Annotated in this window: 50 protein-coding genes (2 of these 50 only partly in view); 31 read left to right on the top strand and 19 right to left on the bottom strand. The window is 75.0% G+C overall.

Annotation, left to right across the window (positions count from 1 at the left end; translation table 11 throughout):
* The 4 genes in view from L3X23_RS20260 to mgtE are tightly spaced (at most 2 nt apart) and all read left to right on the top strand, a layout consistent with a single transcriptional unit that may run on beyond the window.
* A protein-coding gene (locus tag L3X23_RS20260) for a PHP domain-containing protein (RefSeq protein ID WP_237193690.1) crosses the window boundary here: on the top strand, positions 1-21 show its 3' end. The gene continues 855 nt to the left of window position 1, outside the view; only the last 21 of its 876 coding nucleotides appear in the window; its start codon lies beyond the left edge, outside the window; it ends in the stop codon at positions 19-21.
* Positions 18-848 (top strand): PD-(D/E)XK nuclease family protein, encoded by an 831-nt coding sequence (locus tag L3X23_RS20255; RefSeq protein ID WP_237193689.1) that lies wholly within the window; start codon positions 18-20, stop codon positions 846-848. Before L3X23_RS20260 ends, L3X23_RS20255 begins: the two co-directional genes overlap by 4 nt.
* Positions 845-1,129, top strand: coding sequence for a hypothetical protein (locus L3X23_RS20250; RefSeq protein WP_237193688.1), 285 nt, complete (start codon positions 845-847; stop codon positions 1,127-1,129). The genes L3X23_RS20255 and L3X23_RS20250 overlap by 4 nt, the downstream gene beginning before the upstream one ends.
* A 2-nt stretch (positions 1,130-1,131) precedes the next feature.
* Complete coding sequence (gene mgtE / locus L3X23_RS20245) at positions 1,132-2,481, top strand: magnesium transporter (RefSeq protein ID WP_308116926.1); 1,350 nt, start codon at positions 1,132-1,134, stop codon at positions 2,479-2,481.
* Here the strand turns inward: mgtE and L3X23_RS20240 are convergent.
* Together L3X23_RS20240 and L3X23_RS20235 are read right to left on the bottom strand one after the other, a co-directional pair.
* The gene (locus tag L3X23_RS20240) at positions 2,478-3,722 is read right to left on the bottom strand and encodes a hypothetical protein (RefSeq protein WP_237193687.1); all 1,245 of its coding nucleotides are present in this window, start codon (positions 3,720-3,722) and stop codon (positions 2,478-2,480) included. The genes mgtE and L3X23_RS20240 overlap by 4 nt on opposite strands.
* Before the next feature lie 23 nt (positions 3,723-3,745).
* Positions 3,746-5,455: a DEAD/DEAH box helicase gene (locus L3X23_RS20235; protein ID WP_237193685.1), complete on the bottom strand. Its 1,710-nt coding sequence runs from the start codon at positions 5,453-5,455 to the stop codon at positions 3,746-3,748.
* A 368-nt stretch (positions 5,456-5,823) separates the two neighbouring features.
* Here L3X23_RS20235 and L3X23_RS20230 point away from each other — a divergent pair, with 368 nt between their 5' ends.
* Positions 5,824-6,477: a ferritin-like fold-containing protein gene (locus L3X23_RS20230; RefSeq protein WP_093083939.1), complete on the top strand. Its 654-nt coding sequence runs from the start codon at positions 5,824-5,826 to the stop codon at positions 6,475-6,477.
* Between the two features lie 96 nt (positions 6,478-6,573).
* Entirely contained in the window at positions 6,574-6,798 is a 225-nt protein-coding gene (locus tag L3X23_RS20225) for a DUF3107 domain-containing protein (protein ID WP_093083942.1), read from the top strand.
* Positions 6,799-6,814: 16 nt separating this feature from the next.
* On the opposite strand, the gene L3X23_RS20220 is transcribed toward L3X23_RS20225, so the two are convergent.
* Positions 6,815-7,129 (bottom strand): DUF4873 domain-containing protein, encoded by a 315-nt coding sequence (locus L3X23_RS20220; protein WP_237193683.1) that lies wholly within the window; start codon positions 7,127-7,129, stop codon positions 6,815-6,817.
* Complete coding sequence (locus L3X23_RS20215) at positions 7,119-7,790, bottom strand: TetR family transcriptional regulator (RefSeq protein WP_237193682.1); 672 nt, start codon at positions 7,788-7,790, stop codon at positions 7,119-7,121. Before L3X23_RS20215 ends, L3X23_RS20220 begins: the two co-directional genes overlap by 11 nt.
* Positions 7,791-7,852: 62 nt before the next feature.
* Here L3X23_RS20215 and L3X23_RS20210 point away from each other — a divergent pair, with 62 nt between their 5' ends.
* The 3 genes from L3X23_RS20210 to L3X23_RS20200 are packed head-to-tail and all read left to right on the top strand — an operon-like array spanning position 7,853 to position 10,382.
* Positions 7,853-8,656 (top strand): SDR family oxidoreductase, encoded by an 804-nt coding sequence (locus L3X23_RS20210; RefSeq protein ID WP_237193681.1) that lies wholly within the window; start codon positions 7,853-7,855, stop codon positions 8,654-8,656.
* Positions 8,653-9,549 (top strand): diiron oxygenase, encoded by an 897-nt coding sequence (locus L3X23_RS20205; RefSeq protein ID WP_093083953.1) that lies wholly within the window; start codon positions 8,653-8,655, stop codon positions 9,547-9,549. Before L3X23_RS20210 ends, L3X23_RS20205 begins: the two co-directional genes overlap by 4 nt.
* Positions 9,546-10,382 (top strand): alpha/beta fold hydrolase, encoded by an 837-nt coding sequence (locus L3X23_RS20200; protein WP_237193680.1) that lies wholly within the window; start codon positions 9,546-9,548, stop codon positions 10,380-10,382. Before L3X23_RS20205 ends, L3X23_RS20200 begins: the two co-directional genes overlap by 4 nt.
* An 87-nt stretch (positions 10,383-10,469) precedes the next feature.
* Here L3X23_RS20200 and L3X23_RS20195 read toward each other — a convergent pair whose 3' ends face one another.
* The gene (locus L3X23_RS20195) at positions 10,470-11,219 is read right to left on the bottom strand and encodes a hypothetical protein (RefSeq protein ID WP_237193679.1); all 750 of its coding nucleotides are present in this window, start codon (positions 11,217-11,219) and stop codon (positions 10,470-10,472) included.
* Between the two features lie 109 nt (positions 11,220-11,328).
* Between L3X23_RS20195 and L3X23_RS20190 the strand changes: the two genes are divergently transcribed.
* Together L3X23_RS20190 and L3X23_RS20185 are read left to right on the top strand one after the other, a co-directional pair.
* Complete coding sequence (locus L3X23_RS20190) at positions 11,329-13,296, top strand: histidine kinase (protein ID WP_237193678.1); 1,968 nt, start codon at positions 11,329-11,331, stop codon at positions 13,294-13,296.
* A 16-nt stretch (positions 13,297-13,312) separates the two neighbouring features.
* The gene (locus L3X23_RS20185; protein WP_237193677.1) at positions 13,313-13,957 is read left to right on the top strand and encodes a response regulator transcription factor; all 645 of its coding nucleotides are present in this window, start codon (positions 13,313-13,315) and stop codon (positions 13,955-13,957) included.
* On the opposite strand, the gene L3X23_RS20180 is transcribed toward L3X23_RS20185, so the two are convergent.
* The 3 genes from L3X23_RS20180 to L3X23_RS20170 all read right to left on the bottom strand — a co-directional run bounded on the left by L3X23_RS20180 (position 13,944) and on the right by L3X23_RS20170 (position 17,978).
* Positions 13,944-14,588: a TetR/AcrR family transcriptional regulator gene (locus tag L3X23_RS20180; RefSeq protein ID WP_237193676.1), complete on the bottom strand. Its 645-nt coding sequence runs from the start codon at positions 14,586-14,588 to the stop codon at positions 13,944-13,946. The two genes, L3X23_RS20185 and L3X23_RS20180, sit on opposite strands and share 14 nt — an antisense overlap.
* Before the next feature lie 34 nt (positions 14,589-14,622).
* Entirely contained in the window at positions 14,623-17,001 is a 2,379-nt protein-coding gene (locus L3X23_RS20175; RefSeq protein ID WP_237198072.1) for a cation-translocating P-type ATPase, read from the bottom strand.
* 62 nt (positions 17,002-17,063) lie between these two features.
* Positions 17,064-17,978, bottom strand: coding sequence for a hypothetical protein (locus L3X23_RS20170; RefSeq protein ID WP_237193674.1), 915 nt, complete (start codon positions 17,976-17,978; stop codon positions 17,064-17,066).
* A 190-nt stretch (positions 17,979-18,168) separates the two neighbouring features.
* Between L3X23_RS20170 and L3X23_RS20165 the strand changes: the two genes are divergently transcribed.
* The 5 genes from L3X23_RS20165 (at position 18,169) to L3X23_RS20145 (ending at position 25,779) form a co-directional block, all read left to right on the top strand.
* Positions 18,169-19,137 (top strand): alpha/beta fold hydrolase, encoded by a 969-nt coding sequence (locus L3X23_RS20165; protein ID WP_237193673.1) that lies wholly within the window; start codon positions 18,169-18,171, stop codon positions 19,135-19,137.
* Between the two features lie 48 nt (positions 19,138-19,185).
* Positions 19,186-20,358: an adenylyltransferase/sulfurtransferase MoeZ gene (gene moeZ, locus L3X23_RS20160; RefSeq protein ID WP_237193672.1), complete on the top strand. Its 1,173-nt coding sequence runs from the start codon at positions 19,186-19,188 to the stop codon at positions 20,356-20,358.
* Positions 20,359-20,740: 382 nt separating this feature from the next.
* Positions 20,741-23,641, top strand: a complete 2,901-nt coding sequence (locus L3X23_RS20155) for a hypothetical protein (RefSeq protein WP_237193671.1) — start codon at positions 20,741-20,743, stop codon at positions 23,639-23,641.
* 56 nt (positions 23,642-23,697) lie between these two features.
* The gene (locus L3X23_RS20150) at positions 23,698-24,516 is read left to right on the top strand and encodes a TIGR02569 family protein (protein ID WP_237193670.1); all 819 of its coding nucleotides are present in this window, start codon (positions 23,698-23,700) and stop codon (positions 24,514-24,516) included.
* A gap of 96 nt (positions 24,517-24,612) precedes the next feature.
* Positions 24,613-25,779 carry a uroporphyrinogen-III synthase gene (locus L3X23_RS20145; protein ID WP_237193669.1) on the top strand — a complete coding sequence of 389 codons (1,167 nt, stop codon included), beginning with the start codon at positions 24,613-24,615 and terminating at the stop codon, positions 25,777-25,779.
* Positions 25,780-25,918: 139 nt separating this feature from the next.
* Here L3X23_RS20145 and L3X23_RS20140 read toward each other — a convergent pair whose 3' ends face one another.
* Both L3X23_RS20140 and L3X23_RS20135 read right to left on the bottom strand, forming a co-directional pair.
* Positions 25,919-26,212, bottom strand: coding sequence for an MGMT family protein (locus L3X23_RS20140; protein ID WP_237193667.1), 294 nt, complete (start codon positions 26,210-26,212; stop codon positions 25,919-25,921).
* Positions 26,213-26,225: 13 nt separating this feature from the next.
* Positions 26,226-26,996 carry an alpha/beta fold hydrolase gene (locus L3X23_RS20135; protein WP_237193666.1) on the bottom strand — a complete coding sequence of 257 codons (771 nt, stop codon included), beginning with the start codon at positions 26,994-26,996 and terminating at the stop codon, positions 26,226-26,228.
* Positions 26,997-27,126: 130 nt separating this feature from the next.
* On the opposite strand from L3X23_RS20135, the gene L3X23_RS20130 reads away from it, so the two are divergent.
* From L3X23_RS20130 to L3X23_RS20120, 3 genes are all read left to right on the top strand, one after another.
* Positions 27,127-30,615, top strand: coding sequence for an ATP-dependent DNA helicase (locus L3X23_RS20130; RefSeq protein WP_237193665.1), 3,489 nt, complete (start codon positions 27,127-27,129; stop codon positions 30,613-30,615).
* Between the two features lie 192 nt (positions 30,616-30,807).
* The gene (locus L3X23_RS20125; RefSeq protein ID WP_143030046.1) at positions 30,808-31,737 is read left to right on the top strand and encodes a family 16 glycosylhydrolase; all 930 of its coding nucleotides are present in this window, start codon (positions 30,808-30,810) and stop codon (positions 31,735-31,737) included.
* A gap of 31 nt (positions 31,738-31,768) precedes the next feature.
* On the top strand, positions 31,769-35,056 hold the full coding sequence (locus tag L3X23_RS20120; protein ID WP_237193664.1) for an ATP-dependent DNA helicase: 3,288 nt from the start codon (positions 31,769-31,771) through the stop codon (positions 35,054-35,056).
* A gap of 31 nt (positions 35,057-35,087) precedes the next feature.
* Here the strand turns inward: L3X23_RS20120 and L3X23_RS20115 are convergent, their stop codons facing one another.
* The 6 genes from L3X23_RS20115 to L3X23_RS20090 form a co-directional block, all read right to left on the bottom strand.
* Positions 35,088-36,737 carry a cation acetate symporter gene (locus L3X23_RS20115; protein ID WP_237193663.1) on the bottom strand — a complete coding sequence of 550 codons (1,650 nt, stop codon included), beginning with the start codon at positions 36,735-36,737 and terminating at the stop codon, positions 35,088-35,090.
* Complete coding sequence (locus L3X23_RS20110; protein WP_237193662.1) at positions 36,734-37,087, bottom strand: DUF485 domain-containing protein; 354 nt, start codon at positions 37,085-37,087, stop codon at positions 36,734-36,736. Before L3X23_RS20110 ends, L3X23_RS20115 begins: the two co-directional genes overlap by 4 nt.
* Before the next feature lie 82 nt (positions 37,088-37,169).
* Entirely contained in the window at positions 37,170-38,870 is a 1,701-nt protein-coding gene (locus L3X23_RS20105; protein WP_237193661.1) for a cation acetate symporter, read from the bottom strand.
* On the bottom strand, positions 38,867-39,175 hold the full coding sequence (locus tag L3X23_RS20100) for a hypothetical protein (RefSeq protein ID WP_237193660.1): 309 nt from the start codon (positions 39,173-39,175) through the stop codon (positions 38,867-38,869). The genes L3X23_RS20105 and L3X23_RS20100 overlap by 4 nt, the downstream gene beginning before the upstream one ends.
* 238 nt (positions 39,176-39,413) lie before the next feature.
* Positions 39,414-40,178: a LytTR family DNA-binding domain-containing protein gene (locus tag L3X23_RS20095; RefSeq protein WP_237193658.1), complete on the bottom strand. Its 765-nt coding sequence runs from the start codon at positions 40,176-40,178 to the stop codon at positions 39,414-39,416.
* A complete protein-coding gene (locus tag L3X23_RS20090; RefSeq protein WP_374204875.1) occupies positions 40,175-41,254 on the bottom strand; it encodes a sensor histidine kinase in 1,080 nt (359 codons plus the stop codon). Before L3X23_RS20090 ends, L3X23_RS20095 begins: the two co-directional genes overlap by 4 nt.
* A gap of 68 nt (positions 41,255-41,322) precedes the next feature.
* Between L3X23_RS20090 and L3X23_RS20085 the strand changes: the two genes are divergently transcribed.
* The 10 genes from L3X23_RS20085 to nudC all read left to right on the top strand — a co-directional run bounded on the left by L3X23_RS20085 (position 41,323) and on the right by nudC (position 52,075).
* Positions 41,323-42,375 (top strand): saccharopine dehydrogenase NADP-binding domain-containing protein, encoded by a 1,053-nt coding sequence (locus tag L3X23_RS20085; protein WP_237193656.1) that lies wholly within the window; start codon positions 41,323-41,325, stop codon positions 42,373-42,375.
* Between the two features lie 75 nt (positions 42,376-42,450).
* Positions 42,451-43,506, top strand: coding sequence for a TrkA family potassium uptake protein (locus L3X23_RS20080; RefSeq protein WP_093083995.1), 1,056 nt, complete (start codon positions 42,451-42,453; stop codon positions 43,504-43,506).
* Between the two features lie 11 nt (positions 43,507-43,517).
* Positions 43,518-44,366, top strand: a complete 849-nt coding sequence (locus tag L3X23_RS20075; protein ID WP_093083998.1) for an exodeoxyribonuclease III — start codon at positions 43,518-43,520, stop codon at positions 44,364-44,366.
* Between the two features lie 117 nt (positions 44,367-44,483).
* Positions 44,484-45,224, top strand: a complete 741-nt coding sequence (locus L3X23_RS20070; protein ID WP_237193654.1) for a DUF4142 domain-containing protein — start codon at positions 44,484-44,486, stop codon at positions 45,222-45,224.
* A 380-nt stretch (positions 45,225-45,604) separates the two neighbouring features.
* Positions 45,605-46,222 carry a class F sortase gene (locus tag L3X23_RS20065; protein WP_237193652.1) on the top strand — a complete coding sequence of 206 codons (618 nt, stop codon included), beginning with the start codon at positions 45,605-45,607 and terminating at the stop codon, positions 46,220-46,222.
* A gap of 246 nt (positions 46,223-46,468) precedes the next feature.
* On the top strand, positions 46,469-47,722 hold the full coding sequence (locus L3X23_RS20060; protein WP_237193650.1) for an aldehyde dehydrogenase family protein: 1,254 nt from the start codon (positions 46,469-46,471) through the stop codon (positions 47,720-47,722).
* Positions 47,723-47,821: 99 nt separating this feature from the next.
* On the top strand, positions 47,822-48,343 hold the full coding sequence (locus L3X23_RS20055) for a hypothetical protein (RefSeq protein ID WP_237193648.1): 522 nt from the start codon (positions 47,822-47,824) through the stop codon (positions 48,341-48,343).
* A 56-nt stretch (positions 48,344-48,399) separates the two neighbouring features.
* The gene (locus L3X23_RS20050) at positions 48,400-49,713 is read left to right on the top strand and encodes a pitrilysin family protein (RefSeq protein WP_237193646.1); all 1,314 of its coding nucleotides are present in this window, start codon (positions 48,400-48,402) and stop codon (positions 49,711-49,713) included.
* Entirely contained in the window at positions 49,710-51,089 is a 1,380-nt protein-coding gene (locus L3X23_RS20045; RefSeq protein WP_237193645.1) for a pitrilysin family protein, read from the top strand. Before L3X23_RS20050 ends, L3X23_RS20045 begins: the two co-directional genes overlap by 4 nt.
* Complete coding sequence (gene nudC, locus L3X23_RS20040; RefSeq protein ID WP_093084017.1) at positions 51,086-52,075, top strand: NAD(+) diphosphatase; 990 nt, start codon at positions 51,086-51,088, stop codon at positions 52,073-52,075. The genes L3X23_RS20045 and nudC overlap by 4 nt, the downstream gene beginning before the upstream one ends.
* 170 nt (positions 52,076-52,245) lie before the next feature.
* Here the strand turns inward: nudC and L3X23_RS20035 are convergent, their stop codons facing one another.
* Positions 52,246-52,485: a mycoredoxin gene (locus L3X23_RS20035; protein WP_093084023.1), complete on the bottom strand. Its 240-nt coding sequence runs from the start codon at positions 52,483-52,485 to the stop codon at positions 52,246-52,248.
* 94 nt (positions 52,486-52,579) lie between these two features.
* Here L3X23_RS20035 and L3X23_RS20030 point away from each other — a divergent pair, with 94 nt between their 5' ends.
* On the top strand, positions 52,580-54,694 hold the full coding sequence (locus tag L3X23_RS20030) for an ATP-dependent DNA helicase UvrD2 (protein WP_374204874.1): 2,115 nt from the start codon (positions 52,580-52,582) through the stop codon (positions 54,692-54,694).
* Positions 54,695-55,236: 542 nt separating this feature from the next.
* A complete protein-coding gene (locus L3X23_RS20025) occupies positions 55,237-55,599 on the top strand; it encodes a WhiB family transcriptional regulator (RefSeq protein WP_093084313.1) in 363 nt (120 codons plus the stop codon).
* A gap of 436 nt (positions 55,600-56,035) precedes the next feature.
* Here the strand turns inward: L3X23_RS20025 and L3X23_RS20020 are convergent, their stop codons facing one another.
* Together L3X23_RS20020 and L3X23_RS20015 are read right to left on the bottom strand one after the other, a co-directional pair.
* Positions 56,036-57,355, bottom strand: coding sequence for an AarF/ABC1/UbiB kinase family protein (locus L3X23_RS20020; RefSeq protein WP_093084031.1), 1,320 nt, complete (start codon positions 57,353-57,355; stop codon positions 56,036-56,038).
* A protein-coding gene (locus L3X23_RS20015; RefSeq protein ID WP_237193643.1) for a hypothetical protein crosses the window boundary here: on the bottom strand, positions 57,352-57,671 show its final stretch. The gene runs 784 nt beyond the window's last position; the window shows 320 of its 1,104 coding nt (coding positions 785-1,104); its start codon lies beyond the right edge, outside the window — the gene reads right to left on this strand; the stop codon is at positions 57,352-57,354. Before L3X23_RS20015 ends, L3X23_RS20020 begins: the two co-directional genes overlap by 4 nt.

The following is a 57,671-nucleotide window of genomic DNA, read 5'->3' as shown; positions in this document are numbered from 1 at the left end:
TCCGGAGTGCCCGTCCTGTGACGCAGCTGGGTTTCGACGCGCTCGCGGGCGAGGAGGCCTGGGCCCGTCCGCTGGTGCGCGTCACCCCCGCGCGGCTCGGGACCTGGGAGGACTGCCCGCGCCGCTACCGGCTGACCTACCTGGACAAGGCGCCGGGTCGCGGCGCGCGGGCGGCGAGCACCCTCGGCTCGGTGGTGCACCTGGCCCTGCGGGCGCTGTTCGCCCGGCCGCGGGCCGAACGGACCCCGGCCGAGGCCGCCGCACTCGTCGACCGGAACTGGATCGGCGAGGGGTTCCGGGACACCGCGCAGCAGCAGGAGTACCGGCTCAAGGCGCGGACCTGGGTCGAGGACTACGTCGCCGAGCACGGCGCGCCGGACCCGCTCGCCGTCGAGCGGTGGGTGTCGGTGTCGACCGGCGGCATCGTCGCCGAGGGCCGGGTCGACCGGATCGACCCCGGACCCGTGATCGTCGACTACAAGACCGGCAGGCACGTGCCCACCGCGGCGGACGCCGGTGCCTCACCGGCGCTGGCGCTGTACGCGCTGGCCACCACCGCGACCCTGCGCCAGGAGACCCGCCGGGTCGAGCTGCACCACCTGCCCAGCGGCACCGTCGCCGCCTACGACCACTCCGCGGAGTCCCTGGCCGAGCACCGGGACCGGGCCGAGGCGGGCGCGTTCGCGGCGGCGGACGCGGCCGCCGAGCTGGCGGCGGGCGGCTCGGCGGACGCGTTGTTCCCGGCCCGTCCGGCCCCGCGCTGCGCCGTGTGCGACATGCGCCGGAACTGCGCCGAGGGCCAGGCCGTGGGTCCGGCCGCGCAGCCGTGGGAGCAGCTGGTCACGTGACCGAACGCCTGCCCGGACGACTGCTGCGCGGCTTCTCCGGCGTGCTCTGCGCCGGGCTCGTCGCGCTGTTCGCGGTGCTGGTCGGCGGCTGGGTGTTCACCACCCGCACCGGTGCGCCCGGCCCCGGCCCCGGCATGCTGCTGGGCCACGGCCTGGCCGCCGCCGCGGCCGTCGCCGCCCAGCTCGTCGCGGACCGCCGCGCGGGCCGGGTCGGCGCGCTCGCCGCGTGGGTGGTCGTGGCCCTCGCGGTGCTGGTCCTCGGCGGGTACTGGCTGTTCTGAGCGTGGTCGCCCGAGACGAGGACCTCGCCCGGTCCCTGACCGCCGCCCTCCACCGCGGCGATCTGACCGCGGCGGCCGAGGAGGCGGGCGAGACCACGGCCCGGGAGCTCGCCGAGGTGCTCGCGCGGTGCGGGCGGGCCGACGCGGCCGTGCTGTTCCGGCTGCTCGACAAGGACCGCGCCGCCGAGGTGTTCGAGCACCTCGACGCCGGCACGGTGCGCCACGTCGTCGAGGGCATGCGGGCGGAGCACGTCACGGAGCTGGTCGACGGCCTCGACCCGGACGACCGGGCCCGCCTGCTCGACGAGATGCCCGCCTCGATGGCGCACCGGGTGCTCGCCGGCCTGCCGCCCGAGCGGCGCCGCGCCACCGCGGCCCTGCTCGGCTACCGGGCGGGCTCCGTGGGCAGGTTGATGACGCCCGAGGTGGCCAGCCTGCACGCGGGCGGCACGGTCGGCCACGCCCTCGCCCGCGTCCGGCGGATCGGGCGCACCGCCGAGACCGTGCAGGTCCTGCCGGTGGTCGGGCCGGGCAGGCTGCTCGTGGGCACCGTCGAGCTGGGTGAGCTGGTGCTCAGCGCCCCCGAGACGCCGCTGGCCGACATCGTGGAGACCGACGTCGAGCGGGTCCGGGCGACCGAGTCCGCCGAGGCGGCGGCCCGGCTGCTGGGGGAGTCCGACCGGGTGGCGCTCCCGGTGGTCGACGAGGAGGAGCGGCTGCTCGGGCTGCTCACGATCGACGACGCCGTCGAGGAGCTGGAACGGGCGGACTCCGAGGACGTCGCCCGCCAGTCCGGGGCCGCGCCGTGGCGGGGGCACTACCTGACGGTGGGTGTGGTGGCGCTCGCGCGGAGCCGGGTCGTCTGGCTGCTCCTGCTGCTCGTCGCGGCGACCCTGACGGTGAACGTCCTGCAGTACTTCGAGGACACGCTCGCCGAGGTCACCGCGCTCGCCCTGTTCGTGCCCCTGCTGATCGGCACGGGCGGGAACGCGGGTGCCCAGGCGGCCACGGCGACCGTCCGGGCGCTCGCGGTCGGCGAGGTGCGACCGTCGGACGTCCTGCGGGTGATGTGGCGGGAGGCGCGGGTGGGTGCCGTGCTCGGGGCGATGCTCGCCGTCGTCGGGACGACGATCGGGAGCCTGCTGGTGGGCGGGCAGGTCGCCCTGGTCCTGGGTGTCTCCCTGGTCGCGGTGTGTGCCTGGGCGGCGACCATCGGCGCCACGATGCCGCTGCTCGCGACCCGGCTGGGTATCGACCCCGCGGTCGTGTCCGCACCGGCGGTGACGACCCTCGTCGACGCCACCGGACTGCTCATCTACTTCACGGTGGCCCGGCTGGTCCTCGGCATCTAGTTCCTCGAGTCCGGCCGCAGCGCCACCATCTCGGACCCGCGTTGCTCGAGGAGGACCTCGCCCTGGGCGGCGAGCATCACCGGGCCCGAGTAGCCGCCGCGGTCCACCGGGATCGTGCGCTGCACGACGCCGCGGACCGGGTCGACCACCGCGATCCCCGCCGCGACCGGGACGAGCAGGCTGCCCGCGTACGCGGTGCCGGGGCCGAGGGTGTCCCGCAGCGTCCAGAGCGGGGCGAGCGCGGTGCGGTCCAGGGCGACCGTGCGCGAGCCGCTCCACCAGTACACGCGGGCGCCGTCGGTGGCGGTCGCCGAGATCCCCCCGGCGGGCGGCGCGACCTCGCCCTCGGGGACGTCCAGCCCGATGAGGCCCACCTGCGTGCCGCTGCGGTCGAAGATCTGCAGCTCGGGCGGCCCGGGCAGGACGACCGCGGCCCGGTCCACGGACACCGCGACGAGCTGCGCGCCGCGCGTGGACAGCGGGACCGAGAACTCGACGGTCGGGGTGTCGGCGTCCCCCGTCCCGTCCGGGCGGAGCAGGGTCAGCCGGTCCGCGGCCTCCGCCGGGCACGACTCGACCACGCCCAGCCTGCCCGCGCCGAGGGCCACGGAGGTGTGCGTGCAGTCCGGGCGGGGCTGGCGGTCCGGCTGGGCGGGCGCGGTCACCGCGCCGTACTGCAGCGTGGTGACCAGGTCGGACCGCAGTGTCTCCAGGTAGGTGGGGGAGCTCGCCACCACGACGCTGCCCGACGCCGCGAGCCGGGCCCCCGCACCGACGTCCGGGTTCGCGGCGGGGCCCCGGGTCCCGAGGTCGGGGTTCAGTGCGGACAGCTCGCTGCACCACGTGCCGTCCGCGGTGGCGTACAGCGCCAGGACCTGTCCGAACCCCGCGCCGACCGTGCAGAGCGGCCGGTCGCGGGTGTAGCTCCACCGCGGGGCGCCGGTCGTCGCGTCCCGCCCGACGACCGCGTCCCCGTCCGCGGTCACCACGCCCGGCCCGCTCACGACAGGCTGTGGGGTCGCTCCGCTGGGCGCCCGCCACGCCTCCACGAACCCCGCCGGGACGACCTCCGCCACCGGCGGCTCGACGCCCGGTGCGTCCGCGGGCACCGACTCGGTGCGGGCCGCGGGGCTGGTCAGCCCGTACCCCACGGCGACCGCGACGACCAGCAGAACGACGAACGCCGCCACCGCGAGATCTCTGCGGCGACGGCGTTCGGGGAGTTCGCGGGCGCGGAGCACGCCCCGAAGCTACTAGGTCGGTCTCAGCTGGCGGCGGCGTCCTGCTCGGCGCCGGCCTCGGTGGGGGTGGCGTCCCCGGAGCGCGAGCGGCCACGGCCCCCGCGCCGGCGACGGCGGCGCGGCTTGGTGCCGTCCCCCTCGCCGGTCGCGTCGGTGACGGGCCCGCCCGCCGGAGCCTCGGCGGACACGGCGGGCTCGGCCGCAGGCGCGTCGGCCGGTGCGGACTCGGCGGCGGGCTTGGCCCCCGCCGGACCGGCGACCGGGACCCCGGCGCGGCTGCGGGTGCGGGTCCGCTCCCGGCGCTTGCGCGCGGGCCGCTCGGCCGGGTCCTTGCGCTTGCTGCGGCCCTGGTGGTCGCCCTCGGTGTCCACGTACTCGGCCGACAGGCCGGCGCGGGTCCGCTTCGACAGCGGCAGGCGCCCGGTGGCGTCCGTGGGGACGTCCAGGTCCGTGTAGAGGTGCTCGCTGGTCGAGTAGGTCTCGACGGGCTCGGTGACGGCCAGACCGAGGTCCTCGGCCACCATCTTCCAGCGCGGCATCTCGTCCCAGTCGACGAGCGTGACCGCGACCCCGGTCTTCCCGGCGCGGCCGGTGCGGCCGATCCGGTGGACGTAGGTCTTGGAGTCCTCGGGGCACTGGTAGTTGATGACGTGCGTGACGTCGGTGACGTCGATGCCGCGGGCCGCGACGTCCGTGGCCACCAGCACGTCCACCTTGCCGGAGCGGAAGGCGCGCAGGGCCTGCTCGCGGGCGCCCTGGCCCAGGTCGCCGTGCACGGCGGCGGCGGCGAACCCGCGCTCGGCCAGGTCGTCTGCCACCCGCTGCACGGTGCGCTTGGTGCGGGCGAAGATCATGGTGAGGCCGCGCTCGCGGGCCTGCAGCACGCGCGTGACCAGCTCGACCTTGTCCATCGCGTGGGCGCGGTAGACGAACTGCTCGGTGCGCTCGTGGATCGAGCTCTGGTCCGGCTCCTCGGCCCTGATGTGCGTGGGCCGGTTCAGGAAGGCGCGGGACAGCGCGATGATCGGGCCCGGCATGGTGGCCGAGAACAGCATCGTGTGGCGCTCCTCGGGGAGCATCCGCATGATGCGCTCGACGTCCGGCAGGAAGCCGAGGTCGAGCATCTCGTCCGCCTCGTCGAGGACCAGGGCCTTGACCCGGCCCAGCACGAGGTGGCGCTGCTCGGCGAGGTCGAGGAGCCGGCCCGGGGTGCCGACGACCACGTCGACGCCCTTGCGCAGGGCCTCCAGCTGGGGCTCGTACGCCCGGCCGCCGTAGATGGCGGTGACCCGGACGCCGAGGTGCTTGCCCGCGTCCGCGAGGTCCTGGGCGACCTGCACGCAGAGCTCGCGGGTCGGGACCACGACGAGCGCCTGCGGGACGTCCTTCGTGCGGTCCGCGGTCTCGCCCTCGGCGGTCGCGGCGGCGCGCTCGGACGGCGGGGTGACCCGCTGCAGCAGCGGGACGCCGAAGCCCAGGGTCTTGCCGGTGCCGGTGCGCGCCTGGCCGATCACGTCCTCGCCCGCGAGGGCGAGCGGGAGGGTCAGCTCCTGGATGGCGAAGGTGCGCTCGATGCCGGCCTCGGCCAGCGCCCGCACGATCTCGGGGCGGACTCCGAGCTCGGCGAACGTGGGGGACTCGGACTTGACGGGGGCGCCCGCCGTGAGCGGGTGCGCGTCTGCGGTCGCTTCGGGGTCGACCGTGTCGGCGGGTTCGGTGTAGGTCTCGGACAAGGTGGGTGTCGCCTCTCTCCGCGTACAGGAGCCAGGCGCCCGGCTCGTCGACCACCGGCTGGGGAAGCCCGGGTGGGAGAGCCGTCCGAGGCGCTGTACGCACCAGTTCGTGTGCACACCGGTGAGTCGGGCGCCCGGTGGCGCCGACCCGTTACCCGGCGGTGTCGCAGTCGATCTGCGCGGCGCACCGGATGCCCGGGCGCTACGCGCAGGGCCATGATACCCCCGGGCCGGATCGCGGGGCACGGTGACGTGCGCCGCCCGCCCCGACCACCAGTGCCCCGTCCGAGAAGCTCGGCACCGGACTCGGCGGCCGGACCACCGATTCCGGCACCGGGCTCCTCGGACGGGGCACTAAGGTTTCGACCATGGCGGAAGTGGACGCGACCCGGCGCGCGGTCGTCGATCTCCTGGGCGCGCTGGCCTACGGCGAGCTCTCGGCGTTCGACCGGCTGGCCGAGGACGCGCGCACCGCGCCGACCCTCGCGGGCCGCTCCGCCCTGAGCGTCATGGCGGGCGCCGAGATGGGGCACTTCCGCATGCTGGAGGAGCACCTCGCGGGCCTCGGGGTGCGCGTGGACGAGGCGATGGCGCCGTTCGTCGCGGGGGTGGACGCCTACCACGCCACCACCCGCCCGCGGACCTGGCTGGAGTCGCTGGTCAAGGCGTACGTGGGCGACGGGCTGGCGGCGGACTTCTACCGCGAGGTCGCGGGCTGGGTGGACGGTTCGACCGCCGAGCTCGTCCGCACGGTCCTCGCCGACACCGGGCACTCGGCCTTCGCCGAGCGCGAGGTGCACGCGGCGTGCGCGACGAACCGACAGGTCCGGGACCGGCTCGCGCTGTGGGGCAGGCGGCTGCTGGGCGAGGCCGTCACCCAGGCCCAGCACATCGTCGCCGAGCGGGACGAGCTGGCGGACTTCATCGTGCGCGGGTCGGGGGACATCGCGGGCATCGCGGCGCTGATCAAGCGGCTGCAGAGCAACCACGGCAAGCGCATGGCCGCCCTCGGACTCAACTGAGTTTCGCCCCTGGCGGACGGGCCGCGGTCGCGGTGTCCGACTCGACTAGCCTGGGTCGCGTAGTCCACCCGTACGTACTCACCAGGAGGTTCCCCGGTGGAGGTCAAGATCGGCATCGCGGAGAGCCCGCGGGAGCTCGTGGTGTCCAGCGACCAGACCGCTGACGAGGTCGAGAAGCTCGTCGCCGAGGCGCTGAAGTCCGGCGACGGCACGCTGTCGCTCGTGGACGAGAAGGGCCGCAAGTACCTGATCCCGGCCGTCCGGATCTCCTACGTCGAGATCGCGCCGTCGTCCGCGGCGAAGGTCGGCTTCGGCAGCTGAGGCTCCGGGAGCGGAGTCACTCCGTCGGGGGCTCGTCGAGCGGATAGGGCGGGCTCCCGACGCCGGACAGGCGGTACCGGCCCCACAGGTCGACGTCGCCGATCCGGCCGCGGGCGCTGCCGGTCGCCGTGGACACGACGACGTCGGCGTTGCGCCCGCCGAGCACCCCGGCCAGCGCGGCGCCGGTCCCGGGGTCCCGGGTCACCCGTCCGTACCAGTGGACCTTCCCGTCCTGGGGCTGGGTGTGGGCCTCCAGGCGCACGTGCACGTCGAGGGCGGTGCCGTCGATCGTCAGCGTGGCGGGGCCTGCGTAGTCGACCTCATCCGACACCGGGGTTCTCCTTCGGGACCATCCTGAGCACGGGGGATTCCACGTCCGGCGTGCCGAGCACACCGTGCGCGCCGTTCCAGATCAGCGTGGTGAGGTAGCCGGTCAGGTCCGCGCGGCTCATCGTGCGGCGCTCCAGCCACCAGTCGCCCGCGCTCTCCACCATCCCGACCAGCCCGTACGCGTAGGCCTCGGCGCCGCCGGAGTCCTGCCCGGCCGCGCGCAGCCGCCCGCCGATGAGCTGGGCGAGCAGGGTCGCGATCTGGCCGCGGACGTCGTCGGCGACGTCGGTGGTCTCGGGCGCCGGGTTGTGCACCACGAACCGCCACAGCTCGGGCTCCTCCTCGACGCCCTGCAGGAACGCGTCGACCACCGCGGCGATCTGCGCGCGCGGTGCGAGGTCCTCCATGAGCGCGGGCGCCATCTTCTCCATGAGGTTCTCGGCGGCCCGCTTGCCGACGGCCCGCTGCAGGTCCGCGCGGTCGTCGAAGTGGCGGTACAGCACGGGTTTCGTGATCCCGGCGCTCGCGGCCATGTCCGCCACCGACACCCCCGCGCCGTGCGCGCGCACCGCGGCCATCGCGGCCTCGACCATCTCCGCGCGGCGTTGGGCGCGGCGGGCGGCGCGTGGGTTCCCCTTGACAGTTCCGTCGTCGTCCGGCACGTTACCAGTGGTAACAGTTACCGCGGGTAACAGCAAGCGTTCGTCGACGGGGAGGAACGGCCATGCGAGTACTGGTCACCGGGGCGGCCGGGGGCTTCGGCGCTCCGACGGTCGCGCGGCTGCGGGAGCAGGGGGCCCGGGTCGTCGGGCTCGACCGGCACGGATCGGACGCCGAGTCGGTCCTCGCCTGCGACATCACCGATCCCGAGGCGGTGGAGCGTGCCGTGGCGGAGGCGGTGCGCACCCTCGGCGGGCTCGACGCGGTGGTCCACTACGCGGGCATCGGCATCCCGAACGACGCGGGCGGCCCCCTCGAACCGGACGCGCTGAAGGTCATCGACACCAACCTGCTCGGGGCCTGGCGGGTCACCGCGGCGGCGCTGCCCGCCCTGACCGAGGGCCCGGAGAAGGGCCGCGTGGTCTTCGTCTCCAGCGAGCTCGCCTACCTCACGCTCCCGTTCGTCTCCGCCTACAGCGTGGCCAAGCGCGGCATGACCGCCTACGCGGACGCGCTGCGGCTCGAGTACGGCACCCGGCTGCACGTCACGACCGTGTACCCCGGCTACGTCCGGACCCCGATCCACGAGGCGGGCAAGGAGGTCGGGCTGAGCCTGGAGGGGCAGGTCCGCGCCGAGGAGGTCGACGACATCGTCGGCACCGTGTGCCGTCAGCTCGCCGCCCGACGTCCGCGCCGGGACACCGCGGGCACCCGCGCCGGGCAGGTCGAGCTGTGGGCCGGACGCCACGTGCCGGGCCTGGTCCAGCGCGGGGTCGTCGCCCGGGTGCGCAGACAGGTCGCCCAGGGCGTGTTCGACGGATCGGAGCTGGCCAAGGGGCTCGTGCTCCGGCTGGGAGGGAAGCGATGAGCGTCATCGACACGGTGAACGACCGCGAGGCCACGGCCACCCGGCTGCTGAAGTCCTCGGTGGAGAAGTCCTACGAGCCGCACCTGGACATCGACTGGGACGCCCCGCTCGTCGACGGGCTGTGGGGGCTCCCGGAGCACCGGGCGTCGCTCTACGGCACGCCGCTGTGGGAGGGCCTCACCGACGAGCAGCGGCGCACGCTGACGATCCACGAGGTCTGCAGCGTCGCGCGGATCGGGCTCTGGTTCGAGATCATCCTGATGCAGATGCTGCTGCGCTACGCCTACGACCGCGACCCGCGCCGCGCGCACATCCAGTACGCGCTCACCGAGATCGCCGACGAGTGCCGGCACTCGATCATGTTCGCGAAGATGACCGAGCGGTACGGCGTGCCCGACTACGCCCCGACCGGCCTCACCCACCAGCTGGGCAGGCTGTTCAAGACCGTCGGGTACGGCCCGGCGATGTTCGGCGGCACGCTGTTCGTCGAGGAGATCCTGGACCGCTTCCAGCGCGAGTCGATGCGGGACGAGACGGTGCAGCCGCTCACCCGCATGGTCAACAAGATCCACGTGACGGAGGAGGCCCGGCACGTCCGCTACGCCCGCGAGGAGCTCCAGCGGATCATGCCGAAGGTGACCCGGTCGCAGCGCGAGCTGGGGCGCTACCTGCTGGCCCGCATCGCGTTCGTCGTCGCCCGCAACCTCGTGCACCCGGCGGTCTACACGTCCGTGGGAATCGCGCCCGAGGAGGGTCGCCGGGCGGCGCTGGCCAATCCACACTGGCAGGAGTCACTGCGCTGGTCGGCGGAGAAGTGCGTGGCGTTCCTGCGCGACCAGGGGCTCGTCGGCGGGCCCACCGAGCTGCTGTGGAGGAAGGCGTACCTCGTATGAAGTCGGCGGACGGACTCGACCTGCACGGCGTCGTGTCGGGCACCGGGCCGGTCACGGTCGTGCTGCTGCACGGGTGGACGCTGGACTCCACGTGCTGGGAACCCGTCGCCCGTGCGCTGACCGGGGTCCGGGTCCTGCGCTACGACCACCGCGGCCACGGCCGGTCGGCCGAGGTGGACGCATCGACCATGACCATCGAGCAGCTCGCGGACGACCTGGCCGCCGTGCTGGCGGCCGAGGTCCCGGAGGGGCCGATCGTGCTGGTCGGGCACTCCATGGGCGGCATGACGGCGATGGCGCTGGCCGAGCGGCATCCCGGGCTCGTGGCCCGGGTCGTCGGGCTGGGGCTGGTCGCGACCGCGGCGGGCGAGCTGGGCGCCACCTTCCCCGGCTGGCTGCGGACGGTGAACGAGCGCCGCGTCTTCGCCTCGGCGGCGTGGACGGGCAGGCGGGCCCTCGCCCGCCACCCCGTGCTGCTGGAGCCCGCCATGCGGGCGATGCTGGTGGGGCGCCACCCGTCGCGGGCCGCGCTGCGCAAGACGAGCGAGACGATCGCCGCCTGCCGCCCGAGCACGCTCTCCGGGTTCTGGACGACCCTCGGCGCCCACCAGCGCCAGGCGGCCCTGGCGGCCTACGCCGAGATCCCGGTGCACATCATGGTCGGCACGCGCGACCGGCTCACCCCGCCGCGCTACTCGCGGCGGATCCGCGAGGCGCTGCCGCACGCCGAGCTGACGCTGTTCCCCGACGCCGGTCACATGCTGCCGCTGGAGCGCACCGACGGCGTCACCGCCCGGATCCAGGCCCTGGTCGGCGCCGCGGTCCCGGTGTGAGAGCTCCCGGCCGCCCCAGGGCTCTCGGGGCGGCCGGGTAACGGTCGGGGCGGCGGTCCCGAGTCCCGGCCGGGAGGCGGGATGCGCTCAGGCGACGGTGAACGCGGCGCTCGCCGTGCCCGCGAAGTCGGGCGGGGTACCGAGCACGCCCACCACCAGGTAGTTCCCGGGCCGGAGCAGCGCCACCCCGTACGCGGGGTCCGGGCCCGTGGCCTGCGTGCCCGACACGACGTCCGCGACCTGGTCGAGGTCCGTCGCGCCCGAGTCGACCGCCGCCGGCGTGACGGTCTGCCCGTCCTCGACCCGGGCGACGAGCAGCACCGCGGCGGGGGGTTCGCCCGCGTGGGTCATCGTGATCGCGAGCGGTCCGGGCTTCAGCGTCGCGGGGACGCCGGAGAGCGCGCCACCGGAGACGGTGGCGTCGAGGGTCTGGTAGCCGCAGCTGTCGTGGACCCAGCGGGACAGGGCCGCCGTGGCCTCGACGTTGGCGGGCGCCTGCAGGTCCATCGGCTGCCCCGCCTGGGCCTGTGCCAGCTGTGCACCGTAGGCGGAGATCGGGCCCGCGAGCTCGTCGGGGGCGTTGGCCTGCACGATCGCGAGCTGCGGGGCGACGGTCGCGGCCCAGGCCTGCAGGTCGGCCGCGGCGGGCGGTGGACCGTCGGGATCGATGCCCGGCGGGATGGTGGTGTCCATCGTGACCTGGGCGAGGCAGGCGGCGGCCTGGTCCTTGGCGGGCGCGGCGGGCGCGGGGGCCGCGGCGGGGGTGGAGCACGCGGCGAGCGCCGCGGCGGTGAACAGGGTCAGCAGGGCACCGGTCGCGGTGCGGCGGGAGGTCATGGCGCCAGCCTCACCTGCCCGCCTGGCCTGCGGATCCGTGCCGGCACCGCACTCGGTCTCCGTGCCCGCACGGATCCGCGTCCGCCGGTGGGTTCCTAGCGTGAGCACCATGCCCCGGACCCTGACCCTGTGCGTCACCGGCGCCGCCGCGGTGGTGCTCGGGCTCCTCACCCTGCTGGTCGGCAGGTTCCCCGACGTCGGGATCCTGGAGCCTGCGGTCGTCGTGGTGCTGTCGCTGCCCGCGATCGTCCTCGGCACGGTCCTCGCGCTGCGCCGCCCGCGCGCCGTCGTCGCGCCGCTGCTCGCCCTGCTCGGCACCGTGTTGCTGCTGGTCGTGGGCCTGGGTGACGAGGTCGTCGCGGTGTGGGCGGCGCACCCCGAGGCCCGGCCCGGGCCCGCGGTCAGGTCCTGGTTCGCGGCGGCGGCCGCGGGCTCCTGGGTGCTGCTGTACCTGCCCACCGCGTTCCTGCTGCTGGTCTTCCCCGACGGCAGGCTGCCCGGTCGGTGGCGGCGCGGCGTGGCCCGGGCGGTCGGCGTGCTGGCCGCGGTGTTCCTCGTCGCCGCCGGGGGCCCGGCCGAGGGCTACGACCCGCCGCTCGCAGCCCTGGCCACGCCGCCGTACCGGGTGCCCGAGGTCGTGACCGCTCTCGGTCCGGCGGTGCTCCTGGGGCTGCTCGTCCTCCTCGTGGCCTGCGCGGTCGCGATGATCCAGCGCCACCGGCACGCGGTCGACGCGACCGTGCGGGCCCAGGTGCGCTGGTTCGCCCTCGGCGCCCTGCTGCTGCCCGCCACCCTGCTGCTGTGTTGGCTGTCCTACCTGCTCTTCGACACCCCGGACCTGGTGATGATCGGGATCGGGCTGACGGCGGTCGGCATCCCCGTGGTCACCACGATCGCCCTGCTCCGCCACGATCTCTACGACGTCGACCGGGCGTTCTCCGCGACCGTCACCTACACCGCGGTCACCACCGCGCTGCTCGCGGTGTTCGCCGTGGCCGAGACCGCGGCGGGTGCCCTGCTCGGCAGCCGCTCACCGGTGGCGGCGGCCGTCGCGACCGCGGCCTGCGCGCTCGCGCTGTCCCCGTTGCGGTCGCGGCTGCGCGGCGGCGTCGACCGCAGGCTCTACCCCCTGCGGCAGGGCGTACGGGTCGCCCTCACCGCGCTCCGCCGGCGCATCGACGCCGGTCAGTCCCGCCCCGAGGACCTCCCGGAGGTCCTGCGGACCGCGTTGCGCGACCCCGCGCTGCGGGTGGGCTACGTGCTGCCCGGGCGGACCGCGCTGGTCGACGAGCACGGAGCGCTGTTGCCCGAGGGGGTCCCGGTGACCCTGTCCGGCACCCAGGTCGGCGCGCTGCTGCCCGGAGGCGGCCCCGCGACCCGCGAGCTGCTGCGCGAAACGGCGGCGGAGTCGGCGCTGCTCGTCGAGCTGATCCGGTCCCGGCTGGAGCTGACCGAGGCCCTGCGCGAGGTCGCGGAGAGCCGGGCCCGGCTGCTGCAGGCCGGGTACCGCGAGCGGCGCCGGCTCGAACGGGACCTGCACGACGGTGCCCAACAGCGGCTCGTGTCGCTGGGTATGGCGATCCGGCTGGCCCAGCGCAGGCTGGACTCCGGCGCCGACGAGGACGTGCAGGGACTGCTGGACCAGGCCGTCGCCGAACTGTCGACGGCGGTGGCGGAGCTGCGCGCTATCGCCCAGGGTCTGCGGCCCCTGGACCTCGACGCCGGACTGGGCCCGGCGATCCGCTCGCTCACCACCGGCCTGCCCATCCCGGTGCGGCTCGAGGTCGCCGAGGACGCGGTGCCCGACGAGGTCGCCACCACCGCGTACTACGTGGCGAGCGAGGCCCTGGCCAACGTCGTGAAGCACGCGGACGCCGAGGCCGTCGACATCCGGGTCGAGCGCCATCCCGAGCACGTCCTGGTCCGGGTGTCCGACGACGGGCGCGGCGGTGCCGTCGCCCGCCCCGGATCCGGGCTCGCGGGTCTGGTGGACCGCGTCGCGGCCGCGGGTGGGCGGCTCTCGGTCGGCGGGTCGGCGGGCACGACCGTCGAGGCGATCCTGCCGTGCGCGCCGTGACGAGGGGGCCGCGCCGGTGAGGACCGTGATCGCCGAGGACAGCGTCCTGTTCCGCGAGGGCCTGGCCCGCCTGCTGGAGGACGCCGGGCACGAGATCGTGGCCCGGGTCGGCGACGCGGACGGCCTGGTCGCCGCCGTCGCCAAGCGGCGGCCGGACCTCGCCGTCGTCGACATCCACATGCCGCCGCACCGCGGGGCGGACGGCGCGCACGCGGCCCGCCACCTCCGCCAGGACCATCCCGACCTGGGGATCGTGCTGCTGTCGCAGCACGTGGAGCCGTACCCGACCGTGGAGCTGGTCGGCGGGGGCGGTTTCGGCTACCTGCTCAAGGACCGGGTGTTCGACGTCGACGAGTTCCTGGAGGCGCTGCGCCGCGTCGCGGGCGGGGGCTCGGCGCTGGACCCCGAGGTGGTCACCCGGCTGATCGGCCATCGTCGCCGCGAGGACCCCCTCGAACGGCTGACCGCGCGCGAGCGGGAGGTGCTCGCCCTGATGGCCGAGGGCCGGACGAACCGGGGGATCGCCGCCCGGTTGGTGCTCACCGACCGGACGGTCGAGACCCACGTCGCCAACATCATGGCCAAGCTCGGCCTGGTCGACAGCGTCGAGGACCACCGCCGCGTGCTGGCGGTGGTGACCTACCTGGCTAGTCGTGGATGAGCGGGAAGCCCGCCAGGCCCTTCCAGGCCAGCGCGGACATCAGGCCCACGGCCTCGTCCCGCGGGATGCCCTGGTCGGAGTCCAGCCAGTACTGGGCGGTGACCTGCGACAACCCCACCAGCCCGACGGCCAGCAGCCGGGCCCGGGCCGCGTCCAGCCCCGCGTCCTGGGTGACGACCTCGGCCACGGCGTCGATGCACTTGGTGAGCGCCCCGTCGACGAGGGCGGCCGCCTCGGGCTCGCTGCGCAGGTCGGACTCGAACACCAGGCGGTAGGCGTGCCCCTCGCCCGCGACGAAGTCGAAGTAGGCCGCGACCGCCGCGTGCACGCGCTGGCGGTTGTCCGAGGTGTTGCCGATCGCGTCCCGCACCCGCGCCACCAGCTCGTCCGCGTAGGTGGTCAACAGCGCGCGGTAGAGCTCGAGCTTGCCGGGGAAGTGCTGGTAGAGCACGGGCTTGCTGACGCCGGCCTTCTCGGCGATGTCGTCCATCGCGGCGGCGTGGTAGCCCTGCGCGGCGAACACGTCCCGGGCCGCCAGCAGCAGCTGTGCGCGTCGCGCGCTCCGGGACAACCGGGCGCCCCGGGCGGGGGCCTGTACCGATCCGGACGCCTTCGCTGCCGTCTCGCTCATCGGGCTCCCCTCGCCGTTCACGTGCCGAGTCACCTTACCCGTCGGTAGCCCCGAATGTGTGACGGCGCGAGCGAGTTCGGTGAGCGTCGTCGGTCGGCGGGGCGCTCGACCGGGGGACGGCGCTGCGGAAGCGGCGCAGGCGGAGGCTGTTCGCGACCACGAACACGGAGCTGAACGCCATCGCCGCACCGGCGATCATCGGGTTGAGCAGACCGAGCGCGGCGAGCGGCAGCGCGGCCACGTTGTAGGCGAAGGCCCAGAACAGGTTGCCGCGGATGGTGCCGAGCGTGCGGCGGGCCAGCCGGATCGCGTCCACCGCGGCCAGCAGATCGCCGCGGACGAGCGTGAGGTCGGAGGCCTCGATCGCCGCGTCCGTGCCGGTGCCCATGGCGAGCCCGAGGTCCGCGGTGGCCAGGGCGGCGGCGTCGTTCACCCCGTCGCCCACCATGGCGACGGTGCGACCCTCGGCCTGCAGCCGCGCCACGACGGCGACCTTCTCCTCCGGCAGGACCTCGGCCACCACCTCGTCGATCCCGATCTCGGCGGCCACGGCGCGGGCCGCGGCGGTGTTGTCACCGGTCAGGAGTACCGGCGTCAGGCCCAGGTCGCGCAGCGCGGCGACCGCCGCGGCACTCGTCGGCTTGACGGTGTCCGCGACGACGAGGACGCCCCGCGCCCGGCCGTCCCAGCTGACGCTGACCGCGGTGCGACCCGCGGCCTCGGCCCGCTCCGCGGCCTCGGCGAGCTCGCGGGGCAGCGTGATCCCGTACTCGGCGAGCAGCGACGGCCGCCCGACGAGCACGGCGTGGGCGATCACCCGGCCGGCCCCGCTCGCCGGGGTGAGCGGCGCGGCCCCGGTCGCGGCCCGCACGGGGTCCGGCAGGCCGGGGAGCTGGGCGAGCTCGGCGACCACGCCCTGCACACCGAGCCCGGGCCGGTTCTCGAAGTCCGACACCGCGGGCAGGCTGCCGAAGCGCTCGCGGCCCGCCGCGACGACGGCCCGCCCCACCGGGTGCTCGGAGCCGTCCTCGACGGCCGCGGCGAGCCGCAGGACCTTCTCCGCGGACTCCCGCGCGGCGGGCACGACCTCGACCAGCTTCATCCGGCCCGCGGTGACGGTGCCCGTCTTGTCCAGCACGATCGTGTCGACCCGCCGGGTGGACTCCAGCACCTCCGGGCCCTTGATCAGCACGCCGAGCTGCGCGCCGCGGCCGGTGCCGACCAGCAGCGCCGTGGGTGTGGCCAGCCCGAGCGCGCAGGGGCAGGCGATGATCAGCACCGCGACCGCCGCGGTGACGGCCGCCGCGACGCCCGCGCCGCTGCCGAGCCAGAACCCGAGCGTGCCCACCGCCAGGGCGATGACGATCGGGACGAACACGCCGGAGACCCGGTCCGCGAGCCGTTGGACGGCCGCCTTGCCGCTCTGCGCCTGCTCGACCAGCTGCGCCATCCGCGCGAGCTGGGTGTCCGCACCCACCCGCGTGGCGCGCACGACGAGCCGCCCGCCCTCGTTCACACAGCCGCCGACGACCGCGGAGCCGGGGGAGACCTCGGCGGGCACCGACTCGCCGGTGATCATCGAGACGTCCACGGCGGAGGTGCCCTCGACGACGTCTCCGTCCGTCGCGACCTTCTCGCCCGGCCGCACGACGAAGCGGTCCCCGACCCGCAGGTCCTCGACGGGGATGCGGCGCTCGGTCGGGTGGGCGGGATCGCCACCGAGCACCGCGACCTCCTTGGCGCCCAGCTCCAGCAGCGCGCGCAGGGCGGCGCCCGCGGTGCGCTTGGAGCGCGCCTCGAAGTACCGGCCCGCGAGCAGGAACGTGGTGACGCCCGCCGCCACCTCGAGGTAGATCGCGTCCGTGCCGCCGCCGCGGTCGATCGAGAGCTCGAACGGGTGCGTCATCCCGGGCACGCCCGCCCCGCCCCAGAGCAGCGCGTAGAGCGACCAGGCCAGCGCGGCCAGGGTGCCCATCGAGATGAGGGTGTCCATGGTGGCGGCGCCGTGGCGCAGGTTGACGAACGCCGCGCGGTGGAAGGGGAGCGCCCCCCACACCACGACGGGCGCGGCGAGGGTCAGCGAGATCCACTGCCAGTAGGTGAACTGCCAGGCGGGCACCATCGCGAGCAGGACGACCGGCACGGCGAGCACCGCGCTGACGACCAGCCGCTCCCGCAGGGCGCGGGCGTGCTCGGCCGCCGGATCGGCCTGCTCCTGCGCCGGGGCGGACGGCGGCTTCGGCAGCTGCGCGGTGTACCCGGCGGACTCGACCGTGGCGACCAGGTCCTCGGGCGCGACGCCCTCGGGGTAGCTGACGGTGGCCTTCTCGGTCGCGTAGTTGACCGACGCCGTGACGCCGTCCATCTTGTTGAGCTTGCGCTCGACCCGGTTGGCGCAGGAGGCGCACGTCATCCCGCCGATCGCGAGCTCGATGCGCAGCGCGGACGGGTCGGTCTGGGCGTCGGTGGGGGCGCTCACGAGTGTCCTCCCGGGTGTCCCGTGCCGGGCACGGCTCCGGCGGGCGTGCCGAACGTGGGCACGGTGAAGTCCACGAGGTGTTCCGCGCCGCCGTGGTGGAACCGCAGGTAGAGGCGGTAGACACCGTCCGTCGGCACGGTGGTGGTGAAGGCGATGCCGGGCCCGGAGCGATCACCCGGGGCGGCCTTCGTCTGGGCCTCGACGGGCACGACGGCGAGGTCCCCCGCCCGCAGCGCCACCACGTCGCCGAACGCCCCGCGGTCGGCCTCCAGGTCGGTGACCCCGCGGCCGTCCTTGCTGATCGTGGCGAACACCGCCGACGGCGCGCCCGGGCGCAGGTCGCCGTCGAGGCGCACGACGTAGTCGTCCACCTGGGCGGAGCGCGCGGCCGGGAAGTCCAGCGGCGCGAACTGTCCGGGCACCGACACGTCCGTGCCGAGCGTGGTCGGGACGCCGCCGACCGGCGTGAACTCGGTGATCACCCGCCAGGTGCCCGCGGTGGGCAGGGTCAGCGGCGCCGTCCAGGTCCCGTCCGGGGTGCGCTGCGGGTAGAGCGCCTGGAAGCCCGCCCCGTCCCGCCGGACCACGAGCGCACGCAGCTCCGCGCCGTCCGGGCGGGGTTGGAGGGCTGTGGCGGGCCGCCCGTCCGGCCCGGTGACCGCCAGGACCAGGTCGGTGACGCGGTCCGCGGCGAACGCGGGCGTGCTCACGCTGAGGGAGTACCCGGCGTCCGTGGCGGACAGTCCGGCGGCGGGCACCGGCGGCGCCGCCGCGGCCGCGGGCTCCCCGTGCTGCTCGACGGCGACGGGTGCGGTGAACTCCGGGCGCAGCACCGCGCCACCCGCCCAGGCCACCCCGAACACCACCCCGAGGATGCCGACGTAGCCGCCCAGTCGAACCGCCGTGAGCATGCGCGCCTCCCTCTGCGAGTGTCCCCGTCCGATGTCGCCAACATACCATCGGGGGGTATCCGTGCCGCGCCGCGCGGGGGTGGTCGGGTGATCGCTCCGGGAGCGGTCCCGGGTGTCGTCCCGGGTGTCGTGGAGTGGCGGAGGCGACGCGAGGTGGCCGGCGGGCGCCGGTTCTTGTCATGCTCGGGACATGGCCGCGCTCCCCCTCGTTCAGGCGAGGTCCACCTCCGGGACCCGCTGGGGCGAGCCCGGGGACCTCGCCGTCCTGCCCGCCCTGCCGGAGCACCAGCCGCCGTGGCCCGGTCGGCAGGTGACCTCGGGCGGGGTCACCCTGCACGTGCGCGAGACCCCGGGCGACGGTCCGGACGCCGTGTACGTCCACGGCCTCTCCGGTTCCGGCACGAACTGGACCGACCTCGCCGCCCTGCTGTCCACCCGGGTCACCGGCCACGCCGTCGACCTGCCCGGGTTCGGCTACACCGAGCCCGTGCCCTCCTGCGACTACACGCCCGCCGGGCACGCGGACGCCCTGCTGTGCTGGCTGGCCGGGCGCGGCAGGCCGGTCCACCTGCTCGGCAACTCACTCGGCGGGATCGTCGCCATGCTGGTGGCGGCCCGGCGGCCGGAGCTGGTGCGCACGCTCACCCTCGTCTCGCCCGCGATGCCCGACCGGCGCCCCGACCCGCGCCGCATGTCGGACCCCCGGATGGCGCTGGCCTGGATCCCGGGCCTCGGCAACAAGGCCCGCGCGCAGCTCGCCGCGATGACCCCGCGCGCCCGGGCCGAGGCCACGATGACGCTGTGCTTCGGCGACCCGACGCGCGCGACCGACGTCCGGCTCGACGAGACGGCCGAGGAGATCCGCGCCCGCGGACGGCAGCCCTGGGCCGGTCAGGCCATCGACCGGTCCGCGCTCGGCATGTTCCGCAGCTGGGTGGGCCCCGGGCTCTGGCGCGCGGCCGCGCGGGTGCCGGTCCCCACCCTCGTGCTGTGGGGCGACCGCGACCGGCTGGTCAGTCCGCGGTTGGCCGCCCGCACCGCCCGGACCTTCCCGGACGGGCGGTTGGTGCTGCTCGACGGGGTGGGGCACATCGCCCAGATCGAGACGCCGGATCGGGTCGCCGCGGCCGTCGCCGCCTTCTGGGAACATGTCGCGTGAGTAACGGGTTGCGCTAGAGCGACCGTCGATCAGCTTGGAGTGGGAAACATGGCGCTACCGCCGCTCGTGGAGCCGGCCGCCGAACTGACCAAGGACGAGGTGGAGCGCTACAGCCGCCACCTCATCATCCCGGACGTGGGGATGGCCGGTCAGAAGCGGCTGAAGAACGCGAAGGTGCTGGTCGTCGGCGCCGGCGGGCTGGGCTCGCCCGCGCTGCTGTACCTGGCGGCCGCGGGTGTGGGCACGCTCGGCATCGTCGAGTTCGACGAGGTCGACGCCTCGAACCTGCAGCGCCAGATCATCCACGGGCAGTCGGACGTGGGGCGGCCCAAGGCCGAGTCGGCGCGGGACTCCATCAAGGAGGTCAACCCGTACGTCGAGGTGCGCCTGCACCAGCTGCGGCTCGACTCGTCCAACGTGATGGACGTCTTCGCCGACTACGACCTGATCCTGGACGGCACGGACAACTTCGCCACCCGGTACCTGGTGAACGACGCCGCGGTGCTGTCCGGCAAGCCGTACGTCTGGGGTTCGATCTTCCGGTTCGAGGGTCAGGCCTCGGTGTTCTGGGAGGACGCTCCCAACGGGCTGGGCCTGAACTACCGGGACCTCTACCCGGAGCCGCCGCCCCCCGGCATGGTCCCGTCCTGCGCCGAGGGCGGCGTGCTGGGCGTGCTGTGCGCGTCGATCGGCTCGATCATGGTGAACGAGGCCATCAAGCTGATCACCGGCATCGGCGAGCCCCTGCTGGGCCGGCTGATGATCTACGACGCGCTGGAGATGACCTACCGCCAGGTCAAGATCCGCAAGGACCCGGACACCCCGAAGATCACCGAGCTGATCGACTACGAGGCGTTCTGCGGCACCGTGTCCGACGACGCGCAGCAGGCCGCGATCGGGAACACGATCACCGCCCTGGAGCTCAAGGAGATGATCGACGCGGGCAAGGACTTCGCCCTCATCGACGTCCGCGAGCAGAACGAGTGGGACATCGTCAACATCCCCGGCGCGCAGCTGATCCCGAAGGACCGCATCCTCTCCGGTGAGGTGCTCTCGGAGCTGCCGCAGGACAAGCCGATCGTGCTGCACTGCAAGTCCGGTGCCCGCTCGGCGGAGGCCCTGGCCGTGCTGCACAAGGCGGGCTTCTCCGACGCCGTGCACGTCGGCGGCGGGGTCCTGGCCTGGATCAAGCAGGTCGAGCCGGACAAGCCCACGTACTAGGCACGTCCGCCGAACCGCCCGTGTCCCGAGAGGGAGACGGGCGGTTCGTCGTTTCCGTGAGTCCCGCACTCCGGACCCGCGAGTCGTCCGCGGTGATGACACGTGACACCTTCTCGGCATGGGATGTGCTTTACCTCACATTGCTGCAACCTTTTCCGTTGCTGTTGGTGAGCAAGGCAAGTGATAGGCCAACAGTGCGTAGTCAATTGCGCCGTTTGCGTTATCGATCTACTCCATGTCTCCCTGTCGGCGCCTCGTCGCCCCTGATTCGGCTGGGTAGCGTCCCGCTCCCGCGCGGCGATTGATCGTCCGAGCACGAGGGGAGTGGGCTGTGGCGGAGTGGTCGACGGACGGTGCGGGTCGGAACCGAGCGGTGTGCGCGTTGCCAGGGTGCGACCTGGAGGTCGAGTCGGCGCCCGGCCGCCCCGAGCGGCTCTACTGCAGCGCCTCGCACCGCCTCGCCATGCGCAGGCTCCGCCGGGCCGCGGCGCACGCGGCGGAAGACCCCACTGTCGTCGACACCCTTCCCTGGCTGCGGGAACCGATCCGGTCGAGCCCGCCGAGGCCGGACCCGACGGGTGGTCGCGAGACCGGGCCCGCACCGGTCGCCGCCGAATCGGAGGGGCGGGCGTCGGCGGACGTCGCACCGCCGGTCGACAGGCCCGCCCGCTCGGCGTGGCGGAACGCGATCGCGCGGAACCGTCGCGCGGTCGCGGTGCTGGGGGCGACCGCGGTCGTCCTGGGCGGGTACGCCGCGACGCTCGGCCCGCCGGACGCGACGCCGCCGCCCGCGGTGTCCGCCCCGACGTCCGAGGAGACGTGGGCCGGGCAGGCGGAGCTGGCGCTGGCCTCGGTCACCGGGCAGCTGGAGAGTCTCGCCGCGGCGCAGCAGGAGTGGGCGGCCTCGCCCGCGGCGCGGGAGAACGGGCCCCGGCCGCCCGCGGTGCGCCGCATGGAGCAGCGCCGACAGGTCCTCGAACAGCAGAAGGCCACGCTGCAGTCGCAGCTCGAGGGCTACCGCGAGCTCGAACGCAGCGCGGACGAGCTGCGGCGGGCCGACGAACAGCTCGCCGCCATCGACGGGTTGCTCGCCGCCGACACCGGTCGCGACCAGGCGTGGTCCACGGCCCTGGCCGAACAACGCGAGCTGCGCGGCCGACACCGCGACGGCGTGCGGCAGCAGGTCGCGACCCTCCGGGAGGGCGTCGACGTCGCGGTCCGCACCCCGCTCCCCGACGAGCGGTCGGAGACCGGGCGGACCGCGCAGGTCGCCGAGGAGGTGCGGGCACTCGGTGAGGGGCGCCCCACCCCGGCGCCGTCCCCGACGACGGCCTCCCGTCCGCCGCTGGCGCAGGGCCGCGAAGAGGAGCAGAACCCGGGCGTCCCGGTCGGGACCAGCGGCCCGCCCGACCCCCGCGGCCCCCAGGACGAGTCCACCGAACGCGATCGCCCCGCCCCCGCGCGCGGCCCCGCCGCCGAGGGCGCGGGCCGCGGCGGGGCTGTGGGCGGTGCCGGGCGGGGTGCCGGTGAGGTGGTCTCGGGTGCCGGGCGCGGCGCGGGTGAGGCCGCGGAGGGTGTGGGTCGCGGGGCGGGAGAGGCGGTGTCCGGTGCCGGGCGTGGTGCCGGAGAGGCGGTGTCGGGTGCCGGGCGTGGTGTGGGTTCGGCGGCCGAGGGTGTGGGTCGCGGTGCCGGTGAGGCGGTCGGCGGTGCCGGGCGTGGTGCCGGTGAGGCCGCGGAGGGTGTGGGTCGTGGTGCCCGTGAGGTGGTCGGCGGTGCCGGGCGCGGTGTCGGCGGCGCGGTGTCCGGAGCCGGGCGTGGCGCGGGTGAGGCCGCGGAGGGTGTGGGGCGTGGTGCCGGTGAGGTGGTCGGCGGTGCCGGGCGTGGTGCTGGTGAGGTGGTGTCTGGTGCCGGGCGTGGTGCTGGTGAGGCGGTGTCCGGTGCCGGGCGTGGTGTGGATGAGGCCGCGGAGAGTGTGGGTCGCGGTGCCGGCGAGGCGGTCGGCGGAGCCGGGCGCGGTGTCGGGCAGACCGTCGACGGGGCCGGTCGCGGGTTGGGCGACGCCGTCGAGGGCGTGGGTCGCGGCCTCGGCGACGCCGTGAGCGGCGGGCGTGATCGCGCCGATTCCGGGCGGGCGGCCGGCGGCGCGGACGGTCGCCCGGCAGGCGCTGCCGGCTCCGACGCGGCGCCCTCCGCGGCGCCCCGAACCGATGATGGTGCCCGGTCCGACCGGCCCGCGGCCACAGCCGCGCAGGCGGGCGGGGGCACGGCGCAGGGACAGCGAGGCGTCGCTGGACCCGCCGCGGCTGCGGCCGAGGATCGTCCTGCTGCTCCGGACGTGAGCTCGGGGCGGACGCAGCCGTCCGCCCCGGATCGCGCGGACCCGCCGCGGTCCGGGGCGGCGGCGTCGGTCCCGGTCGCGCCGGCCGGGACGGCGGCGCCGGGCGTGGCGTCAGCCGTCGCCGGTCCCATGGTCCGGTCGATGACCCCCTCGTTCGCGGCGCCGATGGTCGAGGCCGCCCTGCGTGACGCCGACCGGCGGATCGCCGAGGAGGCGGGGGCGGCCCGCAGCGTCGACCAGCGCTCGACATCCGGTTCCGCCAGCGCGAACGGCCCCACCGGGAGCCGGAACGGGCAGTCGGGCGACGGCTCGACCGCAACCACCTCGCGGAGCGGGTCGGGCACGAACCAGGAGGAGCGCACCCGCGCCACGACGACACGGGCCACGGGCGCGCACGACGGCGCGAGCACCACCTCCGAGCGCAGCAGCTCGGACGGCGGCGGCAACTCGAACCGCAGCGGCTCCGAGGGCAGCGAGTCTCACGGAAGCCGCTCCGGCAGTAGCGGCTCCGGCAGTAGCGGCTCCGACGGCAGTCGCTCCGGCAACAGCCGCTCGGACCGCAACAGCTCGGACCGCAACAGCTCGGACCGCAACAGCTCGGACCGCAACAGCTCGGACCGCAACAGCTCGGAGGGCGGCGACTCTCACACCAGCACCTCGGGCGGTAGCCACTCCGGCAGCACTGGCTCGGACCGCAGCGGCTCCAACGGCGGTGGCTCCAACGGCGGCGACTCCGGCAGCGGCGGCTCGGACCGCAGCGACTCGGAGGGCGGTCACTCTCGCAGCAGCGGCTCCGAGGGCAGCCGATCCAGCAGCAGCGGTTCGGACAGCAGCGACTCCCATGGCGGCGGCTCCGACGGCAGCGGCTCCGGCGGCAGCACCACCGGGGACGGCGGCGCCTCGGACTGGAGCCGGATCGTCGCCGACAGCACCGCCGGCGGCTGAAGTCACTCCCGCGTGGCACCTCGGATCCGCAGGACGGCGCAGGTAGCGTGGCCGCCGTGACCGCAGCACCCACGGCCCCGCAGGCGGCAGCCCTCCCCGAGCACGTCCGCGTCGCGTTCGGGGTCAAGGATGCCATCCCGCGCCCGGTCGTCTGGGCGGGTCAGCGCGCCTGGCACTGCGACGAGGTGCTGCTGCGTCCGGTCGCCGACAACGCCATGGCCGCGTGGTCGGCGGGCGTCCTGGAGAACCTCGACGTGGAGGCCGTGCGGCTCGCCCGTCCGGTCCGCTCGTCGGACGGCCGGTGGGTCGTGGCGGGCTGGGCCGCATCCCGCTTCCTGGCCGGTGCCTCCGAGCCCCGCCACGACGACGTCGTGTCCGCCAGCCTCCGCCTGCACGCCGCGACCGCCACGGTCCAGCGGCCCCGGCTGCTCGACAGTCGAGACGACCTGCTGGCCCGCAGCGCGGCGGCCGCGTTCGGGGAGCGCCGCTTCGCCCTCGACGACGCGGCGGGCGGCCGCCTGTTCGGCGAGCTCGCGGCGCACCGCCGCCCCATGAAGTCCCCACCGCAGGTCGTGCACGGTGAGCTGTTCGGCGCCGTGCTCTTCGACGGCGACGGCGTGCCCGTGGTCCTCGACCTGGTCCCGTTCTGGCGCCCGGCCGAGTGGGCCGCCGCGGTGGTCGTGGTCGACGCGATCGCCTGGGGCGGCGCCGACGAGGGGCTGATCGACCGCTGGGCCCACCTCGACGAGTGGCCGCAGGCGCTGCTCCGCGCGGCCCTCTACCGGCTGGCCCTGCACGCCCAGCACCCCGACGCGTCGGCGCGCAGCGTGGCCGGCCTCGAACGCGTGGCAGGGCTGGTGTCCGCCCGTCTGTAGGCCCCGGGCCCGCCGCCGACGGGGCGGGATGTTGAGTTCTGGTTACCGTGATCGCGCTCACGAGCTGCGGCCTCGATGATGTCGCAGGATGTGCCGATGAGCGCCCCCACCACCCATGATGAGGCACCCGTGCCCGCGCTCGCCGGGTTCACGGTCGGCGTGACCGCCGCCCGCCGCGCCGAGGAGCTGGGCACGATGCTGGAGCGCCGTGGCGCCACGGTGCGCCACGGCCCGTGCATCCGGATCGTGCCGCTGGCGGACGACACGGACCTCCAGGAGCGGACCCGCGACCTCATCGGCAGGCCGCCGGACGTCACCGTCGCGACGACCGGGGTCGGTTTCCGCGGGTGGGTCGAGGCCGCGGCGGGGTGGGGCGTGGGAGAGCAGCTGCTCACGGCCCTCGGCACCAGCCGCATCCTCGCCCGCGGCCCCAAGGCGCGGGGGCAGATCCGCGCGGCGGGGCTGAGCGAGGTGTGGTCGCCTGCGTCCGAGTCCTCCGCCGAGATGCTGGACCACCTGTTGGCGGAGGGGGTCGCCGGGCAGCGCATCGCGGTCCAGCTGCACGGGGAGCCGCTCCGACACGTCGTCGAGGCCCTCGAGCGCGCGGGCGCCGAGGTCGTCACGGTCCCGGTGTACCGGTGGATGCTGCCGGTCGACCCGGTACCGATGGACCGGCTCACCGACGCCGTCCTCGCCGGCGCGATCGACGTCCTGACCTTCACCAGCGCGCCCGCCGCGAGCGCGCTGCTCGCCCGGGCGGGGGAGCGCGGCCTGCGGGGCGACCTGCTCGCCGCTCTGCGGACGACGGTCCGCGTGCTGTGCGTGGGGCCGGTCACCGCGGCCCCGCTGGAGGCTCTCGACGTGCCGACCTGGCAACCGGAGCGGTCGCGGCTCGGGGCGATGGTCCGCACGCTCGAGTCCGCTGCGCCCGCGCTGGTCCGGCGACTGCCGGTGGCGGGGCACGTCCTGGAGCTGCGCGGTCACGCCGTGCTGGTCGACGGCGAGCTGAAGACCGTCCCTCCGGCCGGGATGGCGGTGCTGCGGGCGCTGGCCTGCAGGCCCGGGCGGGTGGTCCCCCGGGAGGAACTGGTGCGGGCCCTGCCCGGGGACGATCACGACGTCGAGTCGGCCGTGGCCCGGCTGGGCGCCTCGCTCGGCCCTGCGACGCTGATCCAGACGGCGGACGAGCGCGGGTACCGCCTCGCCGTGGACCCCGCCGCGGGCCCCTCCCGATACGACGACCAGCACGGCGAGCAGCGGTGAAGCGGGTGGTGCGCCGCCGCCCGGCCGACCTCCGCCCGCTCCCGGAACCCCAGGCCCGCGACCGGGTAGCCGCCCCGGGTCCGCCGTGGGAGTCCACCGTCCTGCCGACGAGCGGGGGACCGCGCTGAGGGTGCGCGCCTCACGGTTCTCGGCGGGCGCGGGATGCCCTCGGCAGCCGCCCGTCCTCCACCAGGATCCCCTCGGCCCGGAGCCGCGCGGCCTGCTCCTGTGCGACGTGCGGCGCGCAGGTCCCGTCTGCCCGCAGCACACGGTGCCAGGGCAGATCGTGCCCGTCCTCGCGGAGCACCCGCCCGACCAGCCGCGCCCGGCCCGGCAGGCCCGCCTCGGCGGCCACGGCGCCGTACGTGCTCGTGGTGCCCGCGGGGATGGCCGCCACCGCCGCCCGGATCCGCTCGTGCGCAGCCTCGTCCATCACGCCTCCCCGCTCACTCCCCGACCAAGTCGCCGATCAGGGCCGCCGACTCCGCGGGCCGCTCCAGGTAGACCATGTGTCCGGTGTCGACCGGTTGCACGGTGAGCGAGTCGCCGAGCTCGGCGGCGCAGGCCGCGAGCCACTCGTCGGACACGAAGTCCGCCTTGGTGGCGGGCAGGACCAGCGTGCGGGTGCCCGCGGGCGGGATCGCGGCGGGCCGCGCCATCTCGCTCCAGGCACCGATCACCGAGGCGCGCGAGTAGCGCCAGCGCCAGACGCCGCCCTGCTCCTCCAGGTGGGCCTCGACCTCCGCGTCCACCCAGTGGTCCGCCACGCCCTCCCAGCTCTCGGCCTTGGCCGCCCGCGCGATGGCGCGATCGGGATACGACTCGTCCGGACGCGTCTCCTCCGCCGTCTCCAACATGTCCTGGGGGTCCAGCCCCAGCGCGGGATCGACCAGCACGAGGCACTTCACCCGCGCGGGCGCGGCCCGGGCCAGGTGCACGGCGATCGCCCCGCCGAAGGAGTGCCCCACGACCGCGGCCCGCTCGATCCCCTGCGCGTCCAGCACCGCGAGCACGTCGGCCACGTGCTGCTCGAGCCGCCACGGCGGCGCCCACGGCGACCGGCCGTGTCCGCGCAGGTCCGGGGCGACCCAGCGCAGGTGCGGGAGCTGCTCGGTGAGCGGGCGGAAGCGCAGCCCGTGCCCGGTGACGCCGTGCAGGGCGAGCACCGGCGGCCCGGCGGGATCACCGGACAGGTGGACGTGCAGGGGTTCGACCATGCGGTGATCGTGCCATCCGGCTCGACCGTGAACCTCCGTGTGCGGCGGGCCGGACCCGAGTTGTCCACAGAAACCGGCACCTGTGGACACCGCCGCCACGATGTCGGTGGCACGTGGTTGCATCGACGCCGTGACGACACCCGACTCCCGTCCGCCCGTCGGCGGCGGCCGCGCCCCCGCGGCGGAGGGCCCACTGCTCGTGCGGCCCGCGCGGTCGCCGCGGCGTGCGCCCGAGTGGAGCGGGGCCGCGCGGCGGGTGGTCGATCACCACACCGGGCCGCTGCGGGTGCTGGGCGGACCCGGCACCGGGAAGACCACGCTGCTCGCCGCGAACGTCGGCGGGCGGATCCGCGCCGGGGTCGACCCGGGGCGGATCCTGGTCCTGGTCGGCAGTAGGCGCGCCGCCGCCGACCTGCGCGAACAGCTGGTCCGGGCCGTGGTGCCGGCGGAGGGGGGCCTGCACGGCACCACCCGCGAGATGCTGGTGCGCACGGTGCACTCCTACGCGTTCGGGATCATGCGCCTGCACGCCGCGCGGGCGGGCGATCCACCGCCGCGCCTGCTGGCGGGCGCGGAACAGGATGCGGTGGTCCGTGACCTCCTGGCCGGTGAGCTCGCGAACTGGAACGGGTCGGTGCCCGGCTCCGACTGGCCGGACCGGGTGCGGGCCGCACTCGCGGTACCCGCCTTCGCCGGAGAGCTGCGGGAGCTGCTGCTGCGGGCCGAGGAACGGGGGCTGGGCCCCGAGGAGCTGCTGGCGCTCGGGACCCGCCACGGCGTGCCGGAGTGGGAGGCCGCGGGGCGGTTCTTCCGCACCTACGAACAGGTGATCCTGTTGCGCGGCGCCGCGGGGCGGGCCGCCCCGCAGGCCACCGCCCCCGCCCTCGACTCGGCGGAGCTGGTCGCCGCGGCGCTCGACGCGCTGGCCTTCGACCCCGACCTGCTCGCCGCCGAGCGGGAGCGGGTCCGCCACCTCTACGTCGACGACGCTCAGGACCTCGATCCGCAGCAGCTCGAGCTGGTGCGGGTGCTGGCGCGCACGGCCACGAGTGCGTGGATCGCGGGCGACCCGGACCAGGCGGTCCTCGGGTTCCGCGGTGCCGAGCCGGAGGGTCTGCGGGCGCTCGAGGCGCCCACGGAGATCCTCACGGTCGACCATCGCCAGCGAGACGCGGTGCGTGCCGCCGGGTCCCGGCTGGCCTCCCGGCTGTCCGGGTCCGGGGAGGCGCGGCTGCGGATCGCGCCACCGGACACCGAGCTCGCCGACCCGGGCGCGGTCCTGGTCCGCACGTTCACCTCCGCGGCCACGGAGGCGGCCTGGATCGCCGACCGGCTCCGCCGCGCCCACCTGCTCGAGGGGGTGGCGTGGTCGGACATGGCGGTGCTGTCGCGCTCCGCGCGGCGCACCCTGCCCGCGCTGCGTCGGGCCCTGGTCGCGGCGGGCGTGCCGATCGCGGCACCGCCCGAGGAGCTGCCGTTGGCCCGCCAACCCGCGGTGGTGCCGTTCCTGCTGATCCTGCGCGCCGCCACCCGCCCCGACACCCTCGACGCGGACGCCGCCACGGCCCTGCTCGCCTCCGCGGTCGGCTCGGGCGATCCCATGCGCATGCGCCGGCTCCGCCGCGGGCTGCTGCGTCTCCACGCCGCCGCCCGCCGCCGCGGCGCGGACGATCCCTGGAGCCCCTCCGCCCCGCCTCCGGGCGATGCCCAAGCCACGACGGACAGCGCGGACAGCATGGACGGCACGGACAGCACGCCAGGCGATCTCGACGAACCCGACTCGGCGCGCACCCGAGCGGCGGCGGAGTGGGCCCCGACCGCGGAGGACGCGGAGCGGGCCGGGTCGGACCCGCTGCTGGTGGCGGCGCTGCGAGCGGCGGCGCGGGGGAGACCGGACCCGCTCACCGCCCTCCCGCCCGGCGACTCCGCGCCCCTGCGCGCCGTGTCCGCCCTCCTCGCCACCGCGGCGGCGGCGGCCAAGGAGGGCGGGAGTGTGGAGGAGGTGCTCTGGCAGGTCTGGCAGCGGTCGGGCCTGGCTCGGCGCTGGGCGGGCGCCAGCGCGCGCGGCGGCCCGGTCGGTGCCGCGGCGGACCGTGACCTCGACGCGGTCCTCGCCCTGTTCGACGCGGCGGCCCGCTACACCGACCGGCTCCCGGGTGCGGACGTCGCCGGCTTCGCGGAGTACCTCGGTGACCAGCACCTCCCCGGGGACACCGGAGCCGTCGCGGCGCCGCGCGAGGAGGCGGTCGCCCTGCTGACCGCGCACGCCGCGCGCGGGCGGGAGTGGGAGGTCGTCGCGGTGCCCAGCGTGCAGGAGGGTGCCTGGCCGGACCTGCGCCTGCGCGGCAGCCTGCTGGGCAACGAACGGCTGGTGGACGTCGTGGCGGGCGTGGCCGAGCCCGGCGAGGGCGTGTCCCGCACCGCGCCCCTGCTGGCCGAGGAGCGCAGGCTGTTCTACGTCGCCTGCACCCGGGCCAGGCGGACCCTGCTGGTCAGCGCGGTGCACGCGGAGGACGAACAGCCCTCCCGCTTCCTCGACGAGCTCGACCCGCTCCCGGCGGACGCGACGGAGGGGCGCCTGCCCACCCGGCCCGGGCGCGCCCTCGTGCTCGCCGAGCTGGTCGGGGAGCTGCGCCGGGCGGTCGCCGAACCGGACCACGGGGACCCGGAGCGGGTGGCCCGGCGCAGGCGGGCCGCGCTGCAGCTCGCCCGGCTCGCCGCCGACAAGGTCCCCGGTGCGCACCCGGAGGACTGGTACGGCGTGGCCGAGCCGTCCAGCGGGGACCCGCTGCGCCCGCCCGGTGAGGTCGTGCCGGTCTCGCCGTCGGACGTCGAGCGGATCCTCGCGTGCCCGCTGCGGTGGGTCCTCGAACGGCACGGTGGGGCGGAGGTCGGGGCACTGTCCGCGGTGACCGGCTCGCTGGTCCACGCGCTGGTCCAGGCGGGCGCCGCGGGGGCGCCACCGGAGGAGATCGACGCCGCGCTGCGCACCGCCTGGGCCCGGCTCGACGCGGGCGCGCCCTGGTACGGCAGGCGCGAGCTGGAGCGGGTGCGCGGCATGCTGGCCGGGTTCGACCAGTGGCTTCGCGAGAGCCGCGAGGCGGGGCTGCGGCTGCTCGCCGTCGAGCATCCCGTGCAGCTCGACATCGAAGGGGACGCCCCCGGCACGGTCGAGGTGGGCGAGCCCCGGCCCACCATCCGGCTGCGCGGGCGGGTCGACCGCCTGGAGGTGGACGACCGGGGCAGGCCCGTCGTGGTGGACGTCAAGACGGGCAAGACCGCGGTCAGCGCGGCGTCGGCGGCCGAGCACCCGCAGCTGGCGGTCTACCAGCTGGCGGCCACGCTCGGTGCGTTCTCCGAGCTCGTCGGGGAGGGGGCGGAGCCGGGCGGGGCGCGCCTGGTCTTCGTGGCCGACCGCAGGTCGGGATCGCCGAAGGAACGCGACCAGGAGCCGCTCGAGGGGGAGGCGGTCGGGCACTGGCTCGGGGAGGTCCGCCAGGCGGCGGGCCGCACGGCCGGCCCGTCCTATGTGGCGCGGGTCGGGCCGGACTGCGACCGTTGCCCCGTTCGGACTAGTTGCCCGGCAGTCGAGTCCGGTCGGCCGGTGGTCGACCCGTGAGCCGACCGGCGGCAGGCTTCGACCGTGGTGGGCGGCCCCGCACACCGAGCGCACCGGGCACGCCGTTCGAGGGCCGATGCGGGTCGGAGCCCTGCGGACCCGGTACCGTTCGGCCCGCATCCCCCGCGTTCCCCCTGTCCTGTCGCGTACCGGCGCTCCCCGCCTCCGGTGCGCCCCGAGGAGGCTCCCCCGGTGTCCCGCCCGCGTTCCCGAGTTCTCGCCGTCGCCGCTGCCGGTGTCCTCACCGTGCTGCTGGCCGCCTGCGGGTCCGCCGCGGAGCCGGAGCTGACTCCGTCCCCGGACTCCCAGGGGGCCGCGCTGGCGGCGCCCACGACCACGGTCCCGCCGCCGCCCACCACTACGGTCGCGCCCACGACCACACCGAAGCCGACGACCACGCCCCCGCGCACCACCACCCCGAAGCCCAAGCCCGCCGCGGCCGTGCACCAGGCGGATCCCGTGCCGGGCGTCGCCTGGGCGCCCGCGGGTGGCGACGAGTTCTCCGGGGGCGCGATCAGCGGGCAGTGGAACGTCTACGACTCGGTCGGCGCCTTCAACAACGGCCGCCGCACCCCGGACGCGGTGACCGTCGGCGATGGGCTGTTGACCATCACCGGCCGGTCTGCGGACGGTGGGACGTCGGGTGGCATCGGGATGAAGTCGGGCCAGCTCTACGGCCGGTGGGAGTTCCGGGCGCGCACGGACAAGGGCGTCGGGTTCGGGTCGGCGATCCTGCTCTGGCCGGACTCGGAGAAGTGGCCGGACGACGGCGAGCTGGACATGATGGAGGTCCCGAGCCCCGAGCGGAACCTCGCCCACACGATCATCCACTGGGGTGCGGACAACCAGACCTTCGGCGGCTCCACGCCGGGGGACTTCTCGCAGTGGCACACGTTCGCGTTCGAGTGGCTGCCCGACCGGCTCACGATGTACGTCGACGGGGTCAAGACCTGGGAGTCGCTGGACAAGGCGATGATCCCGACCAAGCCGATGCACGCCACGATCCAGCTGGACCAGGGCCCGGCCCCGGGCTGGCTCGGCGCCCCGGTCGAGGGCGCCCCGGACATCCGGCTCCAGGTCGACTACCTGCGCATCTCGAGCCTGCCCGGGCAGCCCGTCTGAACCGTCGGGCCCCTGCGGTAGACAGGTCACCGTGACAGTCGCCGCCGGTCCGCTCCCGCCCGCGGTCCTCGCGCGGGCGCTGGGCCTGCACCCGCCGACGGAGGAACAGGCCGCGGTGATCGCGGCACCCGCCGAGTCGGCGCTGGTCGTGGCCGGTGCGGGTGCGGGCAAGACGGAGACGATGGCGGCCCGCGTCGTCTGGCTCGTCGCGACCGGCCAGGTCCTGCCGGAGCAGGTGCTCGGTCTGACCTTCACCCGCAAGGCGGCGCAGCAGCTCGGCACGCGCGTCCGGTCCCGGCTGCGCCGCCTGGCGGGGTCCCCGCTGCTCGACGAGCTGGATCCCAGCGGGGCCCGCCGCGCGGCCCTGCTCGCGGGCGAGCCGACCGTCGCGACCTACCACGCCTACGCCGGGCGGCTGGTGTCCGAGCACGCCCTGCGGCTGCCTGCGGAACCGGCATCCCGGCTGCTGGGGCAGACGGCCTCCTGGCAGCTGGCGCACCGGGTGGTCAGCTCGTGGGCGGCGGACCTGGAGGTCGACCGCGTCCCGGCGACGGTGACCGGTTACCTGTTGGCGCTGGCGGGGGAGCTGGGGGAGCACCTCGTCGAGCCGGAGCGGCTGCGGCGCTTCACCCTGGAGCTGCTCGAGCTGATGGAGACGGCGCCGCCCGCGAAGCGCCAGCGCGCCGAGCCCGCGCAGAAGTACAAGGACAAGATGTTCGCCCAGCGGCTGCGCATCGAGCTCTTGCCGCTGGTCGAGGAGTACGCGCGGCGCAAGGCGGCCGAGCGGGCGATGGACTTCTCCGACCAGCTCGCGATCGCCGCGCGGGTCGCCGAGGCCCGGCCCGAGGTCGGGGAGATCGAGCGCGGCCAGTACCGCGCCGTCCTGCTCGACGAGTACCAGGACACCGGGCACGCCCAGCGGGTGCTGCTGCGGGCGCTGTTCGGTCGCATCCCCGGCGAGCCGGTGCGCGCGGACGCCCTCGCCGTCACCGCCGTCGGCGACCCCTGCCAATCGATCTACGGCTGGCGTGGGGCCAGCGCGGGCAACCTCGCCCGCTTCCGCACCGACTTCCCGGCCCCGGGCGGCGAGCCCGCGGCCCAGTACGGCCTGCTCACCAGCTTCCGCAACCCCGCCGAGGTGCTCGACCTGGCGAACGTGGTGTCCGAGCCCCTGCGGGAGGACGTGGGGGCGCTGGTCCCGGGCCCGACGGCGGCGCGGGGAGATGTGCGCGTCGCCCTGCACCCGACCGTCCTGGAGGAGGTCGCGTGGGTCGCGGACGGGATCGCCGAGCAGTGGCGGGCCCGGGCGGAGGCCGGCGCATCGCCCCCGACCAGCGCGGTGCTGGTCCGCCGCCGCGGGGACATGGACGCGCTCGCCGCCGCGCTGCGCGACCGCGGGCTCCCGGTCGAGGTCGTCGGGCTCGGCGGGCTCCTCGACACACCCGAGGTGCGCGACCTGGTCAGTGCGTTGAAGATCGTCGCGGACCCGCTGTCCGGCCCCTCCGCCGTCCGGCTGCTGACGGGTGCGCGCTGGCGGCTCGGCGTCGCCGACCTGGCCGCCCTGTGGGAGCGGGCCCGCGAGCTGGTCCCCCCGCTGCCCGCCCGGCACGGTCCGCTGCCGCCCGCCGAGCTGGCCCTCGGCGCGCTGCCGGGTGAACAGGCGGAGCAGGCGGGCCTGGTCGACGCGCTGGACGATCCGGGCCCGCCCGAGCAGTACTCCGCGGCCGGGTTCGCCCGGATCCAGCGGCTCGCGCGCGAGCTGTCGTGGCTGCGGTCGCGGGCGTCGGCGCCCTTGCCGGACCTGGTGGCGGACGTCGAGCGGGTGCTGCTGCTGGACGTCGAGACCGCCGCCCGGCCCGGCCCGGCGGGCCGCGCGCACCTGGACGCGTTCGCGGACGTCGTGACGGACTTCGCGGCGGGTGCGGAGGTGTCGAGCCTGCCGGCGCTGCTGGACTACCTGGACACCGCCGAGCAGGCCGAGGACGGGCTCTCACCCGGCGAGGTCGAGGTCGCCGAGGACCGGGTGCAGATCCTGACGGTGCACGCGGCGAAGGGTCTCGAGTGGGAGGTCGTGGCGGTCCCGCACCTGGTCACCCAGGTGTTCCCGGGTCGGAAGATGTCCGGCAGCTGGATCACGAACGTCGCCGAGCTGCCCGTCCCGCTGCGAGGGGACGCGGACGACCTCCCCGGCCTGTACGTGCCGCCCGCGCCGGACCGCAAGCAGGTCGAGCTCGCCCTGGACGAGCACGAGTCCGGGCTGGAGGCGCGCCGCAAGACCGAGGAGCGCAGGCTCTTCTACGTCGCGCTCACCCGGTCCGAGCGCGTGCTGCTGTGTTCCGGGCACCAGTGGGGCGCTACCGGGTCCACACCGCGCGGGCCCTCGGAGTTCCTCGCCGCGATCGCCGCCGTCACCGCCCCGGAGATCTGGGCGGACCCGCCGGAGGAGGGCGCGGAGAACCCCGTGCTCGCCCGCGAGGTCACCGCCGAGTGGCCCGCGGACCCGCTCGGGGCCCGGTCGGCGGCGGTGCACGAGGGCGCGGACCTCGTCCGGGAGGCGATCAGGGCCCGCGAACGGGCCCGGCGCAAGGCCAGGCGGCAGGACGAGAACCAGCTGAGCCTGGAGATCGAGGAACCCGAGGACCCGGACCCCGAGGGTTGGGCCGCGGACGTGGACGTCCTGCTGGCCGAGCGTGCGGCCGGGGTCGCCCGCCCCACCGTCGCGCTGCCCGGGCAGGTCAGCGTCAGCCAGCTCGTCGAGCTGGCGGCGGACGAGGCGGCGTTCGCGGCGGGGCTGCGCCGCCCGTTGCCGCTGCAGCCGAACCCGCACGCGCGGCGGGGCACGGCGTTCCACGCCTGGCTGGAACAGCGCTTCGGCGCGGAGAAGCTGCTCGACGTCGACGAGCTCCCCGGCGCCGCGGACGACGAGGCGGCGGGCGATGCGGCACTGGAGGAGCTGCAGGAGGCGTTCCTCGGCAGCGCCTGGGCGGACCGGGTGCCGGTCGAGGTGGAGGTCTCGTTCGAGACGGTGCTCGCCGGCGTCGCGGTGCGGGGCCGGATGGACGCGGTGTTCGCGGACCCCGACGGCGGCTTCACGGTCGTCGACTGGAAGACCGGCGCGGTGCCGGAGGCGGACCGCTGGCACGCCGTCGGCGTCCAGCTGGCGATGTACCGCCTGGCCTGGGCCGATCTGGCCGGGGTGGAGCCCGCCCGCGTCCGAGCGGCGTTCCACTACGTGAAGGAGAACGCCACCCTCAACCCGGCCGACCTGATGACGGAGCGCGAACTCGAGTCCCTGCTCAGACCCCGTGAGTGGCGATAGTCGCTCTGGCGACTATCGCCACTCACGGGTCTCAGTGGGCGACCGCCTTCTCCGCGCCTGCGCCGGTGAGCGAGCGGACCTCCATCTCGGCGGCGCGCTTCGTGTCGGACTTCTCCTTCGACAGCACCGTGCCCAGGTAGCCGAGCAGGAAGGACAGGGGGATCGAGACGAGGCCCGGGTTGTCCAGCGGGAACCAGTGGAAGTCCACGCCCTGCAGCATCGACGCGCTCCGGCCCGTGGTCGGGTTGACCGGCTTCCCGGACACGACCGGCGAGAAGATGATCAGGACCAGGGTGATCGCCAGACCGCCGTAGATGCTCCACAGCGCGCCCTGGGTGTTGAACCGCTTCCAGAACAGCGAGTAGAGGATCGTCGGCAGGTTGGCGCTGGCGGCGACGGCGAAGGCCAGCGCCACGAGGAACGCGATGTTCTGCCCGTTGGCCAGGATCCCGCCGAGGATGGCGACGATGCCGATCACCACGGCCGTCCGGCGGGCGACCTTGACCTCGGTGGTCGACTCGTCCTGCACCTGGCCGTGCTTGATCACGTTCACGTAGATGTCGTGGGCGAACGAGGCCGACGCCGTGATCGTCAGCCCGGCGACGACGGCGAGGATCGTCGCGAACGCCACCGCCGCGATGATGCCGAGCAGGACCGTGCCACCGAGCTCGTAGGCCAGCAGCGGAGCGGCGGAGTTGGCCGCACCCGGCGCGGCGCGGATCGCCTCCGGCCCGACGAGTGCGCCCGCGCCGAAGCCCAGGACCAGGGTGAACAAGTAGAACAGCCCGATCAGCCAGATCGCCCAGACCACCGAGCGGCGGGCCTCCTTGGCGGTCGGCACGGTGTAGAAGCGCATCAGGATGTGCGGCAGACCGGCGGTGCCGAGCACGAGCGCGAGGCCGAGGGACACGAAGTCCAGGCGGGTCGTGCCGCTGGCGCCGTACTGGGCGCCCGGGGCGAGCAGCTTGGTGCCTGCCTGACCGGCGCGGGCCACGGCGTCGTTCATCAGCGACGACAGGTTGAACCCGTACAGCGAGAGCACCCAGAGGGTCATGATCCCGGCGCCCGCGATGAGCAGGACGGCCTTGATGATCTGCACCCACGTCGTGCCGCGCATGCCGCCGATCAGCACGTACGCGATCATGACCGCCCCGACGACGGCGATGACGATGCTCTGTCCGGTCGTGCTGCGGATGTCCAGCAGCAGGGCCACGAGCCCGCCCGCACCGGCCATCTGGGCGAGCAGGTAGAAGAAGGACACGGCGAGCGTCGAGGTGGCGGCGGCGGCCCGGACCGGGCGCTGCTTCATCCGGAAGGCGAGGACGTCGCCCATCGTGAACTTGCCGGTGTTGCGCATCAGCTCCGCGACCAGCAGCAACGCCACCAGCCAGGCGACGAGGAAGCCGATCGAGTAGAGGAAGCCGTCGTAGCCGTAGAGCGCGATGGCGCCCGCGATGCCGAGGAACGACGCCGCCGACAGGTAGTCGCCGGAGATCGCGATGCCGTTCTGGGCACCGGAGAAGCCGCCGCCCGCGGTGTAGAAGTCCGAGGCGCTGGCCGCGGCCTTGCGCCTGCTCACGTAGATCACCACGCCGAGCGTGATGACCACGAAGACGCTGAAGATCGCGATGTTCAGGATGGGGTTCGAGCCCTCGATCGAGGACCCCTGCGCCAGAGTCACAGCGTGCCTCCCTCGATCTCCTCACGGATGGCCTTGGCGTGCGGGTCGAACCGCTTGTCGGCCCACCGCACGTACCAGGTGGTGATCGCGAAGGTGGACACGAACTGCAGCAGGCCGAGGATCAGGCCGATGTTGATGGCGCCGACCACGGGGATCGCCATGAACGCGGGCGCGTAGCTGGCCAGTAGGACGTAGGCCAGGTACCAGGTCAGGAACGCCGCGGCGACCGGGAACACGAAGCGCCGCAGCCGACTGCGCAGCGCCTGGAACTCCGGGCTCGCCTGGACCGTTTCCCAATCAGGCTGAGCGCTGTCGGGTTCCGTCTTGCCGGACGGAGTCTCTGTGCTCACGGTGCCTCCTCGCACGGTGGGATGCGCCCAGGAAAGGGGCTTCCCGCGCGGCGCGGAAGTAACCCACGACACACCGCAACCCTCACCGACGAACGGCCGACGAACGGTCGGGATCCGAGACGAACGGTGACGTCTCGTCGAGGTGCAGGCGGAGCATCGCGGCATCGGAACCGGGTGCCGGACGGCCGCGCAGCGAGACCGCGATCATGGTCAGGAAGGCCAGCGGGACGGAGAACAACGCGGGCTGGCCGAGCAGCAGCGCGGCGAGGCCGGGCTCGGGCCGCAACACCAACCCGAGCGCCATCACCCCCGCGCTCGAGAGCAGCCCGACCGCCATCCCCGCGAACGCGCCGCGCGCGGTGAGCCGCCGCCACCAGATCCCGAGCACCAGCATCGGGCAGAAGGTCGACGCCGCCACCGCGAACGCCGAGGTCACCACCGCCCCGACGTCGATCCGCACGGCGGGCAGCGCACACAGCACGATGACGCCCGCGGCGAGCAGCGCGGTCAGCCGCAGCCTGCGCAGCGAACCGGGCAGCAGGTCGTGGGCCACGGCGCCCGCCAGCGCGAGCAGCAGCCCGAGCGAGGTGGCGAGGAACGCGGCGAAGGCGCCCGCGGTGAGCAGTGCCGTGAACAGGTCACCCGCCACCCCGCCGTCCACCCGGGACGGCAGCGCGACGACCGCGGTGTCCGTCGCCCCCGACAGGTACAGCTCCGGCAGCAGCACGGACCCCAGCAGCCCGTACACCACCGTGAACACGTAGAAGGAACCCAACAGCCCCACCGTGATCGCGGCGGTGCGGCGCGCGGCGCGCCCGTCCGGGCTGGTGTGGAACCGGACGATCACGTGCGGCAGCCCCATCGTGCCCAGGGCCGTGGCGACCAGGATCGACCAGGTGGCCAGCAGGGGGTGGCCGTTGCCGCCGTCGAGCAGGGGGCGCTGCCAGGTGTCGCTGCCGGGCAGGGCCACCCCCGCGATCTCCGGCACCGCCGCCCCTGCAGGGAACACCCAGGTGGCCTCCCCGGGCGCGACGTGCTCGCCGGGCGGCAACGTCGTCGGGACCCCCTGGGCGACGACGGTCACGGGCGCGGTGACCTGCAGCCGGGTGTCGAGCCGGAACGTCACCGACGTGGGCTCGGGGAAGATCGAGTACTCCGCCGGGCGCAGGGCCTCGGCACGGGTCTCCGCGCCGACCGCGACCAGCAGCCACACCGCCGGGACGATGAACAGCACCAGCTTGAGGACGAACTGGAACGCCTGCACGTAGGTCGCCGCGCGCATCCCGCCGAGGGCGAGCGTGATGCTCACCGCGGCGCCCGCGACCACGATGCCGACCCAGTACGGGGCGCCGCTGACCAGTGTCAGGACCTGGCCCGCCGCGGTGAACTGGGGGACCAGGTAGAGGCCTGCGATCACCAGCACGACGACCGCCGAGAACCGCCGCAACCGCACCGACCCCAGCCGGGCCTCGGCGAAGTCCGGCACGGTCAGCGCGCCCGTGCGGCGCATGGGTGCGGCGACCAGCACGAGCATCAACAGGTAGCCCGCGGTGAAGCCGACCGGGTACCAGAGCGCCCCGACGCCGTTCTTCACCACGAGCCCCGCGATGCCCAGGAAGGATGCGGCGGACAGGTACTCGCCGCTCACCGCCGCCGCGTTCAGGGTGGGCGACACCCGGCGGGAGGCGACCAGGAAGTCCGATGTCGAGCGCATCGCGGCCACCCCGCGCGCGCCGATCAGCAGGGTGGCCAGGACGACGGGGACGACGGCGAGCGCGATCACTCGACCCGCTCCGCGCGACGCAGCTGCACCCAGGCCAGCGTCGCGAGCACGGGATAGGGCAGGACGGCGACGGCCAGCCACACCACGGGCATGTCCCCGACCCGCCAGTCCCGGGGCAGTAGGTCGAGCAGGGCGGGCAGCCCGACCAGCAGCAAGGCGGCCCCGACCAGCGTGCCTGCCGCGACCCGCAGCTGCGCCCGGCGCACCCGGCGGGCGCGGGCGAGCGCCTCGGCGTCGAGCGAGGTCACGGGCCCGGCCCGCCGCGTGGCCAACGCCATCCGGGTCTGGGGTGAGGTGACGGCCACGCGTTTTCCGCGACTCACGCCCGCCCCCGGCCCCACTGACGCTTGGGACGCCCAAGCGCCATGGAGCGACGCTTGGGACGCCCAAGCACCGGGCGCCTGTGACGCTTGGGACGCCCAAGCACCGCGGAGCGACGCTTGGGACGCCCAAGCACCGGGGGCCTGTGACGCTTGGGACGCCCAAGCACCACAGAGCGACGCTTGGGCGTCCCAAGCGTCAGCCCCAGCGACCGAAGGCCCCTCACCGCGCACCACCCGCGAAATCCCCGCGTTGCGCGGCTTCCAGGAGACGGTCGCGCAGGTCGCGGGCGTGCCGGCGGCTCACCGGGACGTCGCCCGCGTCGGTGTGCGCCAGCAGCCCGCCGCTCGCGTCGCTGCGCAGCTCCTGCACCGCGGGCACGGCGAGCAGGAAGCTGCGGTGCACGCGCACGTACCCGAACGCCGCCCAGTGCTCCTCGAGCCGCGAGATCGGCATCCTGACCAGGTGCGATCCGCCCCGGGTGTGCAGCCGCACGTAGTCGCCCTGTGCCTCGGCGAACCGCACGTCCGCGCGCCGCACGTACCGGGTGCGCCCGCCCAGCTCCACCGACACGGCCGCCAGCTCGTCGACGGCGGGCGGCGGGGGCTGGGCCGCCGCGGGCCGCGCGACGCGCACGATCCGGGCCAAGGCGGCGTCGAGGCGTTCGCGCGCAACGGGTTTGAGGAGATAGTCCAGCGCTCCGACGCCGTAGGCGGACACCGCGTGCTCCTCGAACGCGGTGACGAACACCAGCTCCGGGGGATCGGTCATGCGGGCGAGCACGCCGGCCAGCTCCAGCCCGTCCATGCCGGGCATGGAGATGTCGAGGAACACGGCGTCGAACCGCGCATCCTTGATCAGCTTCAGGGCGGACAACGCATCCCCCGCGGGCACGACCTCCCTCACGTGCGACGAGGCGGCCAGCAGGCGGGACAGCTCCGCGAGCGCGGGGGCGACGTCGTCCACGGCGAGCACCCGGAGCGTCACGAGGCCACCACCCCGGCCTGGAAGCGCGGCACCCGCACCACCACGCGGGTCCCCTCGCCGAGGGCGGTCTCGATCACCAGGCCGTACTGCGGCCCGTAGACCGCGCGCAGCCGACGGTCGACGTTGGTCAGCGCCAGCCCGTCACCGGCGGTGGCGCCCGCGAGCACGGCGCGCGCGTGGTCGGGGTCCATGCCCGGGCCGTCGTCCTCGATCGCGATGACGCACTCCGAGCCCTGCGCCTCACCGCTGACCTGCACCGACCCGCCCTCCTCGCGCCGCTCGACGCCGTGTTGCACCGCGTTCTCCACCAACGGTTGCAGGGCGAGGAAGGGCAGCGCCACCGGGAGCACCTCGGGCGCGATGCGGACCTGGACGCGCAGCCGGTCGCCCAGCACCGCCCTGGCCAGCGTCAGGTAGGCCTCGATGGCCCGGAACTCGCCCGCGAGGGTCGTGTAGTCGCCGCGGCGGGCGACCGAGTGCCGGATGTACTCGGCGAAGTCCAGGATGAGGTCGCGCGCCCGCTCGGGGTCGGAGTCCACGAAGGACCCGATGGTGGTGAGGGCGTTGTAGACGAAGTGCGGGGAGATCTCCGCACGCAGGGCCCGCAGCTCGGCCCGTGCGGCCGCCTCCGCGGAGGCCTCCAGCCGCCCGCGTTCGAGGGCCTCGGCGACCCAGTCCGCGGTGCGCCGCACCGCCCCGCGCGCGACGTCCCCCGCCACGACCAACACCCCCGCGACCTCGCCCCGGACCAGCAGCGGGACGGCGGTCACGCCGCCTGCCGAGGCCCGGTGCCCGTCCCGGCGCACCTGTTCGACGAGGTCCTCGGCCGCCGCCGGGGCCCGCCCGGCCCACGCGGGAGTGCCGTGCAGGTCCGCCAGCCCGACGGCGTCCGCCCCGAGCAGCGACCGCAGCCGCCGGCCTGCCCGGGCCACGGGATCGGCGCCGAGGTCGGGCGCGCGGGGGCTGAGGCCGCCGCGCAGGTCCTCGGCGATGGCCGAGCCGACGGCGAGCACGGCGGTGGCGTCCGGCGCGGCGCGGCGGAAGAACCGTCGCCGGGGCGCGTCCTCGGTCACCACCGCAGCAGCGTAGCCACCCACGGACGGCAGCGGTGTTCTGAGCGGCCGGGCCCAGTACGGTCGGGCCCGTGACGGGACGGATCGTGCTGTTCGGCGCCACGGGGTTCACCGGCGGACGCACCGCCGAGGCGATGCTCGCGCGGGGCCTGCGACCGGTGCTCGCCGGGCGCAACCCCGAGGCACTGGGCGCGCGGCTGGGCTGCGAGACCGCCAGGGCGGACGTCACGGACATGGCGTCCGTCGCCGCCCTGGTCGAGCCGGGCGACGTCCTGGTCAGCACCGTCGGTCCGTTCGCCGAGCTCGGCGGCGCCGCCTTGGCCGCCGTGGTCGCGGCGGGTGCGACCTATCTGGACTCGACCGGGGAGGGCCCGTTCCTGCGCGAGGTCTTCGAGCTGCAGGGGCCCGCAGCGCAGCGCTCCGGGGCCCGTCTGGTCCCGGCCTTCGGCTACGACTTCGTACCCGGCGTGCTCGCCGGTGCCCTGGCCCTGCGCGAGGCGGGGGAGCAGGCGGCGCGGGTCGATGTCGGCTACTTCCTGACCGGCGGCGGACGGTGGTTCTCCCGCGGCACGGCCGAGTCGGCGGTCAGCATCGCGAGCAGCCCCGCCTTCGCGGTGGCCGACGGCGCACTGGTCACTGAGCCGGGTGGACGCAGACTGCGCACCTACCTCGTCGACGGCGTACCGCGCCCGGCCTTCTCGATCGGTGCCCTGGAGCACTTCGCGCTGCCCCGCCTGGCGCCGGGGCTGCGCACCGTCGACGTCCACCTGGGCTGGTTCGGGCGGGCGAGCACGGCGATCCACCGGCTCCCGCCGCCGCCCGGGATCGCCCTGCGCGGCCTGCGCCGCCTCACGACCCGGATCCCGCGCGAGCCCGATCCGGCCGCCGCGGCGGCCGCCCGGTCCGAGACGGTCGCCGAGGTGTTCGACGCGGGCGGCACCCTGCTCGCCCGGACCCGGCTGCGGTTCGGCGACCCCTACTCGCTGACGGCCGCGCTGCTGGCCTGGGGCGCCGCGCACGCGTCGGAGATCGAGGGCGTGGGCGCGCTGGACCCGGTGTCCGCCTTCGGTCTCGACGCCCTGGTCGACTCGGCCTGCGCGGCCGCGGGCATCACGATCGAGTGACCCGGAGCGCCCGCGGTCCGGCGTCGGCGACCGCGCGCTCCCGGGCGGGGACGATCACCGCTATTCTGCGCCGCGATGCGTGATCGGACCCGCCGCCCGCCCGTCGATCCGCAGGTGATCGGCGCCCTCCGCATGCCCGACAACCCGGAGCGCCCGCTGGTCGCGCTCCTCAAGCGGGTGGCCGTCGCGTTCGGCGCGCTGCTCGCCGCGGCGCTGATCGTCTGGATCGGGCGGGACGGCTACGTCGACAACAACGGCGAGGGCCCGATCTCGTTCAACGACGCCCTCTACTACGCCACGGTGTCGCTCTCCACGACCGGCTACGGCGACATCGTCCCCTACACCCCGCTCGCGCGGCTGCTCACCACCGTGGTGATCACGCCGCTGCGGCTGCTGTTCCTGATCGTCCTCGTCGGCACGACCGTCGAGCTGCTCACCGAACGTTCCCGGCAGTCGTTCCGCATCCAGCGCTGGAGGTCACGCGTGCGCGACCACACGGTCGTCATCGGCTACGGCACGAAGGGTCGTGCCGCCGTCGAGACCCTGCTCGGGGACGGGACCGAGCCCGAGCGGATCGTGGTGGTGGACACCGACCGCGCCCAGCTCGACGCGGCCTCCGCCCTCGGCCTCGTGACCGTGACCGGCAACGCCACCCGGTCCTCGGTGCTGCGGATCGCCGGGGTGCACCAGGCCTCGGCGGTCATCGTGGCCACGAACCGGGACGACACCGCCGTTCTCGTCACCCTGACGGCGAAGGAGCTGTCGCCCAAGACGCGCATCGTGGTGGCGGTGCGGGAGTCGGAGAACGTCCACCTCCTCCGCCAGTCCGGCGCCGACTCCGTGATCGTCTCCGCGGAGACGGCGGGGCGGTTGCTCGGCGTCGCGACCCGCACCCCGAGCGTCGTCGAGGTGGTCGAGGACCTGCTCACCCCGGACGCGGGCTTCGCGATCAGCGAGCGCGAGGTGGAGGCGAGCGAGGTGGGCGGGTCGCCCCGGCACCTCGCGGACATCGTGCTGGGCGTGGTGCGGGGCGAGCAGCTGTACCGGGTGGACGCCTCGAAGGTCGACGCCCTCGAGCGCGGCGACCGGCTCCTCTACGTCCGCAAGGCCACGCCCCCGGACGAGGATTAGTCTTCGCGGTCGTGCGTGTCGCGACCTGGAACGTCAACTCCGCGAAGTCCCGCCTCCCCCGGCTCCTGCCGTGGCTGGACGAGCGGGCGCCGGACGTCGTGTGCCTGCAGGAGACCAAGCTGTCCGACGACGACTGGGCGAAGGAGCTCGACGGCCCGATCCGCGAGCGCGGCTACGAGGTCGCCCACCACGGGCAGGGTCGCTGGAACGGGGTCGCGCTGCTGTCGCGCGTCGGCCTGGTGGACGTCGTGCGCGGGCTGCCCGAGGAGCCCGAGTTCGACGGCTCCCTCGACGCCCGCGCGATCACCGCGACCTGCGGCGGGCTGCGCGTCACCTCGGTCTACGTGCCGAACGGCCGCACCCCCGACGACCCGCACTACGGCTATAAGCTCCGCTGGCTGGAGTCGCTGCGGCACCTGGTGTCCGCGGGCGACCCGGCCACCACGGTCGTGGCGGGCGACATGAACATCGCGCCGACCGACGCGGACGTCTGGGACCCGGCGGTGTTCGTCGGTTCCACGCACGTCACGCCGCCGGAGCGGGAGGCCCTGGCGGCGCTGGAGGCGACCGGGCTCGCGGACGTCGTGCGGGACCGGTGGCCGACCGAGCGGGTCTTCTCCTACTGGGACTACCGCGCCGGCCGCTTCCACAAGGACCTCGGGATGCGGATCGACCTGGTGCTCTGCGGCAGCGACCCCGCCGGGCGGGTGCAGGCGGCGTGGATCGACCGCAAGGCGCGCAAGGGATCCGGGCCGAGCGACCACGCCCCGGTCGTGGTCGACCTCGACGCGGCGCCGGACGGCGACATCGGCCCGGTCGTCCCGCCGCCCTCGACGCCCGCGCGGATCCCCGGGCGATGACGGGCGGACGCTCGGTGTTCCCCCGCCGAACGGGTGTCAATCACCTCGGCTGAACGGAGTACACGATAGGACTCCGTCCGGTTGCGGGGATTCGTTGCGCCGCGATACTCGGACGCTGTGACGTTCCGTGCTCGCCTGACTACAGGCACTCTGCTGTCCGCACTGGCCCTGACCGGCGCCGTCGCCTGCTCGTCGCCGAGCGACCAGGCTCCCGCCATCCCCACCGACACCGCCGCCCCCGCGCCCGACGCGGGTGGCCAGGCCACCGACGCCACCCGCGAGGCCTTCGGGCAGGCGAACCAGGGTGCTCTCGCCCTGGTCGCGCTGGGCGGGCTCGGGACCGAGAAGGGCGTCGGCGAGCAGGTGACCGGCCTCGCGCCGGAGCTGACCACCCAGGGGCAGGCGCTGCTCGACCAGGTCAAGCAGGCTGCGACGGCGGCCGGGGTGACCCTCGGCGACCAGCTCGACGCCCAGCAGCAGGCCCTCGTCGCCGATCTGCGGGCCCGCTCCGGGCAGCCGTTCGACACCGCCTGGCTGCAGGCCGCGCAGTCGCTGATGCAGCAGGCACGCGACGCCGCCCAGGCCGTCCTCGCCGACCCGAACGCCACCCCGGAGGCCAAGGCCGCCGCCCAGGAGGCCCTGCGCAAGCTCGACGCCCTCGCGGGCCGGGTGAACGCAGCGACCTCCGCGGCAGGTGCCACCACGCCCGGTGCGGTCGACGCAGGCACCGGCGGCCAGGCCGCCGGGTCCGACGACGTCCTCCCGGTGATCCTCGCCGGCTCCGGTCTGGTCCTGCTCGGCGCCGGTGGTGTCGCCGCCGCCCGCACCCGGACCCGCACCCGCGCCGACCGCTCCTGACCGTGCCCGACCTGCCCGCGGCGGCGCGGCCGGAGTCTGGAGCGCCCTCGGGTGACGCGCTGCCGGGTGCTGCGTTGCCGGCGTGTGCGCTGCCGGGTGCTGCGCTGCCTGATGCTGCGCTGTCAGCGTGTGCGCTACCTCGTGCTGCGCTGCCGGGTACTGCACTGTCAGCGTATGCGCTACCTCGTGCTGCGCTGCCTGATGCTGCACTGCCAGCGTATGCGCCCCCCGCGTCCGCGCTGGCCGCGTATCTGCTGCCCGCCGTCGCCCTGCCCGCCGCCCTGCGGGCGTTCGAGGGCACGCGGCCCGACGCCGCCGCGACCACGCCGTCGGGCGGGGGCCCCGCGCCGCGTCCTCGGCGGCCGCGGGGGCCGACGGCGTTGCTGCTGGCCGGGGCGGTTCTGCTCGGGACCGCCGCGGCGCTGTGGTTCGGGCGGGAGCCCGCCGTCGACGCGGCGCCGGTCGGCGACGTGCCCACCGCAGCCGCACCCGCCCGCGTCGAGACGGGGGACCTGCGGCCGGGTGCGCCGCTCGACCTCCGGCTGCCCGGGACGGTCCCGGCCCGACTGGAGCTGCGGGGGATCGCCGCGCCGGTCGTGCCGGTCGGTACCGGGCCGGACGGGGCGTTGCTCGTGCCGGACCCGCCGCAGACGGTCGGCTGGTGGGCGCCGGGCGCGCTCGCCGGTTCGGGGACCGGCACCGTGGTCGTCGCGGGGCACGTGGACTCACGGCTCGCGGGCATCGGGGTGCTGGCGGTGTTGCCGCAGCTCACGGTGGGGGAACCGGTGGTCCTGCGGGCTGCCGACGGCCGTTCGGTCGAGTACCGCGTGGTCGCGCGGCGGGAGTTCGGGAAGGCCGCCCTGCCCGCGGACACCTTCGCCCGCACCGGCCCCCCGCGGCTCGTGCTGATCACCTGCGGCGGCCGCTTCGACCCGCGGACGCGCAGCTACGAGGACAACATCGTCGTCTATGCGGAACCGGTCCATGATCGCCGATAGCGTGCGCTCGGTGCTGTGCGCGCAGCACCGAGCGCACGACATGGGCGATCATGCAGCAGTGAGTGCACGAAACGTGCGCTCACGTCGCCCCGGCCCACCTCGTGCACGAAACGTGCGCCCACTGTCGTGCGCACAGCTCTGAGCGCACGCTATCGGCGATCACGCAGCAGTGGGCGCACGAAACGTGCCCTCCCGCCGACCGAGCACGGCCACGGGTGATCGACGCTGGTGACGTACCCTGGCGCGGTGAGTCAGGCCCCTGAAAGCTCCGCCGAGTTCGTCGCCGTCCGTGCCGCTGCCCAGCGCGCCGCCGCGGCCGCGCCGGGAGTGCGCGCGGCCGGTGGCCCGGCCGTCGACGCGGCCCTGCGCACCGCCGCGGGCCTGCTGCGCGAGAAGGCGCCGGAGCTGTTGGCGGCCAACGCCGCGGACGTCGAGTCCGCCACCGCGAACGGCATGGCGGGCGGGCTGCTCGACCGGCTCCGGATCACCCCGGAGCGCCTTTCGGACATGGCGACCCAGCTCGAGGTGCTCGCCGACACCCCCGAGCCCCCCACCGAGCGGTTCGTCCGCGACCTGCCGTCGGGGGAGCGCGTGTTCGAGCGCAGCATCCCGGTCGGCGTGATCGGCGCGGTGTTCGAGGCCCGGCCGAACGTCACGATCGACGTGGCCTCCCAGGTCCTCAAGGCCCGCAGCGCGGCCGTGCTGCGGACCGGTTCCGCGGCGCTCGGCAGCGCGACCGCCCTGGTCGAGCTCGTCATCGCGCCCGCCCTCGCGGCCCACGGCATCCCCACCGACGCCGTACAGCTCGTGCCGCTGCCCGGCCACGCGGGCGCCGAGGCGCTCGTCGGCCTGCCCGATCTCGTGCCGCTGGTCGTGGTGCGCGGCAGCGGCGAGGTGACCCGCAAGCTGTCGACGCTCGGCGCCGCCGCGGGCACCCGCGTGCTCGCCCACGCCGACGGCGGCGGAGTCCTCTACCTCGACTCCAGCGCCGACGACGCGCTGGTCGAGCGCCTCGTGCACGACTCCACCGACCGGCTCGGGGTGTGCAACCGGCTGAACCTGCTGCTGATCGACAGCCCGGTGTACGACCGGCTGCTGCCGGTCGCGGAGAAGGTGTTGCGGGACAGGGGGATCACCTTGTCGCTGCCGCCGCACGAGCACGCGTTGGGCCACGAGTGGGCCCTCGACTCGGGCAACGAGGCGCACGTGACGGTCGCCCCCGTGGACGGTGCGGTCGAGGCCGCGCTGACCGCCGCCCGGGAGACCTCCGGCCTCGCCGCCTGCGTCGCCGCCACCGACGAGACGGTCGCCCGCACCTTCATCGACGCCTACACCGGCACCGGCGTGTTCTGGAACGCCCCGACCCGGCTGCTCGACGGCTACAAGCTCCTCGGCCTCCCCGAGACGGGCATCAACGTCGACCACACCCCGGGCCCCCGCGGCCCGGTCACCTACCCCGACCTCGCCCTGCGCCAGTTCGTCATCCTCCCGCCCGCCTGAGCCGTTCGGGCGTATCGTCCGTTGCTTTCGGGTAGCCGGCAGGGTTCGCTCATGATCATGTCTTCGGGCGCGTCCCGGCCTCCGTCTCCGGCTGTCCGCGTGCCGGATCGGACGACCGCGTCCGATCCGGGGCCCGTCGTCGGCACCCTGGCCCTCATCGTGGGTCTTTCGGCGGGCGTCCTGGCGGTCGCCGGCAGCTTCCTTCCCTACAACACAGCGACCTGGGTGGTGGACGGGGAGATCCAGAGCGTCACTGGAACCGGGTGGTGGGCGGACGTGAACGGGCAATCCGCCGTCGCCATCCTCGACGGGATCCCGTTGGGTGTCGGCGCCCTGATGCTGGCTGCGGGAGTGCTCTGGGGGGCTGCTCGGCCCCGTGCGAGAAGGCCGGCGACGCTTCTCGTCGGCGTCGGAGCAGGTGTGGTGTCCGGGACTGTCGCCTACCTGTGGCTGACCATCGAGGCAATGTTCCGCGCCGCCGACCTCGCCCTCGCGGCGGGCACGCTCGACACGTCGACGTTCAGCATCGAGATCGGTTCCTGGACGTTGCTCGCGGCGGGTGTCGCGGCACTCCTCGCAGCGACACTCGTGCTCGTGCCCGGTCGACCTGTGGACAACTGACCCCTCCGGCGCCGATCACCCGGCGGACGGTCGGGAGCCGGGGATAGGGTCGGGTCGTGTCGGAACTCCAGATCCACCGGACAGTGCTCGGCAACGGGCTGCGGGTCCTCGTCGTCCCCGACCCGGCCACGCCGGTGGTCGGGGTCTCGGTGCACGTCGATGTCGGGTTCCGCTCGGAACCGGAGGGGCGCACGGGCTTCGCCCACCTGTTCGAGCACCTGATGTTCCAGGGCAGCGAGAGCCTGGAGAAGCTGGCCCATTTCCGGCAGGTCCAGGGTGCGGGCGGGGTGTTCAACGGCTCCACCCACCAGGACTACACGGACTACTTCGAGGTGCTGCCCGGCGCCGCGCTGGAGCGGGCGCTGTTCCTCGAGGCGGACCGGCTGCGCGCGCCGATGCTCACCGAGGAGAACCTGCGCAACCAGGTGGACGTGGTGAAGGAGGAGATCCGGCTCAACGTGCTGAACCGCCCCTACGGCGGCTTCCCCTGGATCCTGCTGCCCCCGGTCCTCTACGACACCTTCCCGAACGCGCACAACGGGTACGGGGACTTCAGCGAGCTCGAACAGGCCACGCTAGACGATGCGGCGTCGTTCTTCGACACCTTCTACGCCCCGGGGAACGCGCTGGTCACGGTGCACGGCGACCTGGGCGAGCACGGGGTGGACGGCACGCTGGCGCTGATCGAGAAGCACTTCGGCGACATCCCCGCACGGCCCACCCCGCCGCGGCCGTCGTTCGCCGAGCCGGTCGCGGGTGCCGAGCGCCGCCAGGCCGTCGCGGACGCGCACGCCCCGCTGCCCGCCCTGGCCGTCGGCTACCGGGTGCCGGACCCGACCACCGAGCTGGACGCGTACCTGGCGCACGCCCTGCTCGCCTCCGTGCTGTCGGACGGTGAGGCGGCCCGACTGCAGCGCAGGCTCGTCCACACCGACGGGCTGGTCACGGACGTCAGCGCGAGCAACGGGCTGATGGGCGGCCCGCTCGATGCGCGGGACCCGGACACCTTCACGATCACCGCGGTCCATCCGGCGGACGTCGACCCGGACCGGGTGCTCGGCGCGGTCGACGAGGAGCTGGACAAGCTGGCGGCCGCGGGCCCGTCGGCCGAGGAGCTGGCCCGCCAGTCCGCCCGTTGGGCCGCGGCCCTGCACCACGAGGACGACCGGGTGATGTACCGGATGCTCGGCCTCGGCGCCCGCGAGCTGCTCTACGGCCGCGCGGAGATCGCCACCGAGCTGCCCGCCCGGATCGCGGCGATCACCCCGGACGGGGTGCGGGCCGCGGCGGCCGCGCTGCGGTCCCAGGGACGCGCCGTCCTGCTCGTGGAACCGACCGCCGATCCGACCGCCGAGGAGACCGCGGAATGAGCGCGCCCACCACCCACCGCAGCGCCGAGCAGATCGGCCGCACCCCGCAGGGCCCCCGGCCGCTGCCGGACCTGGGTGCGACCCGCGAGGTGCCGCTCCCGGAGGTCCACACCACCACCCTGTCGAACGGGCTGCGCGTCCTGGCCGTCCACCGGCCCGGCGTCCCGATGGTCGAGGTGCGGCTGCGGATCCCGTTCGCGGCCGCCGGTCCCACGGCGGACCAGGCGTTCTCGGCCCGGGCCGAGCTGCTGTCCTCCACCCTGCTGACCGGCACCGCGGAGCGGGACCGGGTCGGCATCGACGACGAGCTGGCCACGGTGGGCGCGGACCTCGGCGTGTTCGTCGACCCCGAGCGGCTCGTGGTGCAGGGCTCCGGCCTCGCCGCCGGGCTGCCGACCGTGCTCGGGGTCCTCGGCGAGGTCCTCACCTCGGCGACCTATCCCGAGCAGGAGCTGGCGCGCGAGCGCGCCCGGCTCGTCGAGCGGATCTCGCTCGCGCGTGCCCAGCCGCGCACGGTGGCGCGGGAGGCCCTGCAGCGCAAGCGGTTCGGCGACCACCCGATCGCGCTGGAGACGCCGACGGGCGAGGCGGTCGCGGCCGTCACGGCGGAGCAGGTCCGGGCGCTGCACGCGGCGGGAGTGGTGCCGCGCGGCTCCACGCTGGTGCTGGTGGGCGACATCGAGCCGCAGAGTGCGCTCGCCGAGGTGGAGAAGGCGTTGGGCCACTGGCGGTCCGAAGCGACGGCGCGCGAGCTGAGCCCGCCGCCGCTGCCCGTCGCCGGCCCCCTCGAGCTCGTGCACCGGCCCGGTTCGGTGCAGTCCCAGCTGCGGCTCACCGGACCGGCGCTGCGCCGGGACGACCCGGGGTACGCCGCCTTCCAGCTGGCCAACCTGGTCTTCGGCGGCTACTTCTCGTCGCGCTGGATGGAGAACGTTCGCGAGGACAAGGGCTACACCTACGGCGCCCACTCGGGGGCGGAGTTCGTGCCCGGCGGTGCGGTGCTCGGCGTGGAGACGGACGTGGCGAGTGACGTCACGGCGGCCGCGCTCCTGGAGACGCGGTACGAGCTGGGCCGGATGGTGGCCGTGCCGCCGACGGCCGAGGAGATCGACGCCGCCCGGCGCTACGCCGTCGGGTCGCTGCTGATCTCGCTGGACAGCCAGGGCGGGCTCGCGGCGACCCTGTCGGCCCTGGACGCGGCGGGCCTGGGGATCGACTGGCTGCGGGAGCGGCCGGTCCGGCTGGAGGCGGTCACTCCCGAGCAGGTCGCGGACGCGGCTCTGCAGTACTTCGCCCCCGAGCGGTTCACCGGTGTCATCGTGGGTGACGCCGAGACGATCGGCCCGCGGCTGCGGGCGCTCGGAGGTGTGGAGTGAGCTTCCGGCTGATCCAGCCGCCGGTCCTGTCCCGGGGCACGGTCGCGCGTGACGAACCGCTCCGGCTGGACGCGGACCGGCAGAAGGCGGGCTGGGCCACGGCCCGCGTCGTCGTGGTGGACGAGAAGGGGCGCACCCCGGTCTCCTGGGACACGGCGCCGGGGGCCCACTTCGCGGAGGGGGACGCCGCGGGGTGGGACGCCGCGTCGGGATCCGGGGTCACCCTGCGCACCAAGCCCGCCACGGACATCGCGCCCGCGCCCCCGGAGGACGCCGTGCTGCTCGGCGAGGCCGAGGGCGTCGCCTACTGGGCCGTGCGCGGGCGCCCGGACCTGGTGGCGGGAGACGACCCGTCGGAGTGGTCGGACCTGCGTGCGGTCGGCGGCGAGCTGGACGCGCTGGGAGCGGGCCTGCTCACCGGCGCGGTCGCGGCGCTCAACTGGCACGACACCGCGCGGTTCTGCGCGCGGGACGGCTCGCCGACCCATCCGCACAACGCGGGCTGGGCCCGCAGGTGCGAGGCCGAGGGCCACGAGGAGTACCCGCGCACCGACCCGGCCGTGATCTGCCTGGTGCACGACGGGGCGGACCGCGTGCTGCTCGCCCGGCAGCCGGTCTGGCCGCCGGGGCGCTACTCCGTGCTCGCCGGCTTCGTCGAGGCGGGCGAGTCCCTGGAGGCGTGCGTGGCCCGCGAGATCGGCGAGGAGGTGGGCGTCGAGGTCACCGACATCACCTACCTGGGCAGCCAGGCCTGGCCGTTCCCGCGCTCGCTGATGGTCGGCTTCCACGCGCGCGCCGACCCGGAGGCACCGCTGGTCCCCGCGGACGGCGAGATCGAGGAGGCCCGCTGGATCACCCGCGCCGAACTGCGCCGGGCGATGACCCAGGGCGACTGGGCCGCCACGCCCGAGCCGGGGAGCGTGCTGCTCCCGGGCCGGGTGTCCATCGCCCGCTCGATGCTCGACTCCTGGGCCGCGCTGGACTGAGCGGGCTTCAGGGGGTGTCTGATGGATCTCCAGCCGGCCCGCGGCGCCCCAGGCGGCGCCCCGCGGCGTTCTCGTCGGGTCCGATCTCACCCCGGGATCGGACCCTCCTCGGCCTTGCGGGGCATCCACCTGGAACCCCGCGGACTCGGCGGAGATCCATCAGACACCCCCTAGGCGGCGAGCTTGCGCTTGACGTCGGCGAAGCTCGGGTTGGTCGCCGTGGTCTCGTCGGGGTAGACGACGGTCGGCACGGTCTGGTTGCCGCCGTTCACACCCTCGACGAACCGCGCCGCGTCCGGGTCCCGCTCGATGTCGATCTCGCGATAGGCGATGCCCGCCTCGTCGAGCTGGAGCTTGAGGCGGCGGCAGAAGCCGCACCACGTGGTGGTGTACATCGTCAGATCGGCCATGACCGGTGCAACAGCACCGCGACGGCCGCCGTTCCCGCTGTGTGCTGGGTCACCTCCCGGCCCGCGCCCGAAACCGTCGGTGGTGTTTGTCAGGATGGCCCGCGTGACCCTTCCCGCCGACCCCCTCGCTGGGCCGTCGGTCCGCTCCGGAGGCTCGGCCTCCGCCGAGGACCACCTCGACGACGAGCAGCGCGCCGCCGTCACCGCGCCGCGCGGGCCGGTCTGCGTGCTGGCCGGGGCGGGCACCGGGAAGACCCGCACGATCACCCACCGGATCGCGCACCTCGTCCGGCACGGACACGTCGCGCCGGGCCAGGTCCTCGCCGTCACCTTCACGGCGCGGGCGGCGGGCGAGCTGCGCACCCGGCTGCGGGCGCTCGACGCGCCGGGCGTCCAGGCCCGCACGTTCCACGCCGCGGCGCTGCGCCAGCTGAAGTACTTCTGGCCGCAGGTCGTGGGGGAGCGGCCGTGGCCGCTGCTGGAGGGCAAGCTGCGGCTCATCGGGCAGGCGGCGGCCCGCGCCAAGGCCGGCACCGACTCGGACGCGCTGCGGGACCTGGCGACCGAGATCGAGTGGGCCAAGTCCAGCCTCGTCACGCCGCAGGGGTACGCGGCGGAGGTCGCGCGCCTGCGGCGAGACGTTCCCGGCCCGGCCGAGCAGGTCGCCCAGGTCTACGCGGGGTACGAGGCGCTGAAGAACCAGGCCGAGCTGCTGGACTTCGACGATCTGCTCTTGCACGTCGCGGCCGCGTTGGAGGAGCACGCGAGCGTCGCGGAGGAGTTCCGGGACCGCTACCGCTGCTTCGTGGTCGACGAGTACCAGGACGTCACACCGCTGCAGCAGCGCGTCCTCGACGCGTGGGTCGGCGGGCGGGACGACCTGACCGTGGTCGGCGACGCGAACCAGACCATCTACACCTTCGCCGGCGCCTCCCCGCGCTACCTGCTGGACTTCGCACGCCGGTTCCCCGAGGCCACCGTGGTCCGGCTGACCAGGGACTACCGCTCCACGCCGCAGATCGTCGCCGCGGCGAACACGGTGATCGGCGCGGCGCGTGGTCGGGTGGCGGGGAGCAGGCTGCGGCTCGTCGGGCAGCTGCCGCCGGGTCCGGACCCGGACTTCACCGAGCACCCCGACGAGCCGGACGAGGCGGCCGCCGTCGCCGCCAAGATCCGGCGCATGATCGCGGACGGCACCCCCGCCGCCGAGATCGCGGTGCTGTTCCGGATCAACGCGCAGTCCGAGGTCTACGAGCAGGCGCTCACCGAGGCGGGCGTGCCGTACCAGGTCCGCGGGGGCGAGCGGTTCTTCGTCCGTGCCGAGGTGCGCCGCGCGATGATCGCGATCCGCACCGCGCCGCCCGCGCCGGAGGGCACGGACCTGGTCACCGCCGTCCGGCGGGTGCTGGCGCCGGTCGGGCTGAGCGACGAACCGCCCGCGGGCGCGGCGATGCGCGCGCAGTGGGAGTCGCTTCTCGCCCTGGTCGGGCTGGCGGAGGAGCTGGCCGCCGTCGAGCCCGAGGCGGATCTGCGGCGCTTCGCCGCCGAGCTCGAGGCGCGGGCCGACTCGGCGCACCCGCCGACCGTCCAGGGCGTCACGCTCGCGTCGCTGCACGCCGCGAAGGGCCTGGAGTGGGATGTCGTGTTCCTCGTCGGCCTGGCGGACGGGACCCTGCCGATCCAGCACGCCGAGGGTGACGAGGCGGCGATCGAGGAGGAGCGCAGGCTGCTCTACGTCGGTGTGACCCGGGCGCGCCGGGTCCTGCGGATCTCGTGGGCGCTGACCCGCGCCGTCGGCCGCGGTCGGCAGCGCAGGCGCAGCCGGTTCCTCCACGGACTGATCCCGGAGGACCACGCCACCTCGCGCGTGGCGCAGGGGGATCGGCGGCGCACGGGCGGCCCGAAGCCCCGGTGCCGGATCTGTGGTGAGCCGCTGATCGGGACCGAGGCGCTGAAGCTGCAGCGGTGCGGCGCGTGTCCGTCCGATCTGGACACCGAGCTGTTGGACCGGCTGCGCGAATGGCGGGCCGACGTGGCGAAACGGCAGGGGGTGCCGTCCTATGTGGTCTTCACCGACGCGACCCTCACCGCCATCGCGGAGCAGCGCCCCGCGGACCCCGCCGCACTCGTCGCCATCCCCGGGATCGGGTCGCGCAAGTTGGACCGCTACGGGCCCGAGGTCCTGGCGTTGATCACCGAGCCCGGCTGACCCACGAAGTGCTTCTCCAATCAACGGATTAATTCGGTTGTGCGGCTCCGAGGCCGCGCATTAGTGTGCTGACCACGGACGGAGCAACGGCCCGTCCTTCTGCACGGCCGCCACGAGAGGAGGTACGCCGCGATGAAGCTCTTCACCACGACCCGGACCACGGGAGACGTGTGCGGTGTGCCGACCCCGAGCGCGGCCCGCGTCATGAAGCCCGAGTCCGCGCGTCTCCGCGGCGGTTGGGCGCAGCGTGCGTACGTGCAGGGCAACCGCATTCCGCTGACCGATCACAACTGGACAGGTGTGTCCGTTCCAGGCGGGCTCAGTCGATCATGAGCTGAGCAGCCACCGGCCGAATCTTCAGGGGCCGCGGAACCCACACCAGGGGTTCCGCGGCCCCTTTTTCGCGTTCTCCGACCGGAGGACGGACCGAGAAGGAAACACCACCCACCACACCAGGAGGTAGTGCGGTGCTAGTGAGATCCACCCCGTGCGACGGCGGGGCGATCACGATGCAGGACGGCGGCGGAGACACCGCGGTCGCGATGCCGGACGGTGCCCCCACCGGGGGACTGTTGACCGACGTCCCGGAGAAGGACCTGAACCTGCCCTGTCGGGAGGGTGACGCGGACCTGTGGTTCGCCGAGACCCCCGCCGAGCTGGAGCGGGCGAAGGCACTGTGTGCGGACTGTCCGATCAGGATCGAGTGTCTGGCGGGCGCGCTGTCCCGCGAGGAGCCCTGGGGCGTGTGGGGCGGCGAGATCTTCGAACGAGGAGTCGTCGTCCCACGGAAGCGGCCGAGGGGCAGGCCCAGCAAGGCCGACCTCGCCCGCGACCGGGCCTGGGCCGAGGCGCACCAGCGGGCCCAAGAGCTGGCCCGGGCGCTGCGTGCCCGACCCTGCGCCTGACGATCACACGTTTCCCATCACCGACTCCACAGGAGAGGCCAGACCGATGACCACGAACTTCCTGCCGCAGACCGATCGCGCGCCGCACTCGACCACCCTCGACGCCCAGGGATCCGCCGTGTTGTTGCTTCACGAAGCCCTCGCTCGATCTCGACACCGAGAGGCGGAACAGCGGGCGCGCGAGCACCGCCTCGCGCGCCACGTGTCCGCCGGACGCGGCTGGGCCCGGTTGGCACGCTTCTGTGCCCGCCGGGCCGAGCACGCCCGCGCAGTCACCGTGCGGTGAGTCGAACCCTGACCGCGCCGTGAGTGCGCACTGACCGCGGCGACGGCCGCGGACCGACCCGCGACCTGTCGCGACCCGTCGCGGTCCCCCACGCCCGCCCCGGACCCTCACCGGGGCGGGCGTGCGGCGTTCCGGCGCCCTCCGGCGCGGTCAGTCGGCCGGGGTGAACAGCTCCGGCTGCCAACGACCGACGATGCCGCGCAGCGGGACGTCCGCCTCCAGCTGGCAGAGCACCCCGAGGGTGCCGAGGGTGACCCGGTGGACCAGCAGGTACTGCGGCGGCAGGTTCAAGGCGCGCCCGGTGTCGAACTCCGGGCTGCGCAGGTCGCCGACCCGCTCGGCCTGGCCCTGCAGCCAGCGGCGGGTGAAGCGGAAGCGCTCGGTGTGCAGGGGCTCGGTGAAGGGGGCGAGGTAGGCGAGGACGTCGTCCGCGGAGACGTCGGTGCCCGCGCGCAGGAACCCCTCGTCCCGCAGCAGCGCGATGAGGTCCGCGGGCCGGTTCTCCAGGGCGAACTTCGTCATGATCGTGAGCGGCCGAGGCAACCCTTCCGGCAGCCGTGCCACCGCCCCGAAGTCGACGACCAGCATCCGGCCGTCGTCGAGGATCTGGAAGTTCCCGGGGTGCGGGTCGGAGTGGAGCAGGTGCACCCGGTACGGCGCGGAGTAGTGGAACCCGGCGAGCAGCTCGCCCGCGCGGTCGCGCTCCTCCTGGGTGCCCTGGCGGATCACGTCCCCGAGCCGCCTGCCGGTGACCCACTCGCTGACCATCGCCTTGGGTGCCGACGCGACGACCCGCGGCACCCGGATCTCCGGGTCGTCCGCGTAGACCGAGGCGAAGGCCCGCTGGTTGTCCGCCTCGTCCCGGTAGTCGAGCTCCTCGACCATCCGCTCCCGCAGCTCGGCGATCAACGGTTTGATGTCCATGCCGGGGGCGAGCGGCTGCAGGAGCCTGCTCATCCGGGACAGCTGCCGCAGGTCGGAGAGCACGGCCTCCTCGGCCCCGGGGTACTGGACCTTGACCGCCACGTCCCGACCGTCTCGCCAGACGGCCCGGTGGACCTGGCCGATGCTCGCGGCCGCGGCCGGCACCTCGTCGAACTCCCGGAAACGGGACCGCCAACCGCGCCCGAACTGCTCGGCGAGCATGCGATGCACGTCCGCGGTCGGCATCGGGGGCGCCGCGGTCTGCAGCTTGGTCAGCGCCTCGCGGTACGGCTCGGCCAGCTCGTCCGGCACCGCGGCCTCGAAGACGCTCAACGCCTGGCCGAACTTCATAGCGCCGCCCTTGAGCTCGCCGAGCACGGCGAAGAGCTGTTCGGCGCTCTTCGCCATCATCTGCGCCGAGATCTGCTCGCGGTCACCCCCGGCGATCCGCCGCCCCCAGCCTGCGGCGGCCCGGCCCGCGACCCCGAGGGGGAGGCTGGCCAGCTTCGCGGTGCGGGACGCGGTGCGGCGCGGGATGTCGCTCACTCCATGATTGTCTCCCCCTCCGACGCCACGGCGCACCTCCTCCGCCTCATCTCACCCGTCGCACGGGCGCGGTCCGCGGCTCGCGACACCCGCGGACGGGGCACCGCGGTGCGGCGCGCCCACCCGCACGGGCAGCCCGGATGCGCCGTCCACGGGCGCCGGACCAGCCGCGCGGTGTGCGGATCGAGTTCGAGGGTGGCGCCGAGCGAGGGCGGCCGCACCCGCCCGTCCACCAGGACCAGGGCCTGCGCCGCCCCGAGGGCCGCACTCGCCACGACCGCCTCCGGCTCCGCCGACCCGCTCCGGCCCGCCAGCT

Origin of the sequence: Pseudonocardia sp. WMMC193, assembly GCF_021728735.1 — a bacterium.
Taxonomy (GTDB): domain Bacteria; phylum Actinomycetota; class Actinomycetes; order Mycobacteriales; family Pseudonocardiaceae; genus Pseudonocardia; species Pseudonocardia oroxyli.
This window is presented reverse-complemented; position numbering and strand designations above follow the sequence as displayed.

What these genes read in the sequence shown, in the direction of transcription:
- L3X23_RS20035 (WP_093084023.1), bottom strand. Translation starts at nt 52,485, where the DNA reads ATGGCCGATCTGACGATGTACACCACCACGTGGTGCGGCTTCTGCCGC.
- L3X23_RS20140 (WP_237193667.1), bottom strand. Translation starts at nt 26,212, where the DNA reads ATGGACGAGGCTGCGCACGAGCGGATCCGGGCGGCGGTGGCGGCCATC.
- L3X23_RS20170 (WP_237193674.1), bottom strand. Translation starts at nt 17,978, where the DNA reads ATGCTCACGGCGGTTCGACTGGGCGGCTACGTCGGCATCCTCGGGGTG.
- L3X23_RS20025 (WP_093084313.1), top strand. Translation starts at nt 55,237, where the DNA reads ATGCCGGACGGTGCCCCCACCGGGGGACTGTTGACCGACGTCCCGGAG.
- L3X23_RS20080 (WP_093083995.1), top strand. Translation starts at nt 42,451, where the DNA reads ATGCGTGATCGGACCCGCCGCCCGCCCGTCGATCCGCAGGTGATCGGC.
- L3X23_RS20135 (WP_237193666.1), bottom strand. Translation starts at nt 26,996, where the DNA reads ATGGTCGAACCCCTGCACGTCCACCTGTCCGGTGATCCCGCCGGGCCG.
- L3X23_RS20145 (WP_237193669.1), top strand. Translation starts at nt 24,613, where the DNA reads ATGAGCGCCCCCACCACCCATGATGAGGCACCCGTGCCCGCGCTCGCC.
- L3X23_RS20190 (WP_237193678.1), top strand. Translation starts at nt 11,329, where the DNA reads ATGCCCCGGACCCTGACCCTGTGCGTCACCGGCGCCGCCGCGGTGGTG.
- L3X23_RS20175 (WP_237198072.1), bottom strand. Translation starts at nt 17,001, where the DNA reads ATGACGTGCGCCTCCTGCGCCAACCGGGTCGAGCGCAAGCTCAACAAG.
- moeZ (WP_237193672.1), top strand. Translation starts at nt 19,186, where the DNA reads ATGGCGCTACCGCCGCTCGTGGAGCCGGCCGCCGAACTGACCAAGGAC.
- L3X23_RS20230 (WP_093083939.1), top strand. Translation starts at nt 5,824, where the DNA reads ATGGCGGAAGTGGACGCGACCCGGCGCGCGGTCGTCGATCTCCTGGGC.
- L3X23_RS20195 (WP_237193679.1), bottom strand. Translation starts at nt 11,219, where the DNA reads ATGACCTCCCGCCGCACCGCGACCGGTGCCCTGCTGACCCTGTTCACC.
- L3X23_RS20045 (WP_237193645.1), top strand. Translation starts at nt 49,710, where the DNA reads ATGAGCGCGCCCACCACCCACCGCAGCGCCGAGCAGATCGGCCGCACC.
- L3X23_RS20205 (WP_093083953.1), top strand. Translation starts at nt 8,653, where the DNA reads ATGAGCGTCATCGACACGGTGAACGACCGCGAGGCCACGGCCACCCGG.
- L3X23_RS20200 (WP_237193680.1), top strand. Translation starts at nt 9,546, where the DNA reads ATGAAGTCGGCGGACGGACTCGACCTGCACGGCGTCGTGTCGGGCACC.
- L3X23_RS20165 (WP_237193673.1), top strand. Translation starts at nt 18,169, where the DNA reads ATGGCCGCGCTCCCCCTCGTTCAGGCGAGGTCCACCTCCGGGACCCGC.
- L3X23_RS20030 (WP_374204874.1), top strand. Translation starts at nt 52,580, where the DNA reads ATGGCCCGCGTGACCCTTCCCGCCGACCCCCTCGCTGGGCCGTCGGTC.
- L3X23_RS20180 (WP_237193676.1), bottom strand. Translation starts at nt 14,588, where the DNA reads ATGAGCGAGACGGCAGCGAAGGCGTCCGGATCGGTACAGGCCCCCGCC.
- L3X23_RS20210 (WP_237193681.1), top strand. Translation starts at nt 7,853, where the DNA reads ATGCGAGTACTGGTCACCGGGGCGGCCGGGGGCTTCGGCGCTCCGACG.